This window comes from Gracilimonas tropica DSM 19535 (assembly GCF_000375425.1).
In the GTDB taxonomy this organism is placed as follows: Bacteria; Bacteroidota; Rhodothermia; order Balneolales; family Balneolaceae; genus Gracilimonas; species Gracilimonas tropica.
In genome coordinates this window covers 1-57,671 of sequence record NZ_AQXG01000009.1, presented here as the reverse complement: position 1 = coordinate 57,671, position 57,671 = coordinate 1, and the positions used below count along the sequence as shown (strand labels likewise).

The 57,671-nt window shown below is 44.2% G+C and carries 47 protein-coding genes and 1 tRNA gene (1 of these 48 running past the window's edge); 18 read left to right on the top strand and 30 right to left on the bottom strand.

Features of this window, described 5'->3' with window-relative positions; genetic code table 11:
* From B151_RS0113170 to B151_RS0113135, 8 genes are all read right to left on the bottom strand, one after another.
* Positions 1–443: the 5' portion of an alpha/beta hydrolase family protein gene (locus B151_RS0113170; RefSeq protein WP_020404116.1), read on the bottom strand. Its footprint begins 433 nt before the window's first position; only the first 443 of its 876 coding nucleotides appear in the window; it begins with the start codon at positions 441–443; its stop codon lies beyond the left edge, outside the window.
* A 10-nt stretch (positions 444–453) separates the two neighbouring features.
* Complete coding sequence (locus tag B151_RS0113165; protein WP_020404115.1) at positions 454–1,284, bottom strand: pseudouridine synthase; 831 nt, start codon at positions 1,282–1,284, stop codon at positions 454–456.
* A complete protein-coding gene (scpB, locus tag B151_RS18775) occupies positions 1,281–2,090 on the bottom strand; it encodes an SMC-Scp complex subunit ScpB (protein WP_020404114.1) in 810 nt (269 codons plus the stop codon). The genes B151_RS0113165 and scpB overlap by 4 nt, the downstream gene beginning before the upstream one ends.
* A 121-nt stretch (positions 2,091–2,211) precedes the next feature.
* On the bottom strand, positions 2,212–3,165 hold the full coding sequence (locus B151_RS0113155; RefSeq protein WP_245550413.1) for a succinylglutamate desuccinylase/aspartoacylase family protein: 954 nt from the start codon (positions 3,163–3,165) through the stop codon (positions 2,212–2,214).
* Positions 3,166–3,316: 151 nt separating this feature from the next.
* On the bottom strand, positions 3,317–5,251 hold the full coding sequence (locus B151_RS0113150) for a CBS domain-containing protein (RefSeq protein WP_020404112.1): 1,935 nt from the start codon (positions 5,249–5,251) through the stop codon (positions 3,317–3,319).
* Positions 5,252–5,344: 93 nt separating this feature from the next.
* Positions 5,345–7,783 (bottom strand): replication restart helicase PriA, encoded by a 2,439-nt coding sequence (gene priA / locus B151_RS0113145; RefSeq protein ID WP_020404111.1) that lies wholly within the window; start codon positions 7,781–7,783, stop codon positions 5,345–5,347.
* Between the two features lie 288 nt (positions 7,784–8,071).
* On the bottom strand, positions 8,072–8,419 hold the full coding sequence (locus B151_RS0113140; RefSeq protein ID WP_026166667.1) for a four helix bundle protein: 348 nt from the start codon (positions 8,417–8,419) through the stop codon (positions 8,072–8,074).
* 75 nt (positions 8,420–8,494) lie between these two features.
* The gene (locus tag B151_RS0113135) at positions 8,495–10,036 is read right to left on the bottom strand and encodes a YifB family Mg chelatase-like AAA ATPase (RefSeq protein ID WP_020404109.1); all 1,542 of its coding nucleotides are present in this window, start codon (positions 10,034–10,036) and stop codon (positions 8,495–8,497) included.
* Positions 10,037–10,128: 92 nt separating this feature from the next.
* Here B151_RS0113135 and B151_RS0113130 point away from each other — a divergent pair, with 92 nt between their 5' ends.
* Positions 10,129–10,557 carry a DUF4342 domain-containing protein gene (locus B151_RS0113130; protein ID WP_020404108.1) on the top strand — a complete coding sequence of 143 codons (429 nt, stop codon included), beginning with the start codon at positions 10,129–10,131 and terminating at the stop codon, positions 10,555–10,557.
* Positions 10,558–10,622: 65 nt separating this feature from the next.
* On the opposite strand, the gene trxB is transcribed toward B151_RS0113130, so the two are convergent.
* Positions 10,623–11,600 carry a thioredoxin-disulfide reductase gene (gene trxB / locus B151_RS0113125; RefSeq protein WP_020404107.1) on the bottom strand — a complete coding sequence of 326 codons (978 nt, stop codon included), beginning with the start codon at positions 11,598–11,600 and terminating at the stop codon, positions 10,623–10,625.
* A 467-nt stretch (positions 11,601–12,067) separates the two neighbouring features.
* On the opposite strand from trxB, the gene B151_RS0113115 reads away from it, so the two are divergent.
* From B151_RS0113115 to katG, 5 genes are all read left to right on the top strand, one after another.
* Positions 12,068–13,189 carry a Re/Si-specific NAD(P)(+) transhydrogenase subunit alpha gene (locus tag B151_RS0113115; protein ID WP_020404105.1) on the top strand — a complete coding sequence of 374 codons (1,122 nt, stop codon included), beginning with the start codon at positions 12,068–12,070 and terminating at the stop codon, positions 13,187–13,189.
* 68 nt (positions 13,190–13,257) lie between these two features.
* Complete coding sequence (locus B151_RS0113110) at positions 13,258–13,557, top strand: proton-translocating transhydrogenase family protein (protein WP_157471004.1); 300 nt, start codon at positions 13,258–13,260, stop codon at positions 13,555–13,557.
* Positions 13,554–14,972 carry an NAD(P)(+) transhydrogenase (Re/Si-specific) subunit beta gene (locus tag B151_RS0113105; RefSeq protein WP_020404103.1) on the top strand — a complete coding sequence of 473 codons (1,419 nt, stop codon included), beginning with the start codon at positions 13,554–13,556 and terminating at the stop codon, positions 14,970–14,972. The genes B151_RS0113110 and B151_RS0113105 overlap by 4 nt, the downstream gene beginning before the upstream one ends.
* 179 nt (positions 14,973–15,151) lie before the next feature.
* Positions 15,152–15,646 (top strand): FKBP-type peptidyl-prolyl cis-trans isomerase, encoded by a 495-nt coding sequence (locus B151_RS0113095; protein WP_020404101.1) that lies wholly within the window; start codon positions 15,152–15,154, stop codon positions 15,644–15,646.
* A 160-nt stretch (positions 15,647–15,806) separates the two neighbouring features.
* Positions 15,807–18,044, top strand: coding sequence for a catalase/peroxidase HPI (gene katG, locus B151_RS0113090; protein WP_020404100.1), 2,238 nt, complete (start codon positions 15,807–15,809; stop codon positions 18,042–18,044).
* Between the two features lie 96 nt (positions 18,045–18,140).
* Here katG and B151_RS0113085 read toward each other — a convergent pair whose 3' ends face one another.
* On the bottom strand, positions 18,141–19,403 hold the full coding sequence (locus B151_RS0113085) for a spinster family MFS transporter (protein ID WP_020404099.1): 1,263 nt from the start codon (positions 19,401–19,403) through the stop codon (positions 18,141–18,143).
* Positions 19,404–19,724: 321 nt separating this feature from the next.
* On the opposite strand from B151_RS0113085, the gene asd reads away from it, so the two are divergent.
* Complete coding sequence (asd, locus tag B151_RS0113080) at positions 19,725–20,774, top strand: aspartate-semialdehyde dehydrogenase (protein WP_020404098.1); 1,050 nt, start codon at positions 19,725–19,727, stop codon at positions 20,772–20,774.
* A 408-nt stretch (positions 20,775–21,182) separates the two neighbouring features.
* Here asd and B151_RS0113075 read toward each other — a convergent pair whose 3' ends face one another.
* Together B151_RS0113075 and B151_RS0113070 are read right to left on the bottom strand one after the other, a co-directional pair.
* A complete protein-coding gene (locus tag B151_RS0113075; RefSeq protein ID WP_020404097.1) occupies positions 21,183–21,575 on the bottom strand; it encodes a hypothetical protein in 393 nt (130 codons plus the stop codon).
* Positions 21,576–21,578: 3 nt separating this feature from the next.
* Positions 21,579–21,959, bottom strand: coding sequence for a hypothetical protein (locus B151_RS0113070; protein ID WP_020404096.1), 381 nt, complete (start codon positions 21,957–21,959; stop codon positions 21,579–21,581).
* 250 nt (positions 21,960–22,209) lie between these two features.
* On the opposite strand from B151_RS0113070, the gene B151_RS0113065 reads away from it, so the two are divergent.
* The gene (locus B151_RS0113065; protein WP_020404095.1) at positions 22,210–28,263 is read left to right on the top strand and encodes a lamin tail domain-containing protein; all 6,054 of its coding nucleotides are present in this window, start codon (positions 22,210–22,212) and stop codon (positions 28,261–28,263) included.
* Positions 28,264–28,459: 196 nt separating this feature from the next.
* Positions 28,460–28,987 (top strand): hypothetical protein, encoded by a 528-nt coding sequence (locus tag B151_RS0113060; protein ID WP_020404094.1) that lies wholly within the window; start codon positions 28,460–28,462, stop codon positions 28,985–28,987.
* Between the two features lie 201 nt (positions 28,988–29,188).
* On the opposite strand, the gene B151_RS18770 is transcribed toward B151_RS0113060, so the two are convergent.
* Positions 29,189–31,264: a TonB-dependent receptor family protein gene (locus tag B151_RS18770; protein WP_020404093.1), complete on the bottom strand. Its 2,076-nt coding sequence runs from the start codon at positions 31,262–31,264 to the stop codon at positions 29,189–29,191.
* 82 nt (positions 31,265–31,346) lie between these two features.
* On the opposite strand from B151_RS18770, the gene murI reads away from it, so the two are divergent.
* On the top strand, positions 31,347–32,156 hold the full coding sequence (gene murI / locus B151_RS0113045) for a glutamate racemase (protein ID WP_020404092.1): 810 nt from the start codon (positions 31,347–31,349) through the stop codon (positions 32,154–32,156).
* Positions 32,157–32,548: 392 nt separating this feature from the next.
* Here murI and mscL read toward each other — a convergent pair whose 3' ends face one another.
* The gene (gene mscL / locus B151_RS0113040) at positions 32,549–32,971 is read right to left on the bottom strand and encodes a large-conductance mechanosensitive channel protein MscL (protein ID WP_020404091.1); all 423 of its coding nucleotides are present in this window, start codon (positions 32,969–32,971) and stop codon (positions 32,549–32,551) included.
* A gap of 155 nt (positions 32,972–33,126) precedes the next feature.
* Here mscL and B151_RS0113035 point away from each other — a divergent pair, with 155 nt between their 5' ends.
* Complete coding sequence (locus B151_RS0113035; RefSeq protein WP_020404090.1) at positions 33,127–33,375, top strand: hypothetical protein; 249 nt, start codon at positions 33,127–33,129, stop codon at positions 33,373–33,375.
* Positions 33,376–33,444: 69 nt separating this feature from the next.
* Here the strand turns inward: B151_RS0113035 and B151_RS0113030 are convergent, their stop codons facing one another.
* Together B151_RS0113030 and B151_RS0113025 are read right to left on the bottom strand one after the other, a co-directional pair.
* Positions 33,445–34,776, bottom strand: coding sequence for a PhoH family protein (locus B151_RS0113030; protein ID WP_020404089.1), 1,332 nt, complete (start codon positions 34,774–34,776; stop codon positions 33,445–33,447).
* 207 nt (positions 34,777–34,983) lie between these two features.
* Positions 34,984–35,757: a TrmH family RNA methyltransferase gene (locus B151_RS0113025; protein WP_020404088.1), complete on the bottom strand. Its 774-nt coding sequence runs from the start codon at positions 35,755–35,757 to the stop codon at positions 34,984–34,986.
* Positions 35,758–35,872: 115 nt separating this feature from the next.
* On the opposite strand from B151_RS0113025, the gene amaB reads away from it, so the two are divergent.
* The 6 genes from amaB (at position 35,873) to B151_RS0112995 (ending at position 41,633) form a co-directional block, all read left to right on the top strand.
* Positions 35,873–37,381 carry an L-piperidine-6-carboxylate dehydrogenase gene (gene amaB, locus B151_RS0113020; RefSeq protein WP_020404087.1) on the top strand — a complete coding sequence of 503 codons (1,509 nt, stop codon included), beginning with the start codon at positions 35,873–35,875 and terminating at the stop codon, positions 37,379–37,381.
* 59 nt (positions 37,382–37,440) lie between these two features.
* Positions 37,441–37,686 carry a hypothetical protein gene (locus B151_RS0113015; protein ID WP_020404086.1) on the top strand — a complete coding sequence of 82 codons (246 nt, stop codon included), beginning with the start codon at positions 37,441–37,443 and terminating at the stop codon, positions 37,684–37,686.
* 65 nt (positions 37,687–37,751) lie between these two features.
* On the top strand, positions 37,752–38,255 hold the full coding sequence (locus B151_RS0113010; protein WP_020404085.1) for a cupin domain-containing protein: 504 nt from the start codon (positions 37,752–37,754) through the stop codon (positions 38,253–38,255).
* Positions 38,256–38,358: 103 nt separating this feature from the next.
* Complete coding sequence (locus B151_RS0113005; RefSeq protein WP_020404084.1) at positions 38,359–39,495, top strand: amidohydrolase; 1,137 nt, start codon at positions 38,359–38,361, stop codon at positions 39,493–39,495.
* Between the two features lie 100 nt (positions 39,496–39,595).
* The gene (locus B151_RS0113000; RefSeq protein WP_040517069.1) at positions 39,596–41,143 is read left to right on the top strand and encodes a M20/M25/M40 family metallo-hydrolase; all 1,548 of its coding nucleotides are present in this window, start codon (positions 39,596–39,598) and stop codon (positions 41,141–41,143) included.
* A 142-nt stretch (positions 41,144–41,285) separates the two neighbouring features.
* Entirely contained in the window at positions 41,286–41,633 is a 348-nt protein-coding gene (locus B151_RS0112995; RefSeq protein WP_040517065.1) for a rhodanese-like domain-containing protein, read from the top strand.
* A gap of 60 nt (positions 41,634–41,693) precedes the next feature.
* Here the strand turns inward: B151_RS0112995 and B151_RS18765 are convergent, their stop codons facing one another.
* Positions 41,694–42,230, bottom strand: a complete 537-nt coding sequence (locus B151_RS18765) for a class I SAM-dependent methyltransferase (RefSeq protein WP_020404081.1) — start codon at positions 42,228–42,230, stop codon at positions 41,694–41,696.
* A 98-nt stretch (positions 42,231–42,328) separates the two neighbouring features.
* On the opposite strand from B151_RS18765, the gene B151_RS0112985 reads away from it, so the two are divergent.
* Positions 42,329–42,727, top strand: a complete 399-nt coding sequence (locus tag B151_RS0112985) for a DoxX family protein (protein WP_020404080.1) — start codon at positions 42,329–42,331, stop codon at positions 42,725–42,727.
* Between the two features lie 126 nt (positions 42,728–42,853).
* Here the strand turns inward: B151_RS0112985 and B151_RS0112980 are convergent, their stop codons facing one another.
* The 13 genes from B151_RS0112980 to B151_RS18760 form a co-directional block, all read right to left on the bottom strand.
* Positions 42,854–43,579 carry a CPBP family intramembrane glutamic endopeptidase gene (locus B151_RS0112980; RefSeq protein ID WP_020404079.1) on the bottom strand — a complete coding sequence of 242 codons (726 nt, stop codon included), beginning with the start codon at positions 43,577–43,579 and terminating at the stop codon, positions 42,854–42,856.
* Positions 43,580–43,807: 228 nt separating this feature from the next.
* Positions 43,808–45,007 (bottom strand): hypothetical protein, encoded by a 1,200-nt coding sequence (locus B151_RS0112975; protein ID WP_020404078.1) that lies wholly within the window; start codon positions 45,005–45,007, stop codon positions 43,808–43,810.
* A 195-nt stretch (positions 45,008–45,202) separates the two neighbouring features.
* Complete coding sequence (locus B151_RS0112970; RefSeq protein WP_020404077.1) at positions 45,203–45,802, bottom strand: hypothetical protein; 600 nt, start codon at positions 45,800–45,802, stop codon at positions 45,203–45,205.
* 117 nt (positions 45,803–45,919) lie between these two features.
* A complete protein-coding gene (gene rpoC / locus B151_RS0112965; protein ID WP_020404076.1) occupies positions 45,920–50,236 on the bottom strand; it encodes a DNA-directed RNA polymerase subunit beta' in 4,317 nt (1,438 codons plus the stop codon).
* Positions 50,237–50,266: 30 nt separating this feature from the next.
* Positions 50,267–54,082, bottom strand: a complete 3,816-nt coding sequence (rpoB, locus tag B151_RS0112960; RefSeq protein WP_020404075.1) for a DNA-directed RNA polymerase subunit beta — start codon at positions 54,080–54,082, stop codon at positions 50,267–50,269.
* Positions 54,083–54,239: 157 nt separating this feature from the next.
* Positions 54,240–54,617, bottom strand: coding sequence for a 50S ribosomal protein L7/L12 (rplL, locus tag B151_RS0112955; protein ID WP_020404074.1), 378 nt, complete (start codon positions 54,615–54,617; stop codon positions 54,240–54,242).
* Positions 54,618–54,668: 51 nt separating this feature from the next.
* Positions 54,669–55,190, bottom strand: coding sequence for a 50S ribosomal protein L10 (rplJ, locus tag B151_RS0112950; protein WP_020404073.1), 522 nt, complete (start codon positions 55,188–55,190; stop codon positions 54,669–54,671).
* A 16-nt stretch (positions 55,191–55,206) separates the two neighbouring features.
* Positions 55,207–55,905 (bottom strand): 50S ribosomal protein L1, encoded by a 699-nt coding sequence (gene rplA / locus B151_RS0112945; protein WP_020404072.1) that lies wholly within the window; start codon positions 55,903–55,905, stop codon positions 55,207–55,209.
* A gap of 12 nt (positions 55,906–55,917) precedes the next feature.
* Positions 55,918–56,349, bottom strand: a complete 432-nt coding sequence (gene rplK / locus B151_RS0112940; RefSeq protein WP_020404071.1) for a 50S ribosomal protein L11 — start codon at positions 56,347–56,349, stop codon at positions 55,918–55,920.
* A gap of 74 nt (positions 56,350–56,423) precedes the next feature.
* Entirely contained in the window at positions 56,424–56,978 is a 555-nt protein-coding gene (gene nusG / locus B151_RS0112935; protein WP_020404070.1) for a transcription termination/antitermination protein NusG, read from the bottom strand.
* 2 nt (positions 56,979–56,980) lie between these two features.
* Positions 56,981–57,163 (bottom strand): preprotein translocase subunit SecE, encoded by a 183-nt coding sequence (gene secE, locus B151_RS0112930; protein WP_020404069.1) that lies wholly within the window; start codon positions 57,161–57,163, stop codon positions 56,981–56,983.
* Between the two features lie 16 nt (positions 57,164–57,179).
* A tRNA-Trp gene (locus tag B151_RS0112925) sits at positions 57,180–57,252 on the bottom strand.
* A 65-nt stretch (positions 57,253–57,317) separates the two neighbouring features.
* Positions 57,318–57,671 (bottom strand): EF-Tu C-terminal domain-related protein (locus tag B151_RS18760; protein ID WP_020404068.1); only part of this gene is annotated, 354 nt, incomplete at its 5' end.

Below are 57,671 nucleotides of genomic sequence, written 5' to 3'. Positions count from 1 at the left end.
GGGTCATATTCCACGGCAGCTGCAATTGCAGTGTGCCCTCCCCTTGAATGACCAATTAAACCGATCTTATCGGTGTTCATGTTTGCGTGATTATCTGAGATCTCTCCCCTTTGAAGTGCTTCAATCACGGAACCAATATCATTAAGATCCTGAGATATTGTTTCCCGTTCAAAGAGTTCAAGTTCTGTAAACTCCATCTTTTTGTCGCCAATGCCATTCAATGAAAAATTCATGGCAACTACACCATAGCCTGCCCTTGCAAGTTCTTCGCATACGTCCGGAAAAGGTCCCCAATCTTTAAATCCTTTAAACCCATGTAAGAATATGATCACCGGAAAACTTAATCCATTTCTTGAGATCGGGGAATACAGGTCATAACGAATCGGTAAGCCTTCGGTTGAATCTATAGCTCCTGAAGAAATCGAAATACTGCTAACGTCCATAAAAATTTTATTATTTATCTTTGTTGAAATCGAGTGTTTCGAGTTTAACCAATTTTCGCAGGTTATTAATTTCATGCTGACGTAAAAATCTCCAACGCCCCATAGGAACATCCTTTAGGTTCAACCCCGCATATTCTACCCGTTTCAGCTTGGTCACTTCTGTTCCGTGAAAGCGAACCATTCTTCGTATCAGGTGATTTCTTCCTTCAAAAACAGACATTTCAAACGAATACGGATCATCGACAAATTGGGTGATGTTATATCCTTTTGCAATGCCATCTTCCAACTCTACTCCATTCAAAAATTCCTCAAGTTGTGATTCGGTAAGAGGGGTTTCGGTAGTCACTAAATATGTTTTTCGAACAGAATAGCTGGGGTGCATCAATCGGTGAGCAAGATCGCCATCATTCGTCAGTACCAGAAGCCCGGTGGTGTTACGGTCTAGACGACCTACCGGATACACTCGATAACCTGTGGCATCCTCTATCTGATCCATCACAGTGGTACGATCTTTTTCGTCGTCTGTGGTAGTGATCACATCTTTTGACTTATGAAGTAACAGGTAAACAAAAGGCTCCAGGCTTAGATTTTGGCCATCAACAACAACGGAATCTTTACGGCGAACCTTAGTGCCAAGTTCAGTTGTCACTTGTCCGTTAACCTGAACCTTGCCGGCTGATATATATTTATCGGCTTCGCGGCGGGAGCAGAAACCGGCATGTGCAATGAATTTATTCAGCCGGATCTCTTCTTCCTGCGAATAATTCTGATCAACTTTAGCTGCTTTCTTATTATCTGCTTTGTTCTTGTAATTTCTTTTTCCGCCTTTAGGCTTGCTCATTCTTCCTCGTCCGTTTCTTTTTCTTCTTTTGATTGTTGTTCTTCTTCACTGTTTTGTGAAGGCAAATCGTCTTCATCTTGTTCCAGCCCTTCTTCCTGATTCCTTTTTTTGGCCTCAAATTCCTCAAAAAGTTCGTCTGCTAAATCTTCTTTGGAAGTTTCTTCATCGGCTTCTTCCATTTCATCCATCATCAGCTGACGCTCCATCAACAACTGCCGGTGTTCGGCCATGTCATCATCTTTAAGGATCTCATCGATCTCGCGCGGTTTTGGAAGTTCATCCACGGAATTAATTCCAAAGTGCCGGAGAAAATGCTTGGTGGTTTTATATAAAAGCGGTTTGCCGGGACTATCGGCCCGCCCGCCCACTTCAATAAGTGCCTTTTCCATAAGTTGCCTGAGGATATAACCGGAATCTACTCCACGAATTTGATCCACTTCCGGTTTGGTGATGGGCTGCCGATAAGCTACAATCGCCAATGATTCGATGGCTGACTGTGACAGTTTCCGATAAGCATTTTCGTGCTGAAAGATACTTAGCCAATAATGATATTTTGATTCGGTCACAAATGTATAACCCCCACCCAACAATTGAATGCGGAAGCTAAGTCCGTTTTCATCATAGCGCTGATTGAGTTTATCTACAAAATCCTCTACCGATTCTTCGGTGATCTCAATCTGCTCTTCATTTTCTACGATGATCTCACGGATCTTTGATCCCGGAATCGGCTCATCACTGGCAAATATTAACGCCTCGATCACCGACGAAAGCCTCGTCCCATCAATAAATTCGTAATCGTTCTTCATTAAGTGTAAATGTGCTTTGTGCTTTGTGCTTTGTGCTTTGTGCTTTGTGCTTTGTGCTTTGAAACTTACGCAAACCCTTATTCAACCCACAATCTATTTCTTTGTGTGCCCAGGGAATATTTTAATCGCATTCTTCCACGATGAAGAATCCATCTTCACCCTGATCCTGATACAGCGGCATCAACACAAAACCGCTGCGTTGCGCTAAAATTTTTCCATGCCGGTCGGTAGCCAGCCATTGTCCTTTTTTCACCTTATCGAAGTTCTTGAACCCGGGTCTCATCTCGAATTCATCGCCTGGTTCAATGATGTGTTTATACAGAAACTCCACTTTATGGGGAAGTGCCTCGGTTTGAGCATTCAGATAATCATAATACCTGGGAAAATCGTCTATATCTGAGGCTGAAATAACTCCTGATGCGACCAACAAGCACATTAGTCCCGCAGTAGCATTCTTTCGGGCGCTTGCACTAAAATGCTGACCGGTTTCAAACGCAAAACCTATATTTCCGGTATTCTGAAAATACTTCAGGGCCGTTCCATGAAGTGCTTTTTCGATTCCAAAAATCAGAGGAACACTTAATTGAGCTAAAAGGGTAATATTTCGTTCATCTCTGGTGCTGATCACAAACAAACCATCTTCAGCCGAAAAAGTGTGCATATCAAGAAAAATGACCGGGTTTTCATTACCAGCTGACTCTAAGATAGGGTCTACGATCTCCAGTACCTTTTTGGTTTCTCTTCGCTCAGCAGTTAAGATCTCAGCTATCGGCGTTCTGCGGATCTTGTCAAGAATTGAAGTAAACCAAATACGATTCATATCCTCATCAATAAAACGTTTACCCTCCTGAAGAGCCTGAATGTTACCGATCAACCCCAGAAAACGGCCATGCAACGATGTCTTGTTGTCCTTTATTTTTTTAAGGATGTGCTTTGTTGCTTCAATGCCTGAAGGTTCGTTTCCATGAATTCCGGCCATGGCAATAATAGTGGGACCGGGATAGTCCCCTTGTATATCTCCGATAATGCGATCTGAATAATCTATTAACTGTTTTTTCTCTTCAAGTTTTTCCAAATCAATCAATATTGTTTTGAGCGAAATAGCAATGAATTATTTTTTATCTAAAAATGATCACCTGATCTAATGCCGGGTTTCAAATATGTGAATGCGCTGTTTGATGGTAATAACAAGATCCTAAATTAACTTTCGTTTTATCGGAGAGTGATTATTCTTCATTTTGGTGTTCATCGGCCAAAACCTGAAGCAACCGTCGGGTTATATTCATGAAGTTATCTTCCGTGATCACCCCAACAAGACGGCTGTTTTTAACCACAGGAAGGCATCCGATCTTTTGCTTCTGCATGATCTCCATGGCTTCCATAATGGATGCTTCCGGGTGAATGGTTACCGGGTTCTGCTCCATGATGTCATCCACGGTTTGATCCACAGAAGCCTGCTCATCTTCATTAACAACTTTTGTGTATTCCCGCAAAACCTTCCGCATGGTGATAAGTCCTACCAAATGTTTTTGATCATCTTCAACCGGGATGTACCTGATCTTTCTCCAGTCCAGCAGGTTGGCCACAAATTCGAGAATATCATCTTTTCGAACCGTAAAAAGATCAGTAGTCATAAATTCTTCCACCATCAGCTTTGATGGCTTCCAGTGTTCCATATCATGAATTTTGGCAAGCCCCCATTTATGCACCGGTTCTCCCTTCTTTTGATTTTTGATCATTGCGTTGGTGATGGCCGAAAGCGCCTGTTCACGATTCCCCTGTTTAATCAAATTTCCATAGGACTTCACCACCCAATAAGATCCGGTTTGAGCCGATTCCACCCGGTCTTCAATCACCCCCAAATAGGTTTCAATATCCGATTGGTTGATATCTGCTTTCTGAAGTCCGTGTTTGGCTATAGGCAATAATTCGTCTTTGATCAGATCTACTGCAGTGATCTTACGGTCATCGGTCCATATAAATTTGGTATCGAGGCCCATTTTGGATGCTGCGAAGAAGTTCATCCGGGCATTATCGAAATCCATTTCCCGGGTGATATCAGGATACTCATCTTCAAATCCATTCAATAAACCCAGCCAAAATGCGGCATTTGCTACTTCATCTACAACCGTTGGCCCGGATGGGAAAATCCGGTTTTCAATACGTAAATGAGGTTTTCCATTTCCAACACCATAGCAGGGCCGGTTCCACCGATATACCGACGAATTATGTACATTCAATGCCATCAATTGAGGAGCTTTTCCTTCTTTCATCAATTTCTCCACCTCTTCCTCAATCTCGGCACTTAACATCACCCGGTAGCGGGAGATATCCTCCTTATAAATATCGAGGATGCTGTTTTCCAACCATTGATTTCCGAACGTCACCCGCGGACTCGAATCCCGCAAATGTTCCCCAACTTGTCGGGTATCTATGGATTGATGGAAAAGGGCCACGCGAGTTTCAGCCCAAAGCCGCTTTCCAAAAAGGATCGGTGAATTCACCGCGCAAGCCAAGACAGGAGCCGTTACCGCCTGGGCAATGTTATATCGATTCACAAAATCTGAAGGTTTCACCTGTAAATGCACCTGAAAACCGGTATTACATGCTTCCAGTAAAGGAGAGTCAAACTTCATGAGCAATTCATCCATCCCCTGAATGCGGAGCTCAAACTCTTTTCCCCGCAGTTTGTTAATAGCCTCGCAAAGCGCTTCATAACGCTGAAGCGGAGTCAGATTTTTGATATCCACATCCATTTTTCGGATCGTAGGCAAGATGCCGGTCAGCAGAATATCACCCCCCAATTCTCGAACCGTTTCCCGTACATGTTGCATATTTTTATGCAGGTTATGCTCCATTTGAGAAAGGGAATCTCCTGTAAATTCAAGAGGCTCCATATTAATCTCGAGATTAAACCGGGCAAACTCCGTGGTATAATTACCATCACCCAAAGCCTCAAGTACATCCATGGATCTTGGAAAAACCTTACCATGCGGATCAACCATGCATAACTCCTGTTCAGCCCCAATACGTAAGGTATCCGTTTCGAACCAATCGTCTTCCAGCATGGTTTTCAGGGCCCGCATATCACGGAACACCTGCTTCATGAATTTTTGAACCTGCTCGTTGTCTTCAGCGTGTTTAACTCGCTCTTCGCCCATTGTCTGTAAATTTATAATGGAATGAAACCATCTTTAAATACTTACTTTGAAAGGGTATTTGCAAATTTTTTAGTTCCATCCTAAAATTTCTGCTCAATTAATGGCACCTACATTCACATTCACCCGCACCGATCCAAATTTCCCCTTGATATCTGCTTCATACACTTCCATTACTTTATCCAGTAATGTTTCAATGTAATGTCCTCCTTTTTCGGTACTGATCTTCATAGTCACTTCCCAAATGTACTTCTTATTCATCCAGGGAATTGCTGCCGGTGAGGGGCCTAAAACCGGAACATCCGGAACCACCCGAACGGCTGAATCTTTGAGGGCATGGGCTGCCATATTCACTTCGTGTCCTTTTGCAGATTTCAGTTCAAACCGAATCAACCGCGAATACGGCGGATAGTACAAGGGCTTTCGAAATTCCATTTCCTGCCGGGCAAATCCGCGATGATCGTGATTCTTTGCAAATATAAGCGCTGGATTATCAGGCTGCCTCGTTTGCAAAAATACCGTACCCGGTTTGTCTCCACGACCAGACCTCCCGGAAACTTGACTCAATAACTGATACATCCGCTCGGTAGCCTGGAAAGAAGGAAAGGCTAATTCCGTATCCGCATTTACTACACCGACTACCGTTACATTAGGGAAATCAAGACCTTTGGCCACCAGCTGTGTCCCGATGAGGATATCTGCATTCCCTTCCCCAAACTCTTTCAAGATTCGCTCATGTGCTCCTTTTCTGGAGGTCGAATCACGATCAAAACGAATCACTCTCGCATCCGGAAAAAGATCTTCCAGCTGCTCTTCAATATTTTGCGTACCTGATCCCTGCACTTTTAGGTTAGCGGATCCACAGTTTTCACATTGCGTATCCTTTCGGCGAGAATAGCCGGTGTAATGATCCATCAGCAAATTCTTACGCTTGTGATACGTCAGGCTGACCGAACTTTCGGGGCTTTCGGGAATATGCCCACAATCTTCACACTGTAAATAACTTGCATATCCCCGCCTGTTATACAGCAGGATAATTTGCTCATCATTCTTTATGGCATTCTCCATCGCCTTATACAAAGGAATCGCAAACTCACCCCGCATGGGTTTGCCTTTGTATTGTTTCAGATCAACGATCCGGACTTCAGGCAATACCGCATTGGCATGGCGTTTCTTTAATTCCAATAACTCGCATTTGTCCTTTGCAGCCATATTCAACGCTTGCATACTGGGGGTAGCCGACCCCATGATAACAACGGCATCATTCATCTTCGCACGAACAATTGCCGTCTCACGGGCGTGATACCTTGGTGCGGGATCCATCTGTTTGTAGGAGCTATCGTGCTCTTCATCCAGAATAATGATTCCCAGGTTCTGCACCGGGGCAAACACTGCCGAACGCGGGCCAATGGCAATCTTCTTTTTCCCGGAATTAAGATCTCGCCACGCCTGCAGTCGTTCACGGTTGGTCATACGGCTGTGCAACATGGCAATGTCATCCCCAAAAATACGATAGAACCGGGAAACCGTTTGTGGTGTGAGCGCAATTTCGGGTACCAATACAATTCCACCTTTACCTTCCTCAATCACCTTTTTGAGAGCATGGATGTACACTTCCGTCTTTCCACTTCCCGTAATTCCAAACAACAAATAATTCGCAAATTCGCTCTCAGTTAGCGATTCCTGAATCTGCTCAAAAGCCTGTTGCTGATCTTCATTCAGTGTTTTAATAGAACTAGGGTCAAAATCCAAATGATCGATCTCGTTCTTCTTTTCCACTTCCCGATAGGTGATCCAGCCTTCCTCCTGTAATTTCTTAAGCGTGTAGGAAGTGAAGATGGAATCGCCGGAAATTTCAGATTGACGTATAGGAAGTTCTTCCGCAATTTCCGCCAGCGCTGAAGTCCATTTCAAGTCTTCGTTCACCTCTTCACTTTCAAGAAACTCGTTCGCTTTCTGCTGATTTTTTTCTTTCCCCCAGATCCATTCCCGCTCGGTTGCAACCGTCACTTTCAAATCCGGTTCTTCCCAAATTTCGATCTTTTTATCCTTCAGAAGCTTTGAAAAAACTTTGTTTAGCCCGGTTCCCTTCCATCGCTTTTTGGCTTCATTCAGGGTGGGTTTATTTTTCCTTATATCTGAAATGATTTCTCGCTCGTCTTCACTGAGGCTTTTCTCATCAATGTGCTCAGCTATGTTCAGGTATTTCCGGGATACAAAATTCAGCCCGGCAGGAAGAGCCGCCTGAATGGTTTCGCCCCAACTGGCGTAATAAAATTTGGAGATCCACTTCGTGAGATCGAGTAATTCTTTGGATAAAATCGGCTCCTCATCTAAGATCTTTCGGATGGGTTTGGTATTGAAGGAGGGCTTCTTTTGGTGAACCGAGACAATCACCCCAATGGCATAATAATTTCTGAATGGAATCCACACGCGCTGACCGGCTTGAACTTTTGATTCAAGTGCATCAGAAACATGATACGTAAACTGTTTTCGCACCGCGGCAGGCAGTGCAACATCAACAAAAGTGGACAAAATATGCAGGTAAAATTGGATTAGTTAGGGTGGGAAAGCTTATCCAATTTCACAGCGTGAATCAACCCGTTTATAGCACGATCAATAAATAGATGAGAATAATCAAAACCGGCAAACTAAATACCAATCCGCCTCTCCAATGTGCTTCTCGTTTTTTCATAACCGCCTCCTGTCTTTGCGTTTAGACGTGATCTTCAACTGTAATATTACCAATAACGTTCTCCAAAAACACCGCATGTTCATGTCAAATGAACATCCAACATCCAGCAAGGAACATCGAAGTAAGAACTATTCCTTTTTGAGATTTTTCTTTGCAGTATTAATGCTGCTTACAAAAATTGAAATTAGCTCATCATTTTCTCTCAAAGGATCTCTGAATTCAGAAGAATCTAAAACCTTTATTTGATTCATTATTTCAAGGTTTACAAGTGTTTCTCTAAGTTCCTTCACACCTATTTTAAGTTTGTGTATGAAATCTTTTCTGGATTCTGCACTTTGTGCTTCTGCATGGTGAAAGGCAGGGGATGTTCCACTTTTTACCAACTGCCTTGCAAAGTGAATCCCAATTACTGTTTTTGGTAACTTTTCCACAATTTTTAGAATCATTACTGAAAATGCTATAAGCCTTTTCTTCAAATCAAATTATCTATACTTCATATTTCCACCCTTTAAGTTAAATGTTGAATGTTCCTTGTTCGATGTTGGATGTTCTTAACCCAGCCATCCTTCACGATCTAAACTCCGATACTGAATGGCTTCGGCTACGTGGTTGGACTTGATGGATTCGGAATGATCGAGGTCGGCGATGGTGCGGGAGACTTTGAGGATGCGGTCGTAGGCCCGAGCGGAAAGTCCGAGGGAGGTGATGGCTTTTTTGAGAATCTTGGATCCGGCATCATCTAATTTGCACATCTTGCGAACCATGCGCGTGCTCATCTGTGCATTGCTGTACACACCTTTCACACCCATAAATCGTTTGGATTGAATTTCACGGGCTTCAACAACCCGCTTACGAATATCCGTTGAAGATTCCCCTTTTGCCTTCCCAGACAGCTCCTCGTAGCTCACTTTGTGGACTTCAATATGCAGGTCGATTCGATCTAAAAGCGGACCACTGATCTTACTCAAATACCGCTGCATCTGTATATTCGTGGTACCGTTCATTTCATTGGGATCGTACCAATCGCCTGATGGAGACGGATTCATCGAAGCTACCAGCATTACCCGACTCGGGTAGGTGACGCTCATCCGGGCCCGTGAAATAGAGACGCAGCCATCTTCCAGCGGCTGGCGCATTACTTCCAGCGCACTCCGTTTGAATTCGGGCAATTCATCCAGAAACAGCACGCCATTATGGGCCATCGAGATTTCGCCCGGCATTGGAATACTGCCTCCTCCTACCAAAGCTACATCAGAAACCGTGTGATGCGGCGACCTGAATTGTCGTTTTGTGATCAATGCTTTTCCGGATTCAAGAATACCGGATACCGAATGAATTTTGGTGGTTTCAAGCGCTTCTTCTAAAGTCAGCGGTGGAAGAATAGTCGGAATTCGTCTTGCCATCATGGTTTTTCCTGAACCTGGCGGGCCGACCATAATGACATTATGTGAACCTGCAGCTGCAATTTCCAATGCTCTTTTTACATTTTCCTGTCCACGCACATCAGAAAAATCCAGCGGATTGTGTTTTCCATTTTGATGAAAATATTCCTGCACATTACTTCGGAGTGGGTCCATACTTCCCCGATTTTCCAGCCAGTCTTTCACTTGATTAAGATGCTCGAAGGGAAACACATTGAGCTCTTCAACCACTGCTGCTTCTCCGCCATTTTCTTTTGGAACGATCAAATTCTTGTATCCTTTTTTAGCTGCTTCCACCGCCACAGGTAATGCCCCTTTTACAGGACGAATTTTTCCATCCAGCGCCAATTCTCCCAACATTACCGTATCATCCAATTTGTCGGTATGAAGCTGTCCGGACATATTCAGAATCCCGATTGCAATGGGCAAGTCGAACCCGTTTCCTTCTTTTGGAAGATCGGCCGGTGCTAAATTCACCGTAATCCTCCCAATAGGATAAAAAGAGCCCGTATTCCGAATGGCTGCTTCTACCCGGTCGCGGGCCTCTTTGACTGCTCGGTCCGGCAATCCTACTAAAAAGAATGCAACCATTCCATTAGTGTGATGGGTTTCTACATCAATGATCTTGGCATCTACCCCGACCGTGGATGCACAATAAACTCTTGAAAGCATAATTTGTACCTGTATCTTTTCTGTTATCTTTACGTAGTTAGAGCGGTGAGAAAGCAATTCCTTACAAAAAAATTTCATAAATCTTACATACCATGAAAAAAGAAGAAGCTAAAGCCAAAGCAAAAACCATTTACGAAGAGATTCAGGGTGGCGTAAATGAAGTCATCAAACAGATCCGAAAAATGATCAAAGAGGGAGGCGCCCGAAAGCTGATCATCAAAAACAAAGAAGGGGAAATTAAATTTCAGACCAATCTGACCATCGGCGTGGGCGGAGCAACTTTAGCGACCGTAATGGCTCCGGTTATTTCTGCCATTGGGATGTTTGCGATGTTCATTAACGATTACCAGATTATCGTAGAACGCGAAGCTACTGAAGAAGATGAATATTCCGTAGATGCGGAATTCATCGACATCAAAGACGAGGACGAAGCGGAAGAATCTGAAACCAAAGCAGAAGAGCAATCAAATTCTGAAGAAGAGAAAGAAGAAAAAACGGTGGGTAAGAAGAAAAGTAATTAAGTGATGAGTGATGAAGTGAGCGTTGTTGACTAATTTGCTCACTTCATCACTTTTTCACTCTTCACTTATTTCCAATGCGATTCGGCGATGGCTTCTTCGCTTTCCAGTTCGCCTAAGTATTTTTCGGCATCAAGGGCGGCTTTACACCCGGTGCCGGCCGCGGTTACAGCTTGTCGATAGACTGCATCCATCGCATCTCCGCAGGCAAATAACCCAGGCTGATCGGTTACGGTTGATTGTCCTTTAGTTTGAATGTAGCCGACATCATCCATTTCAACTACACCTTTAAAAAGATCCGTATTTGGTTTGTGTCCGATGGCAATAAATACACCGGTCACATCATCCAGCGTAGTGACTTCATCGGTTTTTCTGTTTCTTACTTTCACACCATCAACCACCTGATCTCCCAACACTTCGATCAGTTCGCTGTCCCACATAAATTCGATTTTGTCATTATTGAAAGCACGCTGCTGCATTGCTTTGGAAGCGCGGAGTTCATCGCGCCGGTGAATGACGGTGACTTTGCTGGCAAATTTGGTCAGGAAAGTTGCTTCTTCCATCGCAGTATCTCCACCACCCACAATAATTACGTGCTGATCGCGGAAGAAAGCACCATCACAAGTTGCACAAGCGGAAACGCCTTTACCACGTAATTTCTGCTCGCTTTCCAGATGCAGCCATTTTGCAGATGCTCCTGTTGAAGCAATAATGGCATGCGCGAATACTTCTGTTTTCTCATCAACGGTGACTTTATAAGGTCGTTCGCTGAAATCAATATCAGTGACATATCCATAGCGACAGTCGGCCCCGAAGCGCGTGGCTTGCTCGCGAAAATCCTGCATCATTTGTGGGCCCATTACTCCTTCGGGATAGCCGGGAAAGTTTTCAACATCGGTGGTCGTCATGAGTTGCCCCCCGGGCTCAGGACCTTCAAATACGATGGGACTTAAATCGGCTCTTGCTGCATATAATGCGGCGGTCAATCCAGCCGGACCGCTTCCTACAATTACAACCTGAAATGTTTTTCCTGCGATGTCTTCCATGATCAATTCTTTTCTTTAGATTCTGATACAATAATACGGTTTTATCTTACAAAAATGTGGCTCTTATTTTCTATGAAATTGATAGACCAGACTTATTCTGAGTTCATCAGTTCTTCACTTTTGTAATTAAAAAAACGAGTCAAAGTCACCATTGGGCTCTCTCTGATTTCCAGCAAAGCTGAAATCGGTCTCTCTCCAAAGAGAGATAGATTCTTGCCATTTCATATAAATTTGTCCTGTGTAAAAGATCTTTACCAGCAAGAACCTGTGTCCCTTCGGAGGGACAGGAAGAATGAGCTCGCTCATTACTTCCAGGGAGGATAGTCACGTCGTCACATGATTCGTATCCCAAACCCAGAAAAATGCATCCCAGACAAAAATCTCCTAAAAAAGCGCTCCCATCTATATTTGCGATTTAAATTCAATTCACTATGTTAAATGCTGTTAAGTCAAAATGGAGGATACAAGTGATTGTTGGAGTTTTAAAAGAAACAGCAGAACACGAACGCCGGGTTGCACTTACACCGGAAATCACCGCACAACTAATTAACAAGGAACTTGAAGTTTGGGTTGAACCGGATGCCGGGATGAAATCAAATTTCCCGGATAAACAGTATAAAGAATCGGGCGCGACCATAGCCGGAAGTCGGGATGAAATTCTCTCCAAATCTGACATCTTGCTCACCATCCAAACGCCTTCCGAGGCAGAGATCAGGAAACTAAAAGAAGGTACGGTTTTGATCTGTTTCTTGTGGGCACTTCAACATCCTGAGTTGGTGGAGCTTCTCAAAGAACAGAATATCTCTGCTTTGGGGATGGATGCCGTTCCCCGAATTTCCCGGGCGCAAAATATGGATGCCCTTTCCTCCATGAGCTCCATCGCCGGATACAAGTCAGCCCTTATCGCAGCCAATGAGCTCGATAAATACCTCCCGATGATGATGACGGCTGCCGGAACCATTCCACCGGCAAAAACCCTGGTGTTGGGCGCCGGTGTGGCCGGACTTCAAGCCATTGCGACTTTGCGAAGACTGGGAGCTGTAGTTGAAGCTTTTGATATTCGTCCTGAGGTAAAAGAGCAGGTGGAAAGTCTCGGGGCCAAATTCGTGGAAGTGGAACTCGGCGATGAAGACACACAAACCGAAGGCGGTTACGCCAAAGAACTCGATGAAAAGAAACAGGACTTACAGCGACAGGCCATTCATGAGCACTGTAAAAAATCAGACATTGTAATTACGACCGCACTCATTCCCGGCCGACCTGCTCCCATCTTGATCAAGGAAGAAATGGTTAAGGATATGTCGCCCGGATCGGTGATCGTGGATATTGCTTCTGAGAATGGTGGAAATTGCGAACTGACCGAGCACGGGAAGATCGTAGAAAAATATGGTGTAAAGATCGTAGGACCGAACAATTTACCAAGTCAGCTTTCGCTTCACGCCAGTAAACTATATTCCAAGAATATGTATGCGTTGCTTGATCTTCTGTTGGAAGATGGCAAACCAAATTTCAACTTTGACGACGAAATTCTGCTAAAAACCACCATCACGCATCAGGGCGAAATTATCAGCCCCATGCTCAAGAAATAACGAACACCGAACATCCAACTTCGAAATTCGATGTTCCTTGTTGGAGGTTCAATGTTCAAAACTAAAATATCATGTCAGCCTTAATTTTTTCTTTATTCATTTTTGTTCTGGCCTGTTTTATCGGCTTCGAACTCATCTCAAAAGTGCCGCCCACGCTGCATACGCCGCTCATGAGTGGTGCTAATGCCATTTCGGGGATCACCATTGTGGGTGCACTCATTGTCGCCGGACATTCGGGAACCGATTCACAAATAAGTCAGATCATCGGCTTTGTGGCCATTGTGTTTGCCACTATCAACGTGGTGGGCGGATTCATGGTGACCGACCGCATGCTGGAGATGTTCAAGAAAAAGGAGGATGAGAAATGAGTCAGTTTTTACCGGAAGCTTTTCTGCCCTATTTACCAGATACTATCCAGATCATTTACCTGATCGCGACCTTCTTTTTTATTCGCGGGTTGAAATTATTGAATTCCCCTGCCACGGCCCGAAAGGGAAATCAGTTTGCGGCGCTGGGAATGTTCATCGGAATTGTAGTAACCCTGTTCGATCAGCAGATCATTTCTTTTGAATGGATCATCGCCGGAATTTTGATCGGTGGATTGATCGGTGCCGTTCTGGCCAAAAAAGTAGCCATGACCGCCATGCCGGAACTTGTAGCCGTTTTCAACGGATTCGGCGGTGGAGCCTCCGCACTGGTTGCCTGGGGCGAGTTTTCTCGTTTGGTTGATCCTACGACCATGACGCCCGACAGCCTCGTTACCACCGGGCTCGGTATTTTCATCGGTTCACTCACATTCACCGGAAGCTTCATTGCCTTTGGGAAGTTGAAAGGTTTTATATCAGGAAACGCCATTACCTTTCCCGGGCTGAATGTTATCAATATTGGCTCGATGATCGGGGTACTGGTTTTAATCGGATTTTTCACTGTTGATCCCACCAACCAAACTATTTTCTGGATCATCCTTGGGCTTTCTCTTTTGATCGGCATCACTTCTGTTATTCCTATTGGCGGGGCGGATATGCCGGTGGTAATTTCACTCCTGAACTCCTACTCAGGAATTGCTGCTTCGATGGCAGGATTTGTGATCGGCAACAACCTGCTCATTATTTCCGGTGCATTGGTTGGAGCTGCCGGATTGATCCTTACCAACATCATGTGTAAAGCTATGAACCGCTCACTCACCAACGTGATCTTCGGAGCTTTCGGTGGAGACTCGGGAGGAGGCTCTGGTGCCGATACCGGAGACAAATCCGTGCGCGAAACTACCGCAGAAGACCTTGCTATACAAGTGGGTTATGCATCAAAAGTAGTCATAGTTCCGGGATATGGACTGGCAGTTGCACAGGCACAGCACGTACTCAAAGAAGTTGCCGGAAAACTGGAAGAGCGTGGCGTTCAGGTTAAATATGGAATTCACCCTGTAGCAGGACGAATGCCCGGCCACATGAACGTACTTCTTGCAGAAGCGGACGTTCCTTACGATCAGCTTCTCGATATGGATCAAATCAACCCCGAGTTTAAAACCACGGATGTAGTGCTGGTGATCGGAGCCAATGATGTGGTCAATCCCGTAGCCAAAACAGAACCCGGTAGCCCCATTTACGGAATGCCGATCTTGAATGTGGATGAAGCCAAAAGGACGATCGTCTTCAAGCGTAGTTTAAGCCCTGGTTATGCCGGTATTGACAATCCCCTGTTTTATGCTGAAAAGAACCAGATGTTCTTTGGTGATGCGAAGAAGAGCCTGCAGGCTTTGAATGAAGCCTTGAATGACGTTTAGAATTTGAGTGGGATGATATTTTTGATGGATGATTGGAAAAAACCCGGTCATCCATTTCAATTATTCCGAATATTTCTTTCTTTAAACAAGCTCTCAACCAATTATCTCGCTCCTAAGCTCTGCGTTGGAGCGTATATTTTTTTGGCTTATCTTCGCCCTTCAAAATTCAAAAATTCCGTATGAAATCTTACTTACCTGTTGCCGCCTTATTTTTATTCAGCATTCTTCTCTCCGGTTGTTTCCGCAATAATGGATGCGACCAAGAACCCAATACCGCCGTCAACCAGGATCAGCTTGCCTTAGATGTTGATGCCATTGAATCTTATCTCTCCGAAAATAATATCGAAGCTGAAGTTCACCCTTCCGGTATTCGCTATGTGGTGAAAGAAACGGGCGAGGGCAGAAAACCCACTTTATGTGATCAGGTTACCGTACGTTATGAAGGACGGTTGATGTCGGACGGCAGTGTTTTTGATTCCAGTGACCGGGCTATCGCTTTCGCCTTAAATCGGTTGATCACGGGTTGGCAAGTTGGCATTCCTCTCATAAAAGAAGGCGGAAGTATTACATTATATATTCCATCATCGTATGCTTACGGACGAAACGGAGCCGGTGATGACATCCCCCCGAATGCAAACCTCATTTTTGAAATTGAACTGGTTGCTGTTTTTTAAACTGATTGTTCCTCAATAAACCGCAAAAAATGAGTCGGTGACAGGACTATCCCTACTGATAAAGAAAACCTATCACTGATTAAAGGGATATTGATTTGGCTGATAGCAAGGGATTGATTTATTTTAGATTCTGTGATTTAAAGAAATTAATGGAGATACTATGGCCGATAAGAATGACAAATCAAATAAGGCAAACACCTACAAAGTAAATACCGAAGGTGGCTGTCCTTTCCACGACACGATGAAAGTAGCTGCCGGAGGCGGAACCAATAACCGCGAGTGGTGGCCTAATAAATTGAATCTGAGTATTCTGCGTCAGCATTCTGACAAGTCTAACCCGATGGGTAAAGATTTTGATTACGCAGAAGAATTTAAAAAACTGGATCTGAAAGCCGTCAAAAAAGATCTTGAGGAATTAATGACCGATTCTCAGGATTGGTGGCCGGCCGATTTTGGTCATTATGGCCCGCTCATGATCCGTATGGCCTGGCACAGTGCCGGAACCTATCGTGTGGTAGATGGACGTGGAGGTGGAGCAACCGGAAATCAGCGTTTTGCCCCTCTCAACAGCTGGCCTGATAATGTGAATTTGGATAAAGCCCGACTATTGCTCTGGCCTATCAAGCAAAAGTATGGAAGAAAGCTTTCCTGGGGCGACCTGATGATCCTTGCCGGAAACGTTGCGCTCGAGTCCATGGGCTTCAAAACATTTGGTTTTGGAGGTGGACGTGTGGACGTTTGGGAACCCGAAGAAGATATTTACTGGGGATCTGAAGGCGAATGGCTGGCCGATCAGCGCCACGATGACGAAGGGAATCTGGAAGAACCACTCGGTGCCGATCACATGGGATTGATCTATGTAAATCCTGAAGGACCGAATGGTGAACCTGATCCTAAAAAAGCAGCGCACTACATTCGACAGACATTTGCCCGAATGGCTATGAATGATGAAGAAACCGTTGCTTTGATCGCAGGTGGACACACATTTGGTAAAGTACACGGAGCTGCTCCCGAATCTAATCTGGAAGCCGAACCGGAAGGTGCTCCTATCGAAGCGATGGGAATGGGCTGGCATAACAAATACGGAACCGGGAAAGGTAGCGATACCATCACATCTGGCTTGGAAGGAACCTGGACACAGAAACCCACCGAATGGACCATGTTGTATCTTGAGAATCTGTTCAATTACGAGTGGGAATTAACCAAGAGTCCGGCCGGTGCTTACCAGTGGAAACCCAAAGATGGAGCCGGCGAAGGAACCGTTCCTGACGCCCACGATCCGGAGAAAAAGCATGCTCCGTTTATGCTGACTACTGATCTTTCTCTGCGTGAGGACCCTACATACGAGAAGATCTCCCGTCGTTTCCTCGAAAATCCTGATGAGTTCGCTGATGCTTTTGCACGAGCATGGTATAAACTGACTCACCGCGATATGGGGCCAAAATCTCTTCTTCTCGGCCCTGAAGTCCCGGAAGAAGAACTGCTCTGGCAGGATCCGATCCCTGAAGTAGATCATGAACTGATCGACGAAACTGATGTTGAAGAACTGAAAGGCAAGATCCTGGATTCAGGATTGTCTGTTTCTGAACTTGTCTCAACGGCATGGGCGTCTGCTTCTACCTATCGTAATTCTGATAAGCGAGGTGGAGCCAATGGTGCCCGCGTTCGTCTGGCTCCTCAAAAAGATTGGGAAGTCAATAATCCCGAGCAACTTTCCAAAGTGCTGAATGTGCTTGAAGGCATTCAATCCGAATTCAACGAAGCACAATCCGGTGACAAGAAAGTTTCTATTGCTGACCTTATTGTTTTGGGCGGAGTCGCTGCAATTGAAAAAGCAGCTAAAGATGCCGGTCACGAGGTAAGCGTACCTTTCACTCCGGGACGAACCGATGCCACTCAGGAGCAAACCGATGTAGAATCATTTGCATGGTTAGAACCCCCAGCTGATGGCTTCCGCAACTATTATAATGCGAAGCACCGAACTTCTCCGGAAGAAATGTTGGTGGACAAAGCACAGCTTATGACGCTTACACCTCCTGAAATGACCGTTCTGCTCGGCGGAATGCGCGTCCTGGACACCAATTATGACGGTTCCAAGAAAGGCGTTTTTACTGACAAGCCCGGAACTTTGACCAATGATTACTTCAAGAACCTGTTGGATCTAAACACGACCTGGCAGGCAACTACGGATGATCAAAACGTATTTGCAGGAAGTGATCGCAAGACGGGCGATATCAAATGGAGTGGTTCGAGAGTGGATCTGATCGCAGGTTCCAACTCCGAGCTAAGAGCACTTGCTGAAGTTTATGGTGCCGAAGACAGCGAGGAAAAATTCCTCAACGACTTCGTGAACGCCTGGACTAAAGTGATGAACCTCGATCGTTTCGATCTGAAGTAACTCACTTAAACTAAATACTGGTGGCGATGCTCTGCGCCGTCACCAAATGATTTTTCAAAAGGTGGTCTGATTAATTTCAGGCTGCCTTTTTTTTGTTTATTCAACTGCATCTTCATCGTAAAACCGCATGGCTTTCCAAAAGCTGAAGGTCGCTAAGACCCCGCATACGGTAAATACCAGCAAAAGGGCTTTGGAAGGCCCATAAAGTCCCGTAAATACAGTATCGATGAGCCATCCCGTTACCGGCGGACCGATCCCAAACCCCACAATGCTAATCACAAATAAATACACCGCGCCGGCCATCCCACGCATATTTGATTTCACGAAATACTGGATGAGTGCAGCGGCCACTCCATTGTATGAGGAAGCAATCACATTTCCGATTCCAATTAGGATAAATGCTACCATTACCGACTCTGCCATCAGCCCAAAATAATAGAACGGAAGTCCGCCAAGAGCCGCTATAATTCCCATTACAAACCGTTTCTCAGCCCCGTATTTAACCGCTATTCTATCCGCCAACCAACCAGAGACATTCACCCCAACTCCCGTTGCAAACATGAACCATCCGTATTGCGAGATCAGCGAAGGAGCCTCAAACGTATCATTTAGCACATTTCCGATGAATGCCAAAATGGTATAGCCACTTAGTGAAAGCAGGGAAAATCCAAATAAATACCAACGAACGGTCTTTTTGTTGAGGATGAATTTCAAGACCTCAAAAAATCGTGCAGCTGATCTCATCCCCTTCCCGGAAACCCTGTTTGGCTCCCTGATCAATATAAACCCTATCAGAAATAATAAAATGCCGGGCCACCCAACGGTTTTCATAGCTTGGCGCCAATCGTAAGCTTCTGCAACTGAACCGCCTATCAGGAATGAAAGTCCTACACCTACAAATATTCCGGAAGCATAGAATGAAAATACGCGTGCTCGTTTCTCGGGAGGAAAATAATCGGCCAGCATGGAGTACACGGCCGGACTCAACGCCGACTGACTTACACCAACAAAAAATCGAGCTGTAATAAGAAACACGAACGAGCTGGCGAATCCACTGGCTACGGTCATCAGGCTCCAGATCAACAAACCGAAAAGAATAATTCGCTTTCGGGAAAACTGATCCGCAAACCATCCCATGAAGATCCCACAGACCGCATAGATCAATGAAAATGCAGGTCCGTAGAGAATACCGATTTGGGTGTTAGAAAATCCGAGATCATCCCGAATGGCGGTTCCTAAAACAGCGACTATTTGTCGATCTACAAAGCTGGAGATGTAGATCAAAAATAATAATCCCAAAACCAGCCAGGCATAGAATTGGGGATTTCGAGCTTCGAGTTTATCGTAGATGAATTTCATGCCGCAAAGATAGAACGCAGATTTGTGGAATGGAAGGGGATTTGAACATCGAACATCGAACATCGAATAAAGAATATTCAATAATGAAGTGTCACATAAAAAATCGCAATTTGATCCATCACTAACCTATCTCTTGGAAATAACTACGTTAGAAAAACCTTTCGTGTTTTTGAGATTTCGTGGCAAAAAAATTGAAAGTCATTCACTATAAAACCCATCAAAAAAAGCGAATATTTGTATCACAAAAATCCCACATAAAGGGTGTAGAATGATTATTTTTGAGGTTCACTCAAATTTGACTTGAAAACAAACTCACTCATCATGAAAGTTGGAATCTTAGGCGCAACCGGTGCCGTTGGACAAAAATTCATTCGTTTACTGCAGGGACATCCCTGGTTTGAAATTGAGGCCCTTGGTGCTTCAGAACGCTCTGCAGGCAAAAAATATAAACAAGCCGCCAATTGGATTGAAGATGTAGTGCTGCCGGAATCCGTTAAAGAAATGACGGTCAAGAATTGCGATCCGGCTGAGTTTGATAAGGTTGATTTCGTTTTTTCCGGACTCGATTCTTCCGTGGCAGGCGACATTGAAAAAGCCTTTGCAAGCGCAGGAATTCCGGTGATATCCAATGCCAAGAATTATCGACAGGATCCCACGGTTCCTCTACTCATTCCTGAGATCAATCCGGATCATACTGAACTCATCAAAACGCAAACCTTCAGTAAAGACGGAAGCGGGTGGATCGTCACCAATCCAAATTGTGTGGCGGTTCCGTTATCTATCGCCCTCAAACCATTGCACGATGTCTTTGGTATTGACAGCCTCATCTTAACGACCATGCAAGCTGTTTCCGGAGCAGGTTATCCCGGCGTAGCAAGCCTTGACATTTTAGGAAATGTAGTTCCTTACATTTCCGGGGAAGAGCCCAAAGTGGGACCAGAGGCGAGAAAATTATTAAGCACTTTGGAAGGAACCGATCTGAAGAAACCCGATTTTGCAGTTCAAGCCACAGCCACGCGAGTCCCTACCATTAACGGACATATGATCTCCGCCACGGTGAAGTTCAAAAACACACCCGCAGATATTGAAGAGGTAAAAGCAGCTTATGCTAACTGGAAAAATCCAATTGAACTTCTTGATCTTCCATTTGCTCCGAAAGAATTGTACAAACTGCATGAAGAAGAGAAATACCCACAGCCACGCCTTCATGCCGATTGGGAAAATGGAATGCAGCTGCATTTAGGTCGCCTTAGAAAAGCGGAAGTGTTTGACGTCAGCTTTGTAGCCATGGCGCATAATACCATTCGCGGTGCGGCCGGTGGTGCTATCCTGAATGCCGAATTGTTGGTGAAAAAAGGGTTTCTGAAGTAATTCTCATCTTATTGAGGTGAGTTCACTCGGAAGTTGTCATCCCCAGTCACTGAAATTTTGCCAAGGATTGGTTTCTCATATGCGAGGGATCTCAACGTTTAATACCTAATCGCTGGTGCAGACCTTGATACTCCTCGCAGAATATGTCCTCATCCTATTTCAATTTATTACGCGACTCGGGGTGACAACGTTTTGAGACAATTCAAGAAAACCAACCTTTAGCAAGGTCTACCTCAGATATCTTAAGTCTCATATGTTGCTTGGAGTACCATTACGTGGTATAGTTAACAAAGCTAAAAACAGAGGGGAGAGATGATTTTAAGTCAACCAGCTTTTAAGGCATGTACAGCTCAAGACTGAAAAGATCTATCGGCAATCTTCATAAACGACTCTGGAGAGTCGCTTTACTTATTCTTCCATATCATCCAGGCGTTTTTGGGACTGATATAGATTCAATTTCGTGGAAAACCGGATGGCGGCATCGCGATCGCGGCGTTTTATTTTCAGGGTGATCTTACCTTGCTCGCTTCCCGGCAGCGGTTCAAAAAAAGCCCATTGATTAGCTTCAAGGATCAACTTCCCACCGGTGAACGGAAAGCCCTTTTTGAACTGAATACTTTTGATCTGATTCACATCAATGGAAAATTTAGAGAGGTTACTCAACGCACTTCCATACACATCATACACTTTATATTCGAAGAGGATCTCACGGTCTACCACACTGACCACACCTTTCACTTCCTTAACCTTAACTTCTGCATCTGAGGCTTCATACATTGAATAGTTGTAGGGAATACTCATAGGCTAATCTTCCAATTCCTTTAATTTTTGCTCTGAGAGTTTCAGGTTCAGATTAGATGAGATGCTTGTGGCAAGGTCCCGGTCTTTTCTTTTAACTTTGAGTACACGCTCGGTGAGATCCTTGCCGGGAAGTTCGCCAAATGACCGGGCCGTTTTCCCATGCAAAACCAGTTTTCCGCTAAACCACCCTTTTCTATACTCCAGCATATCCAATTTCGAAAGGGAAATTTCTACCGTCCTCAATTCCGATTGATATGCTTCAACTACCGCATCTTTCTTTTGAAATTCAAAGATCAAATTTTCCCCTTCCACGCGCAGAATTCCTTCAACTTTCATGAATCCGCCGTTAAGATCTTCAATCGTAAATGGTAAGGCCCTCATCATAAATACTTTAAATTATAGACTTAGATTCGCTAAAAAATACTTTAAAAAAAATACAAAAAATCTGTAAGGAGTTCGCTTCTCATCGCTCTAACTAAACAGCTAACAAAGAGAACACAAACATTGCCTGGGGCCACTTGGCCCCATGTCCTTCCAGGGGTAAGAGGTGGAAAGCCTTTTACCCTATTTTTTTGCCTTTCACAATAGTTTCATTCATTTTAACTTTTATAATAGTACAGAAAGTGTCGGGGGCATGAAAACACTTTTATTTCTTTTTTTTATCGGGTTTCCGGGATTTCTTTTTGGCCAAACGCTAAGCGAGGATTTTGAGGATGGGAATTTCACTTCCAATCCCACCTGGACGGGTGATACTGGAGAGTTTACGGTGTTTGATGATTCCGGAAACAACCTCCTTCGGCTGAATGATACTGACCAAAGTAACAGCAGCACCCAATTACGAACATCTTCTACAGCCGCTTATGGCACGTGGGAGTTTTTTGTTCGCATGGATTTCAATCCTTCCTCATCAAACTACACTGATATTTACCTGGTCTCAGATCAAGCCAACCTTCAGGCCGACCTTAACGGATACTTTATACGCATCGGGGACAGCTCTGATGAAATTTCCCTTTTCAGGCAAGATGGGAGCAGTTCCACAAAAATAATTGATGGTCCAGATGGAACTGTATCCAATGATCCCGTTGAAATAACCGTAAAAGCCGTTCGCGATAGCTCCGGAAACTGGGAGGTCTTTATTTTCAATTCGGTAACCCGGGATTTTGAATCTCAGGGAAGCATTCAGGATAACACCCACCATTCTTCCGCTTACTTTGGTTTGGTAACGCATTATACTTCTACCAGGAGTGATCGCTTCTATTTTGATGACATTCACATAAATATTTTCAAGGTCAATGAGGTTATCCCGTATTCCAATCAAATGGTGGAGGTCAATTTTAACTTTCCCACAGATGCATCGACTGTTAGCACCACTGACTTTTCACTTTCCGGAGGATGGGGTGCGCCTCAACAAATTCAGCTTGTAGATTCAAATCTCACGGCACGCCTCAACTATGAAACCGACCTCCCCAACAATGACTACACTTTGACGGTAAATGACATTAGTGATGCCTATGGAAATTGGATCGAGACTGATTCTGAGATCAATTTCAGTTTTACCAATCCGTTCAAGTTGCTTTCTGTAGCCTCTGCTCAGGATAACAGGGCATTGCTAACCTTCACCGAGAGCATCAATTTCTCAACCGTAAACACCTCCGATTTTACTATGAATAATGAGCCGATTGATGCCTCCACAGTTATATCTCAACCTGAAAGTGATCAAATTTTGCTTACTTTTTCAGATACTTTACCATCCGGTTTGGTTGAGATCTCGGTTTCCAACATTGAAAGTGCTACGGGATGGAGCCTTCCTTCAGAAAGTTCCGGGACACTTTTTATCTACGATGATTATCAGTCCGGCGATATTGTGATCAATGAGTTTCTGAAAGATCCGCCTGCTGGTACCGAAGAATATGTGGAACTTCGAAATGTTTCTTCCCGGTATCTGAACCTGAAGGATTGGCAGGTTGGGGATGAAAACTCCCTCACTTTAATTTCGGATTCTGACTTCACGGTGTTTCCCGACAGCTTTGTTGTTATTTCTGCTGATACATCAATCCTCTCTTCTTTTTATGGACCTGCTTATTACATGCAAGCATCCCTTCCGGCTCTCAATAACAGCAGCGACCAGATCCGGGTGTATAATGAAAACGGAAGTCTGATCGATTCACTTTCCTACGATTCAGATTGGGACGGAGTTGATATAGCCCTGGAACGGCGGGATGCAGCCGCTCCTGCAACATTCAAAGAGAACTGGGGAGACAGTCCTGATCCCAGCTTCGGAACACCCGGCTCAACCAATAAAATTTCTCCCGATGAAAAACCGCCTGAAATTCTGGATTTAATTGTGCAGGATGAACAATCTCTTTTACTGATACTTTCTGAACGCCTGGAGACGAATACAGCAGAAATACCTGCCAATTACAGCCTGAGTCAAAATCCCGAACCCGAAGCAACTGCTCCTCCTCTTCCATCCATCGTTTCTTCCACACAAGTTGCCGCCGATACAATTCTGTTACAGCTGAATGTAGCATTGGAAGAATATGACGGAAATTGGACACTGGAAGCTGAAAACCTCACTGATATTTTTGGGAATACGACCAGTTCCTCCGTTGACTTTAATTACTATATGATCTTCACAGCGGAAAAGAATCAGGTAGCAATTAATGAATTTATGTATGATCCTGCTACCGGTTTTTCTGAGTTTGTGGAGTTATACAATAAATCCGACAGCTCCTTTAATCTGAAAGACTGGTCGCTCAATGATAATACAGGCAATCAGGAACCTGTCAGCGTTTCCAATTTTGTACTTCCGCGTGGTGAGTTTGTGATACTGGCGCCCGACAGTGCGTTGGTTGATCTATTTCCGGAAGTGAACCTGATCGTCATGGGAAGTCGATTCCCGGCCTTGAATAATGGCACCGATGCAATCGCTATCCGAAATCAGTACGGAGCCTTAATAGACTCCCTTACTTATACTTCCGAATGGGGCGGAGATGAGATCTCACTGGAGCGCAGAAGTGTGGATTACACATCTGCTTTTAAGGAAAACTGGGGAAACACTCCTTCCGAAAGATTGGCCACTCCCGGCACTGCTAATGCAATTGAAGCCGATACTACGCCGCCTTCCCTTTTTATCTTAGAACAAACAGCGGATGATCAACTCCTGCTTATTTTCTCGGAACGACTTCAACAAGAACCGGCCGAGGATATTTCCAATTTCGCACTTTCCGCAGATAACCTTGATCAAATCCCGACCCTGCAATCAGTTATTTTATCGGCTCCTGATACCATACTTTTACAGTTTGAAACGAAGCTTCCCAGCCTCGCATCGGGTACCGTTTACGAGCTTTCTATTACAGGCCAATCCGATATCTTCGATAATCATTCGGATGAGATCAGACAAACTTTCTTTGTGATAGAATATGCTAAAGCTGACTCTGGAGAAGTATTCATAACTGAATTTATGTATGATCCTGCTGAGGGTTTTTCGGATTTCATTGAACTCTATAATGCCACTGAAAATGCTGTAAACTTACAAGGATGGACCTACAACGACGGTTCCGGAAATCCAAGGATCATTTCAGATCAGGAGCTTCCCCTTTTACCTGATGCCCGAATGATCATCGCTCCCGATAGCTCGGTCGCTTCTCTTTTTCCGGAAACAGATCTTGTGGATATGGGCAGCCGATTTGCCAATTTGAACAGCACCACCCCGGATGATATTGTAATTCGCAGAGCAGACAGTACACTTATCGATTCTCTTTCCTATCAAACCAGTTGGGGAGGAGAAGAAATTTCACTGGAGCGCAGAACGATAGAAATATCGGGTACTTATCAAGAAAATTGGGGCAATTCCCCTTCTCAATATCTGGCTACTCCCGGTCAACCCAACCAAATCCCGATGGACGAACGTCCGCCCGCACTAAAGGATCTGACCGTTTTTAACGACAGCACTTTACGGATCATTTTTGATGAGCGCATTAAACATGATCAAGCTACAGATCCTGAGAATTACTTTTTTATTATTCCACTCAATTTTGAGGGAAGTGTACCTGACATCTTAAGCATCGACTTTTTTGCCCCGGATACCGTGATTTTGAATTTCCCCCGAAAACTGCCCCGGGAGGAAAACGGTTCTTCTTTACTGCTCACTATCGCCAATCAAACAGACATTTTTGGAAATGTAGCCGATTATATTGAAGAAGAAATCTTCCTCATTGACTTAAGCGAAGCTCAAACCGGGGATGTCGTCATTAACGAGTTTTTATATGATCCTGAGGATGAACTCACTGAGTTTGTAGAGTTGTTTAATCATACGGATCGAAACTTTGACCTGAAGGAATGGATGCTTAACGATAATACCGGCAACCGAAGAATGATTTCAGATACAACGTATGAACTGGCCACCGGTTCTTATGTCGTTCTTGCCCCGGATAGTTCCTTAACCGAACTCTTCCCAATGCGAAATACTATTGTGATGGGCAGCCGGTTTCCATCGTTGAATAATTCCACCGATGCCATTGTAATCAGCAACGCCGATAGCGTGATCATTGACTCGCTATCCTATTCCTCCGATTGGGGTGGAGAAGGAGTTTCTCTTGAACGACTCAATCCAAACGCATCCTCATTGTACAAAGAAAACTGGGCCGATTCACCGGTTTCAACTGGCGCCACACCCGGCCTGCAGAATCAGGTTGTGCCTGATGAAGATCCACCGAAAATCCTTAGCGCGGCTCCCATTTCTGCTGATTCTATTCGCATCAATTTTAGCGAACGAATCGATTCTACCCTGGCTTACGCCTTGAATTCCTATACTATTTCTCCGACTATCAACATTTCAGAAATTGCAAGATACTCAGGAGATCATCTGTACCTGGTTTTGGGTGAAACACTTTCAGATGGCACCACCTATACCGTTACTATTCAAGATCAGCAGGATATTTTTGGGAATTTGATGAAGTCAGCGAAGGCTTCTTTTGAATATATATTGCTTTCTGAGGCTCAACCCAAAAGTATCGTAATCAATGAGATTCTATACCGCCGGGCATCGGCAAGTTCCGAGGAATTTGTTGAATTGTATAACCGCACGGAACATAATTTCGATCTTTCCGGCTGGACATTCTCTGATGCCACCGGTTCAACCGAAATTCCCACAGGTACTCAAATTCGGGGAGGAGCCTTTGTCATATTTACCGACCTGAACCCAGAAAGTGAATCAAACACCCTGCAGGTCAAGCAACCTTCAAGCGTTCAACTCAATTCAGGAACTGTTTACCTGCCCGGTTTTCCTTCGCTAAATGATGATGAAGATGCCGTTGTGATCAAAAATCCGGAAGGTGTCATCATTGACAGTTTGTTTTATAATGAGACGTGGGGTGGCAATGAACCGGGAAGATCGCTGGAGCGGAAAGACCCGGAATCACCCTCTAACGATGGCAGCAACTGGGCCACGAGTACGGCCGCATCAGGCAACTCTGCCGGCAATAAAAGTTCGGTTTTTCAACCTGACGAAACGCCTCCTGAGGTGATCTTTGCTAAACTTCGGCCGGATGGAAAGATTCTTGTGGCGTTTTCGGAATTTATAACGATTGAGAATACCGGAGTTTTGGTAAATGATGAGCCTGTTGCAATCACCGGGTATGACGAAACAAAGGGCAATGTATTAGTCCTGGGAGAAGATACTTTCCAAACCGGAGAACCGTTACAGCTTTCTTTTGACAACGTGCAGGATTTTCGTGGAAATACATCTGAAAATCTGCACGTAGAAGTGTCTCAGCCTTTGGCTCCCGGCAAGGTTGTGATTAACGAGATCCTGTACAATCCACTGGCAAACTCGGATGACAATCTCCCGGATCAAACCGAATACATTGAGCTCTACAATGGCTCGGAATATGCTATTTCTCTGGAAGGATTTTACCTGCACGATGAGCCGGATGAAAATCAGGACATTCGGGACATACAACCTGTTTCATCTCAATTCAAATGGATTCCTGCTGGGAAATACGCATTGATCTATGCCGAAGATCAGGCTGCCACATTTTCCGAAAGTCGATTGGCAACTTATTTTGAAATGACGAAAGAAGACGACCGCTTTTACATTCGCGCGGATCGCTCCAACCTCAGCCTGGCTAACTCCGATGATGCCATTTTCGTTGCCGACAGCACCGGTACTACCATCGATTCCGTCTTTTTTGATGAAAGCTGGCAAAATCCCAATCTTCATGATACCGATGGAATAGCACTGGAGCGCATTGATCCGAATGGTCCCAGCAACGACGCTTCAAACTGGAGCTCAAGTACACGTGTAAATGGTGGAACACCTGGTGAGCAGAATTCAATCTTCCAAAGCTCAGGCATCGGACCGGAAGACACCGGCATCTCTTTTTCGCCCAATCCCTTCTCCCCGGATGATGACGGTTTTGACGATAATTTATTCATCAACTACAAACTGGAGGAGCCTGATTATCTGCTGCACGTTCGCATTTTTGATCGCTATGGACGTGAAGTGCGCGAGCTTGCCGACGGCAAACAAGCCGGGTTTGAAGGTTCTCTCATTTGGGATGGTTTGACCGATAACAATCGAAAGAATCGGGTGGGAATTTACATCGTGCTTTTTGAGGCTTACAACAGTGCCAACGGGAAGAACAAGACGTTTAAGGAAACCGTGGTGCTGGCGAGGAAATTTTGAATATTGAATTGTGAATGATATGAGATTAGAGCAAAAAAATACTCGTAATATTTGTAGTACTCGCTCCGGATTGGAAACGAGACTTTTTCTATACCTGACTGGAACTATTTATCAGTTTCATGTTAGCACGAAAGTTTAGATTTAATTGACTATCACACATGAAATCAAGACTTTGACGGATACCAAATTACATCTAATGAAAAAAATTATCCTGATATTTCTATTCATGGCCTTTGGACTTTCAACCGTTCGGGCACAGGATTCGACTTCAATAATGACCTCCTGGATGCAAACTGGAATAGGCCCGGGTTTTACTCAGGATATTGAAAATGCTGCTTCCGGTTTTTTAGGGTTTCAAATTCAATACGATCAGCACCTTTTCTCATTTAGGTCTGCTTTTACGGGCAGTATCATCGGCTCAAACTATTTTGATATAGGAATACTTTATGGGCAAGTATTAACGCCATTAGATTCACGATTTTTTGGATCTATGAGCCTTGGGGCAGGATTAACTTCCATCAGTGGCAGTAACTTATGTATTTTTGGTTGTGGTGCTTCGGATTCTTCAACTTCCTTGGCATTAGCTGTTCCTGTACAAGCAAGTGTTCAGTACCGGGTTTTTAAATTTTTGGGGGTAGGAATAACCGGAATTGGGACTTTCAGTAAAGAATATAACTATTCAGGACTGATGTTCTCTATTCACCTGGGGAGGTTCAGGGATTAATTTAGTCCTCGTTCCCAAGCTCCGGCTTGGGAATGCTGTCCGGGAAGCTCCAGCTTCCAATTGATATCGTATTAATCAACGAAGCCTTCGCACCAACATCCCACAAAATCATTCAGGAACTGCTGACTGATTTATCTCCCTTCAAAGGGAGACTTTTCCTGGCTAAAAAGAACGCCTCCAGGGACCACCGGGCCCAATCAGTCAAAGCTCAACACTCACTTTCAACCCACCAAACCAGTTACGCGGAGCGGCCGGTTGGTAAAAACGATCTCCAAATGCATTCAGGTCATTACCGAGGCTGTATCTTTCATCCAGCAGGTTATCGATTCCGAAGTAAGCATCGAGATTTACGTTTTCGAATAGTACTTTTCTGAAACCGATCCTGCTTTGGACAAGATTATAGGAATTTGAATACACTGTGTTGGCATCATTCAGGGGAATTTCATCGGTGAAATTATAAGATAAATTGGCGTAGAAGCCCGGTTGTGTTTCTGCCCTCAGGGTTGTCACAACCGTATGCGGAGCAACACCCGTCAACTCGTTTCCGGAAAAATTCTCACCATCTTTTCGGTAGTTCACGAAGGAAAAATTGTGGTAGGTGTAGGAAAAACGCCAATCCAGGTTTTGGAGGAATTCGGTGGGGTTTTGAATGATCATCCAGTTGGTAGCCAGCTCAATTCCGTACTGATCGGTAGCGCCGGTGTTTTCAAAAACAACGGTGGTATTTCGTCCGGAAGGCTGCTGTACAATGGTTTCATCCAGCTTGAAATAAAAGGTGGTGAGATCATACGAAAAACGGAGATCACGAAATGTACCTCGTGCACCCACTTCAAAATTTGTCCCCTGTTCTGCTTCCAGATTCAGCGCAATGCTGCCTTCGTTAGTACGGAATTCCTCGATCGTAGGAGGTGAAAATCCATAGCTGATGCTACCGTGCAGAGAAAGCGCCGGCGAGAACTTCTTCACCAAACCCACTCTTGGAATGATTTCCGGGTTGAAGGACTTAGTGGCTACTCCCGTTGTATCATCTTCAAGATTTGTAACAAGCCGGTTCAAATCATAAGTCAGGCGGTTGTAGCTGAGTCCGGCGGTGAGGTAAAATTCTCTGGGCAGATCAATTTCCGTATTCAAAAACAGCAGCGAAGACTGGATCTTGATCTCATCATCAAAATTAAGAGTGCCGGCTTCCCCAAAATCATTTTCAAAATTTCGGGCCGCATAGTTAGCGGCTTGATATTCGCCTCCGATGGTAAATCGGGTTCGCACATCCCCGAAATACGTGTCGTAATAAAAGCGAGTACGTCCCCCGCCCGACTTCCGGCTGTCTTTCTTGTAATCCAGATTAAACGGATTTTCAAACGCACTGAAAGTTCCATACAAAGTCGTTTCGTTGGAAATGGCTTCCGTGATATCCACATCGTGGGTAATACCCGCGAGAAACGTTTCCTGATAAATGCTGGCGTTGGCTTCTTCACTGCTTAGCACAAAAGCATTTCCGGGTCGCGCCTGACTGGGATCATTCTGATACTGCTCCAGTGTGAGTCCGCCGGGTGTTCCATAATTGAGGTTCGAATACAAAAAACTGGTTTTGATCAACTGCTTGTCGTTGAGCTGAAACCGGCCGGTGAGCTCAGCGGTTTGTCGATCAAAAAAGGATTGGTCCCGATAACCATCCTGATGCTGATTTGAGTAATTGAATCGGAAATTGCCATTGCTAAGTTGCTGTTCGGCAAAGGCAGTGTACCGCTGAAGTCCGTACGAGCCAAACATGGTCCCTGCACCCACTTCATTTTGGTTTGAGTGTCGGCTTTCGAGCAAAAGCGCTCCACCATTTCCGGCTCCATAAATGCTTCCGGCGGGCCCCCGAATTACTTCCACCTCCTGCATATTAATGACATCCAGCAAATTTAGCGGCGTACTTCCTGATGGCTCGGTAAAGGGAATATCATTCCAATAAATCTTCACATTCCGAACGCCAAAAGGAGCACGAAGCGAACTTCCGCGAATGGCCACACGGTAACTTCCCGGGGCGCGCTGTTCTATTCTAACTCCGGGCACGGTATTCAATCCATACAAAATGGAAGTTTCGTCAAAACCAGAAACCCGCTCTGCCTCGATATTGGTGATGGCACCGGGTGTTTCCATGACGCTTCGATTACCTTCAAAGCCGGTTACCACAACTTCGCCGAGATCGGCCTCGAGAGTGTCGATTTGTTGGGCTTGAGCTTGTATTGACAGAGTAAAAAGAGTGAGTATAAAAACAGTTATTTTGTTCATAGGAACAAAGTACAAAGGCTTGTATTAAGATTTAAGAATTGAATACCTTCCTACAACAAATAATTCCTTTAAACCCATCCCTTTGCAAGATTTAAAGAACGCACCCATCGGTATTTTCGACTCAGGCATTGGCGGACTCACCGTGGCCAAAGCAGTGATCGACGCTCTTCCCCACGAAGACATCATTTATTTTGGGGATACCGCCCGGGTTCCCTACGGCATCAAATCTGAAGAAACCGTTAGAGCCTATGCCCTACAGATTACCAATTTCTTACTGAAGCGCGGGGTAAAGATGATCCTGATCGCTTGTAACACCGTATCAGCTTCGGCAAAGGAAGAGATCATCCAGGCCGCCGGTGATATACCGGTGCTTGATGTGATCACAGCCGGAACCAGGAATGCCGTTTCTCTTCCCAATCACAAGAATATCGGGGTGATCGGTACTTTGGGAACCGTGAATTCACGGGCGTACGTAGAAGCCATCCATGCTTTTGATACAACCATTAAAGTGAAGCAGCAGGCATGTCCATTGCTCGTTCCACTGGCAGAAGAAGGCTGGATCGACAACGAGGTAGCCATTCAAACCCTCCATCATTATCTGGATGAGTTCAAAGGAAGCGGTATTCAATCACTTATTTTGGGATGTACGCACTATCCACTTTTTAAGGAAATCATCCCAAAGATTTTGAATGGGGAAGGCGTGGAAATTATTGACTCGGCGGAATCGATTGCAGCATCCGCCAAAGCCAAGCTGGCTGAATTGGATCTGCTGAATACTACCGGCGGAGATTTCCGGTGCTTTGTAAGCGATAGACCGCAGCGTTTTCATGAACTGGCGGAGCGTTTTTTGGGAAGGAGTTTGAGTAGCGTTGAAGTGGTAGCACTGGATTGAGGGATTTAGTTTTAGACTTTAGGTATCAGGTTTTAGATGGCAGATTGAAGTTCGCAAATCGGTCATTCGGTTTGTCGGTTTTTCGCAATTCATTCCAGGTTGATTTATGATCATTCGAACGACCGATTTGTAGTGGATGATATGTTTAATCTTTTAATAGCGTGATTTCGACTTAATCTCAGAAGGTGTCATCCTGAGCGCTTTTAAAGTTATCTGAGTACAACTTGTTGAACGCGAAGGATCTCAAGATATGCACCAGCGAGTGGTATTGAAGGTTGAGACCCTTCATGTTAAGCAGCGATATCTTTATTTTTTATGGAGCGCTCGGGACAATAACTTTTGGGCTCTCAGTATTATTGATTTAAGAATATCAACTTCATCTCTAACTGACATTAATTAGATTTTTCCTTCAGCAAGTCCCGAATCTCTGTCAAAAGCACTTCTTCCTTACTTGGGGCTGCCGGTTTGGGTTCGGGTTTGGCTTCTTCTTTTTTCATGAACCGGTTGTAGCTTTGTACCACTAAAAAGATAGCGGCTGAAACGATCAGAAAGGTCAGTACCGTATTAATGAATGAACCATAATTGATCGTGATAGCCTGGATGGTGCCATCTGCAAGTGTACGGTCGGCGATCTTCAGCTTCAACTCGGCAAAATCAACGCCGGCGATAATATACCCGATGGGCGGCATGATGATATCATCCACAAAGGATTTCACGATGGCCCCGAAGTAGGTCGCCATGATCAAACCCACGGCCAACTCAATGACATTGCCCCGGGATACAAACTGCTTGAATTCTTTTATCAAATTTTTCATAAGTCTCTCCTAAAGTTTTAACAGTTAAACAAATATCCATAAACTCCGGGCTTTCAGCAATCAAAATCTTTCGTTAGCCAATTAAATGTATCTGCTTTATCTTTGAACCGCATTTTAACTCATTGACCGAACCTAAAATAATCCGCTATCTATTTATGAAAACTATTGCTCAGCTCACCTACATTCCCTTATCCGAAGAAGATCCAAGAGAAAAAGTTCAGGAATTGCTGGAGCATCTCGCCCAATATGATGTGGATATCGAGGTAGGCTATTTGTCCACTACCATCATTGGAGCACCTAAAGTTGTTTTTGAAGTGATCGCAGACCTCTACGACATCATGTCGATGGAAACGGCAAAATTTCGTTTTCAGATCGACCTGTTAAGCCCGTCTAAAGAAGGTTAGGTTTTAGGAACAAGGTGTTAGGTATTAGATTGTATGAAAACTAACACCTCACTTCTAAAACCTAATACCTCATAAAAGCTTTGAAGCTAAATTAGCCAGGTCTGATCGCTCGCCTTTTTCCAGGTTGATATGTGCATACAGATCGTGATTATGCATACGGTCTACCAGGTAGCTTAAGCCATTACTTTGGGCATCCAGGTAGGGCGTATCTATCTGAAAGATATCTCCGGTGAAAACGATCTTGGTATTTTCACCCGCCCGTGTGATGATGGTTTTCACTTCATGCGGTGTCAGGTTTTGGGCTTCATCAATGATAAATATCACGTTGGATAAACTTCTTCCACGGATGTATGCAAGTGGAACGATCCGAAGTTTATCAGTTTGAAGCATCTCGTCAATTTTCTTGAATTGCTTGCTGTTTTCTTTGTATTGATTTTTGATGAAGCTCAGGTTATCCCACAGCGGCTGCATATACGGATCGATCTTCTGATTGGCATCGCCGGGCAAAAAACCAATATCTTTGTTTGAAAGCGGCACAATGGGACGGGCCATATAAATTTGCTTGAATTCACTGCGTTGTTCTAATGCGGAAGCCAAAGCCAGTAATGTTTTTCCGGTTCCCGCAGCCCCGGTAATGGTGGTACACAAAATATTTGGATTTTGCAGCGCATGAAGGGCAAACGTTTGTTCAGCATTTTTGGGATGAATGCCATACGCATGCATCTTCTCGATCACTTCGATCATCTTGCTTTTGGGGTTAAACCATCCCAGCGCCGAAGCTCCATGACTTTTCATGATGTAGTAATGATTACACACCGGTTCTTTCTGCCCAAGCTCTTCCGGCTTCATCGCTCCTTTCTCGTAAAACTTGCTGATCACCGCCGGATCTTCGATCTCCAGTTCGGTCTTACCTCGATAGAGATGTTCAATATCCTTAATACGGATGGTTTCGTAGTCTTCCGCTTCCAGATTCAACGCCCGGGCTTTCAACCTCAAATTTATATCCTTCGATACCAGAATCACCCGTGTTTTTGGATTTTCTTCTTTCAGGTGAAGGGCGGCATTGATAATGCGGTGATCATTCTTATCCGAACCATAGATCTTGGTGGCATCGGTCATTGTTTCCTGATTGGTGATCACCCGAAGTTTGCCATGCGAACGTCCGTTTAACGGAATCCAGTTTTGCAGCATATTGGCATCCGATATACCATCCAGATAACGGATAAATTCCCGGGCGTGCAAATTGATCACATTATTCCCTTTTTTGAAGGTATCGAGTTCCTCCAGTACCGTGATGGGAATAGCTACATCATTTTTTTCGAAATTGCGAACGGCTTCATAATCGTAAAGTAAAACGGAGGTATCGAGGACGAAGATCTTCTTCTCTTTCTTCTTTGGCATAGAGGGGAGATTTGAGTTGTAAAAACAAGTGTACCAGCCATAGTAGATGAATTGTGATTGGCTCTTGAAATAAAGCTAATGGCGGAACCATTTGCAACGTCCTTGCCAGATTTAACACAGAATTATTGGTGATGAAGTGATAGAGTGATTAAGTGATGAAGTGTTTGGGGTGGCTTTGATGTCTAAGATCATACTCTATCACTTACATTATTTAATTACTTCATGACTTATTTTCCACATGGCAATACTTATAGCTACGGCCGCATTCAAACTCTCCACCTTCTCCTGTCCTGCAGCCGATTCAATTTTGACGGTTTTTCTTCCTGAGTTCAGAATTTCTCTGCTGATCCCGTTGCCTTCATTCCCCACAACCAACACCGTTTTTTCTGTGGGGTGAACCGATTTCAGAGACATGGCTTTCCCTCCTCCGTCCAATAATAAAATTTCCCAGCCTGCGGTTTCTAATGTCTTGAAAATATCTTCCAGATCTCCTGATAAAACAGGAATACTTCCCGTAGCTCCCGCCGTACTTCGCACTACTTTGGGGTGATAGACATCCACGCTGCCTTTTCCGGCAATCAGAGCTTTGGCTCCGAACCAGGCGGCTGTTCGTAAGATCGTTCCCATATTTCCAGGATCTTGTATGGCATCGGTCGCTACAATCAATCCTGATTGACCTGCTAACTCCTTCGGCTGAATTTCCGCAGGCATCTTACAAACCGCTAAAATCCCCTGTGGATTATCCGTGTCTGCTACCTCATCAAATACATCCGGCTCAACCCAAACGCCGAAAGCTGAGAGCTTATCGCTGACAGTTTTTCCCTCAACCACAAATACGGTTTCTACCTCAAGCAATCCATTTTCCACCACCTGCTCAACGGCACGCTCTCCCTCCACTACAAACCGCTGCTCATTCTCACGGTATTTTTTGCGACTCAGTTTGCGAAGGAGTTTGATCTCATTATTCGATGCTTTTCTCATGTTTTAAGAATACATAACTCAGAAGTCAGAATACAGAAGAAACTGAATTCTGACTTCTGTATTCTGACTGCTTACTTCCCTATCTTCAATTAAAATTCAGCAAAAAATTATAGCTATGGAGTTTCTAAAAACATTAGGTATCGAAGGCATTAATCCCGGAACGAGCACGGGACGCAAACATATGGAAAGTAAAGAAACCATCAGCAGTTTCACCCCAACTGATGGTAAAAAAATTGCGACTGTTGGCGTCACTACCCGTGAACAGTACGACCATGTGGTTGAAGAAGCCGAAAAAGCGTTTAAGGTATGGAGAGAAATGCCTGCTCCTCAGCGAGGCGAGATCGTCCGGCAAATCGGACAAAAACTCCGTGAATACAAAGAACCACTGGGTAAACTGGTAACCTATGAAATGGGTAAGATCTACCAGGAAGGCCTGGGCGAAGTGCAGGAAATGATCGACATTTGTGATTTTGCAGTGGGGCAGTCGCGCATGCTCTACGGAAAAACGATGCACAGTGAACGTCCACAGCACCGTATGTACGAACAGTGGCATCCCTTGGGAATTGTGGGAATTATATCAGCCTTTAACTTTCCGGTTGCCGTTTGGAGCTGGAATGCCATGATCGCTGCGGTTTGCGGAAATGTGATGATCTGGAAAGGATCTGAGAAAACACCTTTGTGCGGAGTGGCTGTGCAAAAGATCGTAGCTAAGGTGCTGAAGGAAAATGATCTGCCGGAAGGTATTTTTAGCCTCGTTACCGGCGACCGACAAGTGGGTGAATGGATGACCGAAGATACCCGCATTCCACTGATCTCTGCGACAGGCTCCATTCGTATGGGGAAAGAAGTTGGGAAGACCGTTGCCTCAAGGTTAGGTAAAACGATCCTCGAACTGGGCGGAAATAATGCCATTATCATCTCCGAAAATGCAGATATCGAAATGGCCATCCGCGCTACGGTATTTGGAGCAGTTGGAACATGTGGGCAGCGTTGTACTTCCACCCGACGACTGATCATTCACGAATCGGTATACGATCAGGTAAAAGAACGGTTAATGAATATCTATGACAACATCACCATTGGCGACCCGCTGGATGAAAGCACGCTGGTTGGCCCGATGATCGATCAGGATGCCGTCAATACCATGCAAAATGCCCTCAAAGAAATCGAAAAAGAAGGCGGTAAGGTTATTTACGGTGGACAAGAACTGGATGAGGAAGGATTTTATGTCCGCCCGGCCCTGGCTGAAGTTGAAAATCATTACGACATTGTGCAGGAAGAAACTTTCGCCCCCATCCTCTACCTCATCAAATACAAAGACCTTGATGAAGCCATCCAATTGCATAACGGTGTGAAACAGGGATTAAGCTCAGCGATGTTTACCCTGAATATGCGGGAAGCGGAAACTTTCTTAAGCGCACGCGGATCCGATTGCGGAATCGCCAACATCAACATTGGAACCAGCGGAGCTGAAATTGGCGGTGCTTTTGGAGGTGAAAAAGAAACCGGAGGTGGACGTGAATCCGGCTCGGATGCATGGAAAGCTTACATGCGCCGACAGACCAACACCATGAACTGGGGCGACTCTCTGCCACTGGCCCAAGGCATCGATTTTGATGTTTAGAAATTGAAATGAGAATGTAAAGACGCAAAATCTTGCGTCTTTACATTGCATTTTTTGATATGAAAATTAACGTACCTGACGAAGAAGAATATCAACGAGACCAAAAGAAACGTAAAATCCAAGCGGTCTTGGGTGGATTGTTTGGGATCTTCTTTTTCAGTTTGGTTGGTTTTAGGGTCTTTTGGTACGGCTTTGATGAAGTCGCCATCTACACCTGGCTTGCCTTGGGATTTGGGGTGATCTCGTTTGGGTTTTTAGCCTACAAATTCGGTGATGAATTTTGGTCTACCCTTTTCAGGAATTAAGAATTTGCCCCCGTGTAGAAACCCAAAATCTTGCATCTCTACACGGGAATTCAAAAAAGACAATCATGGGTGATATACAACAACTGATCAACCGATTTGATCTACAAAAACACCCCGAAGGCGGATATTTCAAGGAAACCTACCGAAGTAAAGGGGAGATTCCAGATTCGGTTTTGGGAGATGATTTTGAAGGGTCACGCAATTACTGTACGGGCATTTATTTTCTGTTAACCTCAGATACTTTTTCCGCCTTCCATCGCATCCAACAAGATGAGATGTGGCATTTTTACCAAGGCTCACCTATCACGATTCATATTATTCACCCCAACGGAGATTATTCCAAACACATACTTGGGTTGAATTTTGAAAAAGGTGAAGTTCCTCAATTCACCGTTCTTAAAAAATGCTGGTTTGCTGCTGAAGTAAATGTCCCTAATTCTTATACCTTTGTCGGCTGTACCGTTTCTCCGGGATTTGATTTCAAGGATTTTGAACTGGCTAACAGGAACAGTCTCATTCAGCAATTTCCCCGGCATAAGGAATTGATCGCACGACTTACCCGAATTTAGATTTTTAGTTAATTGACCATCTTGATTTTTTGAAATGCTTTCGGTAACTCCCCTCACCTGATGTTTACCGGGAACACATTCACTAATTTAGTCGATTTCTATTATGTCGGATATCCAAGATTTCATTAACCTGCGCCGTACCCTACATCGCTATCCCGAACTTTCGAAGAAAGAGTTTGAAACCTCCCGGCGAATCTCCGAGTTCATGCAGCAGTTCAATCCTGATAAAGAAATTGACGTAGCCGGTACCGGAAAAATGTTTGTATTTGAAGGGGACGAACCCGGCGAAACACTTATGTTTCGCTGTGAGTTGGATGCCCTTCCTATTCAAGAGCAGTCTCACAATCTTGCATATCGTTCTTCCATTTCCAATGTAGCCCACCTTTGCGGACATGACGGACATATGGCAATCATTGCTTATTTGGGGAAGTTGATCTCAGAACAGCGCCCGAACAAAGGAAAAGTAGTTTTACTCTTTCAACCGGCAGAAGAAAATTTATTGGGAGCCAAGGATGTGGTTGAATCCCCTGAGTTTCATAACCTCTCGCCGGATTACATTTTTGCTTTGCACAACATTCCGGGTCAACCCAAAGACAAAGTGTTGGTAAAAGAAGGGAGTTTTACTGCTGCTTCTTGTGGTATTACCATAAAATTAGAAGGCCGGACTTCGCATGCTGCCGAACCTGAAAAAGGGAATAGCCCCTATTTCGCTGCCACCAGGATCATTGATGAAATTCAAAATTTAACCCAATCAGAAAACGGTTTTTCGGATCATGTGATCGCCACTCTTATTTATGTACGCCTGGGGGAAATCGCTTTTGGAGTGTCCCCTTCAGACCTTGAGATGGGAATTACCTTGCGGGCCTATGAAAATCAAGATCTTGACAGGCTGTGCAAAGAATCAGAAAACATCCTTCACAAGTACGCTAAAGAATATGATTTAGCATATTCGCATAATTATTGCGAAATATATCCTGCTACTCTCAATGCACCGGAGTGTGTAAACATGGTTGAAGAAGCTGCCCGAAATACTGAACTCGATCTTGAAACCATGGATCATCCCAACAACTGGTCGGAAGACTTTGCTTATTTCACTGCTACAAATAAAGGCGCCCAATTTGGATTCGGTTCCGGTGAGGATCAGCCCAACCTTCACGATCCTGCATTCGATTTTCCGGATGACATCATCGAACCCGCCGCTCAGGTATTTTTCGATATCTACCGATCCAGACTGCTTTAAGACTCGGGCATAAACGTAAAAAGTAATTACTGCTCCGCTATTTTAAGTTCAATTCAGATATATTCCGGCTCTAAAAATTTCAACATAATCGGAGATGGTAATGAAAAGAATAGTACAAACGGCTTTCATGCTGATGGTTTTTGCCTCTTCTTCTGTATTGGCACAAAGTACAGACGAGATGGTAGAAGCTATTGTGAATGAAGCCAACGAAAACTCACAATTGGAATGGCTGGGACATCAACTTACGGATGTGATCGGGCCAAGATTGGTGGGAACCCCGCAAATGCAGCACGCTCACGATTGGGCCGTTGAGCAATTCAAAGAATGGGGAATTGAAGCTGAAAATCAGCAATTTGGTAAGTGGCGCGGCTGGGAACGTGGTATCACACACATCGACCTGATTTCACCCAGAGTGGTTTCTCTGGAAGGCATGCAGCTGGCCTGGAGTCCTTCTACCCCTGAGGGAGGCATCACAACTACACTTGATATTCTTCCGGAAGTTGAAGATCAGGCAGAATTTGATGAATGGCTTAAAACCATTGACGGCAAGATCATCCTGGTTTCTCAACCACAGATTACCGGCCGACCAGATTATAATTGGGAAGAATTTGCGACCGAAGAATCCTTCGAAAAGATGAAAGAAATGCGAAGTGAACAGCGAGAAGCGTGGCGCGAGAATATGGATCGAATAGGCTATGGACGTGACCTGAACAAGAAGCTGGAAGAAGCCGGAGCTGCTGGAATTTTTCAATCCCGCTGGTCAAATGGGTTTGGAGTAAATAAGATCTTCAGTGCCAATACCGATGATATTCCTGTTATTGATATAGCCCTTGAAGATTATGGTATGTTGTGGAGAATGGTTGAATTTGGGAGTGAGCCGGAAGTCCGTTTGAATGCACAATCCAAGGATCTCGGGGATGTACCTACCTTCAATACCATTGCAACTATTCCCGGTACGGAAAAGCCGGACGAGTATATCATCCTTTCTGCTCATTACGACTCATGGGATGGCGGAACTGGCGCCACGGATAACGCCACAGGTTCTATTACTATGATGGAAACGGCTCGTATCCTCAAGAAACTGTATCCAAATCCTAAACGAACTATCATTGTAGGACTTTGGGGAAGTGAAGAGCAAGGGCTCAATGGTTCCGGTGCCTTCGTTCAGGATAATCCCGAAGTGGTAGATGGACTTCAAGCCCTCTTCAATCAGGATAATGGAACAGGGCGTGTGGTTCGTATTTCAGGACAGGGATTTCTGCATTCCTATGAATTTATGCAGCGCTGGCTGGCTCCGGTTCCGCGTGATATTACCCGTCATATTGAAACCACTTTCCCCGGCACACCCGGTGGCGGAGGCTCTGATTACGCTTCTTTTGTGACGGCTGGCGCTCCCGGATTTTCGCTTAGTTCACTCAGTTGGAGCTACTGGAATTACACCTGGCACACCAACCGCGATACTTACGACAAAATCGTATTTGATGATGTTCGGAATAACGTGATCCTGACTGCGATTCTTACCTACATGGCCAGCGAAGATCCTGAAACTTTCCCTCGCGATCGTGCGGTACTCCCGATCAACCCTCGAACCGGAGAACAAATGACGTGGCCGTCTCCACGAACACCAAATCGTGACGGAACCAACTAAACTAATCTGTTTGTAATGTTGAAAAAAGCCACTTTGAGTAATCGGAGTGGCTTTTTTGATGATACCCGGTTCAGACTCTGAATGCCTTCATCTTTCAAATTGTTATAAAATAGAATTAGAGAGAGAATTAAAGTTTTGAATTATGAGTGAGATAGCAACACTTCAACGAGTTGACGCAGAAACTTTATATCGCAAAATGACCGGAGAACATGCTCCTGTCATCATCAATGCTTTGCAACGGGATGCATTCATAGCCAAGCATATTCCGGGATCTATTAATATCCCCGAAGAAAATGCCGAAGTTGCTGAGCAAGTCTTACCATACAGAGATGCTGAAATTATAGTTTATTGTGCCAATTCAGACTGCACGGCCTCTCCCACCCTCGCTCAAAAACTGGAAGAAATGGGTTATACCAATGTCAGTGATTTTGAGGAAGGACTTTCCGGATGGCGAAAGGCTGGTTATGAATTAATAGGAAATGAAGTCTAATCCTATAACTTTCCAGATTTAAATTTAGAAACCGTCTCTTTATGAGACGGTTTTGTTATATCAATTCTTTTGGCTCGTTATGCTCATTTCTATAGCGTACATATGTTTGTTGCCATACCTTGATGGACGCTCCCCAATCTTTCGAATTCCTGAAAACCCTAAGGTTCCGGCAATTTCCCTGAGTGTTTTTAATGGTATTGGATAAGGGATCCAGGAATTTGATTGTTCAGTCTCGTATTCCACGATGATCAGTTTTGCTTTTTCACTTAGCATCGTTTTCAACTGCTCCAGAAATTCTTCTTTTTCCAGTACATAGTGCAATGAATTTGCCATAAGTACTCCGTCAAGATCTATTAAAGGCAACTTATCCTGAATAAAATCTGCTTGCAAAAACTCAATCCTGTTCTTTCTTTCAGTCAGCTTAAATGGACCATGGTGGACCTTATCAACCGAAAAAATCTTGCTTTCTCTCGGAAGCAAAACGGCCAACGCATAACTGAATAACCCGCTTCCACATCCCAAATCAGCCCATTTTTGGGCTATATTTGGTTCGAAGTCTGCCTGTTCGATTAGTTTTACTGCTTCTGATTCCGTCATCTCAAATCCCTCAATAGTTGAACATTGAACTTTCCGTTTGAACTTTAGTTCATTTCAAATAGATTATATACACTTTAATAACTCAAATTGGAGGACAAATGAAAAACAGAGATATAGCTCTTCTATTGTTAAGAATTGGAGTTGGAATCATATTTATTATAGCCGGTTGGGGCAAACTTACCGGTATTGAAGGTGTACAAGGATTCTTTGGCAACATAGGTATTCCCTTAGCAGGGGCCATGGCTTGGGTTGTAGCTCTTGTAGAATTTTTGGGAGGAATCCTGATTCTTGTAGGCTACAAAGTCGAAATTCCCGGTATTTTATTGGCCATCGTGATGTTAGTAGCCATTTTCACGGTAAAACTTGGCGGAGATGGAGGCTTCAGCGGGATGAGACTTGAGCTCATGTTGCTACTTACCAGCCTTGCCATCGCCATGATGGACACCGGAAAGTATTCCTTGCAGGTGGTGATGGATGGAAGGGACATCCGGGACTGATGTACCTGATTAGATATTCATAGCCGTTAAGTAGATCCTTAGCTTGTCCATACAATAAGCGATCTATCTTTTGGATTAATCACTAAACCGCTTCTTTTGAGGCGGTTTTTTTATTGGGATACAGACTTAGCCAGTTGGACTAATTTCCTCTTTCTCATTCTTGCTTGAGCTTTCCTCTTCCTTCACAAAAAACCTTACATATAGTAAGACAAGAATAGGCACGATGATCATACCGGACAGAAAATTGAGTGTCGAAGCCCAACCCGATAATTCAATTCCACCCTCAGAAAGCAGCACCAGCTCACCCAATGGACCGTTTGAAAACACTGTATTGTAAGTGAAATTCCATCCCAAATGAAGTCCAAAAGGCAGCATAATGGAATTTGTTTTAGCAAATGCCAAAGCCCATGCATAGCCCATCAACCCTGTTCCTGCAAAAATAAAGATCATCGCCATGGGGTTGCCTAATACTCCGAAAGAAAACCAGTGATAGATTCCAAATGAAGCTGCAGAAATAAGGATACTTTTTTGTACACCGATCTTTTGGATGAGGATATAGAGCAAAGCGCCTCTAAAAATGAGTTCTTCGGTAAATACCGATCTCACATCCCACCAGAAAGCTTGTGCAACCACTCCAACCGTAATGCTTTCATTTATGATCCAGGAAGAGGATTGGAGATAAGCTTCCAAAAATTGTGTTAGTACACAGAGTATTCCGGTTACGAAAAAACCGATAAAAAACTGCTTCAACCTTTTACTGACGGGCAGAAACCCTAACGCCAAAATGCTTTCTTTTTTGGTGAGATAAAGAAGTCCCCACGAAATGGCGATGGCTGCTACAATTCCTAACATAGACGTGATCTTGAATTTAAAGACTGCAAATATATTTTATTTGCGGGATACGGACATTTGAAATTTTAGTTTTGTGAACCGGAGGTTTAGGTATGCATTCCGAACGAGCCGTTTGGAACTAGAAGAAGAATTCACAAAAATATGGATATGCTGATCGGAAGTTAGTGCTTCGTGCGTGAAGTTTTGCCCCTTAACAATGACAGGGATTTTGACTGAATAGCGTTAGAATTACCTTTTCCAATTCATCAATCTTCCCAGTAAAGTATCTCTATATTTTCCATCTACTGGAATTTTAATCTTAGCCTGATAGAATGTTGAACTGTCCTGTGCAAGCCATTCATCTGACGAATGATATTCTTGGTGAGAGACTGAAAATGTTACATAAAAGAAATCCAATTCAGCACCAAAACCATGCTGTGGCCTGATCCATAAATCTGAACCTCCCACTATTCCATATCTGAAATAAAGTGTTTCTAAAAAATATAATTCAAGCCCAATACTGCTCGAGATTTGCTGTCCCAACGATATTTCTTCCATTTGGGAACCGTTAAATCTTTCAAAACTGCTCCAGCCCGTAAATAATGTCTTGTAGCCACTTGGAGCAATTCCCTTTTGATTTTCCTCATCATAAACCACTCTTGCAAGATATTTACTAAATCCAGTGTATACTCCAAAACCCAATAACGATCTATCAAGGAAAGACCTGTTAGTTAAGACATCAAACCCAAATCCCAATCGTACTTGACCAGGTAGGTTTTCTTCTTCGCTGTAATCATTTTCATAATTGAAGCCATTGCTGAGATTATTAATAGATAACCCAATTCCCGGATTGAATTGCAAATATTTTGTTTCAAGCTTATCCTTGAAAAAAGCTCCAATATTTATTCCCCATGCTTTTGCATTGCCTCCATATTCAGTTCCTCCAATAGTTCTTACAGGTGATTTATACGAACTATACATATATCCCAGACCTAAAGAAAATTTTCCCTTCAGCTGATATCCGATATTAAACCTAAGTAAGCTGTTTGAAATTTCATCCGTTTCGTTGTTAAAGACATCGGATGAGGTAAAGGTTGTATAATCAAACATTGCAGAATAAGAAAATCTTCCAATCGAAAAACCTAAGGCAGGACTATAAAGTTTGGCTCCCTCGGGCACTATAAAGGATTCAAAAGTACTAGCGGGTTCAAGAAAACTTGATGCGTACAGAATACCACGTTCTAAAGGTATAGCAGGATTTAACTGATAGGCCGTACCATTATCTAAAGCAGCGGTAGATTGACCTAGTGCTGAAATACGTGTTTCATAAACTGTGTGATGCCAGGATATTGGGGATGTATAACCCTGCGAATATCCCTGAGTTGCCAGAAAAAACAGCGTAATTATTCCAATTATAAAATTTTTGACTCCACCACTGTATCCGATCATTACCTATTATTTTGGAATATTTTTTTCTTCTAATGGAAGGATAATCAATTTCTTATAAGGTGTAAACCTATAACTTTTTCAATAGCAAATTTAGATCAGGAGTTCTGGCTATCAATAACTTGGGTGCTAGGTTTGAACCGGAGGTTCAGGCAGGCATTCCGAACGAGCCGTTCGGAACGAGGAGAAATGTTAGGACTAGTTTGATCCTATATGCCACAAATAAATGTCAAAAACTCTTTGATAAAACCATTCTTGCTTAGTGATTTTTTCTATGTCAGAATCAGAATCTATAATATATTCTGAAACACAAGACAACCTACTGGAGGCTTCGACAATTTCATTCTTTTTCTTCTTGTATATTTTATTCCATTCACTTACGAAATTTGAATAGTTAGTCTCTTTAACAGACAATGCTTTTTTTGCTTGACTATCAAGGATAATAACAGGTGAGCGAAACTTTAACCATAATATTTTTGAAGTAGCAGAAACCATATTAGTACCATAGAAGTTAGCCAATTCTTTATGCACGCCTTCTAAGAATCCTACTAGATTCTTTTCTTTAATATCCTGAAACCCATATTTGTCTATAATCTCTAAGAATGGTTGATACCGTACTTTTTTCTTCTCTGGTTCCTTAGGTATTGTTCTAGCAACCCCAAAGAAAGAAGCACCTTTTCTGACACCCTTAAGTCTCTCTTCTTTTGATTTTGAATTAATCATTTGGTGAATCTTTCTTTCATTTTTTAGCCACTGGTTCAAATACCATAGCGTATAATATTCCATTCTTGTATTCATAAATGCACCCCTAACTCTAATTATTGATTAGACATAGACATAAAAAAAGCCCCTTACATTTATCATGCAAGGGGCTTTTAATTTTTCTAAGCGACTTCGGTAAACGAAGGCGAGATCTTAGTCTTCGGCTTCAGCGGTTTCGCTTTCACCGTTTTCGCTACCGCCAAGTTCTTCAAATACTTTGGCGATCTCTTCGTCTCCTTCTTCCATATCGGCTTTGGATCCAACCACGATGTCGTCGTAGTCCCGGAGTCCGGTACCGGCCGGTACTTTGTGACCCACAACCACGTTCTCTTTGAGTCCGCGGAGGAAGTCTTTCTTAGCTTCGATAGAAGCCTGAGTAAGTACCTTCGTAGTTTCCTGGAAGGAAGCAGCTGACAACCAGCTATCGGTAGAAAGAGCAGCTCGCGTAATACCCAACAGAATAGGCTTGGAAATAGCCGGCTCTGCTTCACGGGTTTCGAGCTCTTCTTTACCGTCTTTGATCAACTGATTGTTATGATCTCGTACTTCACGACGATCAAGGATGGTTCCTTTCTTAAGATCAGATCCACCCTGGTTTGTTACTACAAACTTACCAATCAGCTCATCGTTACGGTCGTTCACTTCAAAGCGATCTACTTTATCACCTTCGAGGAACATAGTGTCGCCCGGATCGGTGATCTCTACCTTCTGCATCATGGTGCGTACAATAGTCTCAATGTGCTTGTCATTGATCTTCACACCCTGCAGTCGGTAAACCTCCTGAATTTCATTCACGAGATACGACTGTACTGCATAAGGACCGAGAATATTCAGAATATCCTGAGCCGGGATGGTACCGTCAGAAAGTGGCTGACCTGCTTTCACATAATCGTTGGCCTGAACCAGGATATGCTTACTGAGCGAGATCAGATATTTCTTCTCATCCGTACCGTCTTTCGACTTCACAAATACTTCCTGAGAACCACGCTTACGGCCACCCATTTCAACAATACCGTCAATTTCAGAAACAACGGCAGGTTCACTTGGGGAACGAGCTTCAAACAGCTCAGTAATACGCGGCAGACCGGCGGTGATATCCTTAGACTTGGATGCCACACGAGGGATCTTCGCGATTACCTGACCGGCTTCTACTTTCTCGCCATCGTCAACAACGATGTGTGTATCTACCGGAAGTGTGGTTTCCCGAATTCGGTCTTTGCTTCCTTTGATCATGATGGTTGGGACCAACGAACGATCTTTGGAGTCGGTAATCACTTTTTCACGGTGACCGGTTTGAGCATCGGTATCTTCAGAAGACGTAACGCCGTCAATGATATCCTTGTACTCAATAGTACCGTCAATTTCAGAGAAGATCAGCGCGTTATACGGATCCCACTTACAGAGCACTGCTCCTTTTGGAACCATATCGCCATCTTCAACCAACATCTCAGAACCGTAAGGCACGTTATAAGTAATAAGTACCGTACCTTCGTCATCAACGATCTTGATCTCACCGGCACGTGAAAGTACCACATTGTGGTCTTCTTCACCGTCGTTGTAAACCACAACGCGAACGTTTTCAAATTCAACTTTACCTTCAAACTTGGTCTTGTGCTGAGATTCAGCCTCCAGACGAGAAGCTGTACCACCCACGTGGAAGGTTCGAAGTGTAAGCTGTGTACCGGGTTCACCAATAGACTGAGCAGCGATAACACCTACGGCCTCTCCTTTCTCAACCATGGTTCCGCGAGCAAGGTCACGTCCGTAACATTTCGCACACACTCCGCGTGGAGTTTCGCACGTCAGTACCGAACGGATCTCAACTTCTTCGATAGAAGTCTCAGCGATCTTACCAGCAACCGTTTCATCGATCACCTGGTTGGCTTCACATATTAATTCGTCTGAAATCGGATCGTAGATATCATGGAGTGATACACGTCCAAGAATACGATCTTCAAGACTTTCAATAATGTCTTCATTGTCTTTCAGCGCTGTCATCTTAATACCACGCAGCGTACCGCAATCCACTTCGTTAATGATCACATCTTGTGAAACATCAACCAATCGTCGGGTTAGGTAACCGGCATCAGCCGTTTTCAGAGCGGTATCGGCAAGACCTTTACGAGCACCGTGCGTAGAGATAAAGTACTCAAGAACGGTCAGTCCCTCTTTGAAAGAGGAGAGGATCGGGTTCTCAATAACTTCATTACCCTGCTGCATAGAACTTTTCTGAGGCTTCGCCATCAGTCCACGCATACCACCCAGCTGTCTGATCTGCTCTTTCGATCCACGAGCACCAGAATCGGCCATCATGTATACCGGGTTGAACCCGTTACGGTCGTTAGCCAGTGCCTGAAACAGTGTTTCAGAAACACGGTTGGTTGTGGATGTCCACTTATCAATTACCTGGTTATAACGCTCGTTATCGGTAATGAAACCCATCTCGTAGCGGCCCTGAACGTCAGTAACTTCATCTTTGGCCTTGGTAATGAGTTCTTCTTTCGCATCAGGGATGATGATATCATCCAAGCTGAAAGAAAGTCCACCGATAGTGGCTTCCTCATATCCCATTTTTTTCATGTCATCGAGGAAAGCTGATGTCTTCGCTGTTCCAACTTTGTCATGAATTTCACCAATCAGACTTCTCAGCTCTTTCTTACCAAGTGTCTTGTTGATGAACGGGATCTCTTCCGGAACGATCTCATTAAAGATCACACGACCGGTTGAGGTCTTAATTACTTCGTATGACTGTTCTCCTTCCTCATTTACAACAGGAATTCGAACGTTGATCTTGGCGTGTGCATCCAGTTTACCCTGGTCAAATGCAACCAATACCTCAGCCGGTGATGCAAAATTCTTGCCTTCACCTAAGCAGCCATCATTTGGCTTGGTCAGATAATACAGACCCAAGATCATATCCTGTGATGGAACTGCGATCGGTCCACCGTTGGCAGGAGCTAAAATGTTGTGTGAACCTAACATCAGCACCGATGCTTCAAGAATGGCATCGTGGCTCAATGGAAGGTGAACGGCCATCTGGTCACCGTCAAAGTCAGCATTAAAAGCTGTACATGCGAGCGGGTGCAAGCGGATGGCTTTATCCTCAATAAGTACCGGCTGGAATGCCTGAATACCCAAACGGTGCAAAGTTGGTGCACGGTTTAGGAGTACGGGGTGTCCGTCAATTACATTCTCGAGCACTTCCCATACAACGGCATCACGTCGGTCAACTACTTTCTTGGCGCTCTTCACCGTCTTCACATATCCGCGCTCTATCAAGCGTCGAATAATGAATGGTTTGTAGAGCTCAACCGCCATTTCTTTTGGCAGACCACATTCATGCATTTTCAGCTCGGGTCCTACCACAATTACAGAACGGCCGGAATAGTCAACACGCTTACCAAGAAGGTTTTGACGGAAACGGCCACTCTTACCTTTCAGCATATCTGAAAGTGATTTCAGTGGTCGGTTGTTATTACGTACTGCGTTTGATTTTCTTGAGTTATCATAGAGTGAATCAACCGCTTCCTGCAGCATGCGTTTCTCGTTTCGGAGAATCACGTCAGGAGCTTTGATATCGATCAATCGCTTCAGGCGATTGTTACGGATGATCACACGACGATAAAGGTCGTTCAGGTCAGATGTTGCAAAACGACCACCTTCCAAAGGCACCAACGGACGTAATTCTGGTGGAATAACCGGAATTACACTCTGTACCATCCACTCGGGACGGTTTTCAGTATGCTTGTTGGCTGCACGGAAAGATTCAATAACCTGAAGTCGCTTCAGTTTTTTCTTCTTACGCATCTGAGAAGTCTCATGCTTCACTTCATAGCGCAACTGATAGGCGAGTTCGTCAAGGTCAAGATCTGCGAGAAGGGCTTCAAGAGCTTCAGCACCTTCTTTAACAATGAATTTATCCTCATCGTCGTCGTCGAGTTCCTGATTATCTTCAGGCAGTTGTTCAATAATGTCCCATTTCTCTTCTTCAGAGATCATATCGCCCTGAGCGTAACCAAGGTCACGGGCAATACCCGGATTGATGATCACAAAAGTCTCATAGTAAACGATCTTATCCAGGTTCTTGGAACTCATTCCAAGCAGGTAAGCGATCTTATTAGGAAGAGATTTGAAATACCAAATATGGCATACAGGAACGGTTAGGGTAATATGCCCCATTCGTTCACGGCGTACGGCTTTTCGGGTAACCTCTACACCACAACGGTCGCAGATAATTCCCTTATAGCGGATACGCTTGTATTTACCACAATGGCATTCATAATCTTTAACCGGGCCGAAGATCTTTTCACAGAAAAGACCGTCCATCTCCGGTTTAAAGGTTCGGTAATTAATTGTTTCGGGAGTCAAGACTTCGCCGTGAGAACGAGATAAAATCGTTTCCGCGGAAGCAAGGGATACTCCGATGCTGTCGAAATCTTTGGTGACTGTTAATGTCTTAGTTACTGGCAAGGATGTTCCTCCAAATTATTAACAGTGAAATTATTCAATATGCATTTCAAGGCCGAGCCCCATCAACTCACGGAGCAATACCTTAAATGATTCGGGCACGTCACCATCAGGCAGGTTTTCACCTTTAACGATGGCCTCGTAAACTTTTGAGCGCCCTTTAACGTCATCACTTTTCACAGTGAGCATTTCTTTGAGAATGCTGGATGCACCATACGCATACAGTGCCCAAACCTCCATCTCACCGAGTCGCTGGCCACCAAACTGAGCTTTACCACCCAATGGCTGCTGCGTGATCAATGAATATGGACCAATAGATCGGGCATGCATCTTATCCTGGATCAAGTGATTCAGTTTAAGCATGTAGATATAACCTACGGTTGTTTTCTGTGCGAATGGATCTCCGGAACGGCCGTCATATAACTGCACTCGACCATCTTCCGGTAGTCCGGCTTCTCTTAGTTTCTCTCGAACTTCATCCATAGAAGCACCGTCAAAAATTGGAGATGCAAATGTTACACCCAATTTCTTAGCGGCCCATCCAAGAATGGTCTCGTAAATCTGACCAAGGTTCATACGGGAAGGTACACCCAGCGGGTTGAGGCAAATGTCAACCGGGGTTCCATCTTCCATGAATGGCATGTCCTCAACCGGTACGATCTTGGCAACAACACCTTTGTTTCCGTGACGACCGGCCATCTTATCACCCACTTTCAGCTTACGTTTTTTCGCAACATAAACTTTAGCTTTTTGGATGATTCCCGGAGGAAGTTCATCTCCTACCTGAATGGCAAATTTACGACGTTTTGCTTCGGTATCGATCTCTCGGCGAAGTTCACGATAATTGGCAAACAACTTCTTCACTTTCTTGACGAGTTCACCATCGGTGGCCCAATCAATATTTTCGTTGATGTTTACCGGATCTAATTCTTCAAATACTGATTTCTTGTACTTCTCTCCTTTCGGAATGAGCTCAACATTACTGTAGTTGAGTACGCCCGGAGAAGTTTTATCGCGAAGCAGAGAATACATCTTGTCAGCCCACTGCTGATTCAATTCAGCAACTTTTTGGGCATGTCTTTCTTCTTCTTGTTCAACGCGTTTCTTCTCTTCTTTGCGGGAAACTAATTCATCACGCTTACGGCTGAAGAGTTTCGTATCAATAACCGTTCCTGCTACACCCGGTGGTACTTTCAATGATGCATCTTTCACATCACCTGCTTTATCACCGAAGATCGCACGAAGTAATTTCTCTTCCGGAGTAGGATCTGTTTCACCTTTCGGAGTGATCTTACCTACCAGAATATCTCCATGCTCGATCTTAGCACCCACACGGATAATTCCACGCTCATCAAGGTTAGCAGTTGCTTCCTCACTTACGTTTGGAATCTCACGCGTCAGCTCTTCTTCTCCACGCTTGGTATCACGAACTTGTTGTTCAAACTCCGTTACGTGAATGGAAGTATAAATATCTTCCTGAACGATGCGCTCACTAACTACAATGGCATCCTCAAAGTTGTAACCGCGCCATGGCATGAAAGCCACCAACAGGTTACGTCCAAGGGCGAGTTCCCCTTTATCAGTAGAACAACCATCAGCAAGTGCCTGACCTTCTTTCACTTTATCTCCGATCTTAACAACAGGACGCTGATTGATCGTCGTATCCTGGTTAGTTCGGATGAACTTATTAAGAGTGTAGGTCTTAATACCTCCGTCGAAGTAACAATTTTGCTCTTCTTCGGTACGGTCGTATTTAACTCTGATCTCAGTAGCACTTACATATACTACTTCGCCATCTCCTTCAGCAGAAATGATAGCACGAGAATCACGAGCTGCACGCTGCTCCAATCCGGTTCCCACTACAGGAGCTTCCGGGCGTAATAACGGAACAGCCTGACGCTGCATGTTCGACCCCATCAAAGCACGGTTGGCATCGTCATGTTCAATAAATGGAATGAGTGCTGCCGCCAGCGAAGTAATCTGGTTGGTAGCAACGTCCATGTATTCAATTTCATCAGGCTTCACACGCAGGTAGTTACCCTCACGAGTTCTGGAAAAGATCGCATCGGTCTCAAATTGACCTTTGTCATCGATCTCGGCATTCGCCTGTGCAATAACAGTCTCATCTTCCTGCTCAGCTGCAAGATACTCAACATCTTTGGTCACCTTACCGTCTTTCACTTTTCGGTAAGGAGTCTCAATAAAACCAAAATCATTTACTTTGGCGTGAACACAAAGAGATGAGATCAATCCAATGTTTGGACCTTCAGGAGTTTCAATCGGGCAAAGACGTCCATAGTGTGTGTAGTGAACGTCACGAACCTCGAAACCTGCTCGCTCCCGAGTCAATCCACCTGGTCCCAATGCCGACATACGACGCTTGTGCGTCAACTCAGCGATTGGGTTGGTTTGATCCATAAACTGAGAAAGCTGGTTGGTACCAAAGAAGGTATTGATCACACTCGAAATGGTACGTGCATTCACAAGATCCTGTGGAGTCAGCTGCTCAGCATCACGAGAGTTCATACGCTCGCGGATGGTTCGCGCCATACGTGCAAGACCGATCGCAAATTGCTGTCCAAGCTGCTCACCCACGGTTCGTACACGTCGGTTACTCAAGTGATCAATATCATCTACCTGAGATTTCATGTTCTTCAGTCGGATCACCTCTTTTATGATCGCAACAATATCCTCTTTAGTGAGATACTGGAGGGTATTTTCCTGATCCAGTTTCAATCGCTTATTCAGTCGGTAGCGCCCAACTTCACCGAGATCATACTTCTTGTCGCTAAAGAAAAGTCGTTCAAGAATGGAACGTGCCGTTTCCGGATCAGGCATTTCCCCGGAACGGATCTGCTGATAAATTTCGCCAAGCGCAGAAGATTCGTCATAAGTTGGATCTTTACGAAGCGTATTCATCATAACAGAACGCTCAGACTCTTCAGAAGTAATTTTCTGAACAAGCACTTTTTTGACATCGGCTTCTTTCAATGAGCCGTAATCATCTTCTGTCAGTTCATGATCACGTTCAAAGATGATCTCACGGTTCAGTGCTTCAGTCACTTCGCCGGTCTCATCATCAACCACTTCTTCCATATTCTCTACAACAATGTTCTCTGCAAGGCGCTTGCCTACAAGCTCTTTGTTGTACTTATCTTTTGAGCCAAACTTAATTTCTTCAGAAAGCTCAAATAGGCCAAGTAGCTCAAGGTCAGAAGAATAACCAAGCGCACGAAGTAATGTCGTGGCTGGTACTTTTTTCTTACGGTCGATATAAGCCCAAAGTACGTCACGAATATCTGTGGTAAATTCGATCCATGATCCTTTAAAAGGAATAACCCGGGCTGAATATAATTGTGTACCGTTGGGGTGTACATTTTGTCCGAAGAACACACCTGGTGAACGGTGAAGCTGGCTTACGATAACGCGCTCAGCGCCATTCACGATAAAAGTTCCGCGATTGGTCATCCAGGGAAGATCTCCGAGGAATACTTCTTGTTCAATGGTTTCACTGGCTTCATCGCTTTCATCTACGGAAGACAGTCTTAATTTTGCTTTTAGCGGAACCGAGTAAGTCAGACCGCGATCCTGACATTCGGATTCAGTGTAACGGGGCACATCCACATTGTAATAAAGAAATTCAAGGATGTGTGTTTCGCGGCTGTCTTGAATTGGAAAATTTTCATTAAAAATCCGTTGCAGGCCTTGATTTTCTCGCTCGTTGGGAGCAATATCAAGCTGTACGAATTTTTCGAATGACTCTAACTGAATATCCAGAAAATCAGGATAGTCAAGAACGTGCTTGGTTTTACCAAACGACAGGCGGTTCGTGTTCGGAATAGTTTGCATCTTCTTGCTCAAAAGGAACCTCTCCTCTTAGATTGAAGGTAAATGATATGGGCAAACCTCATAAATATCTTATTGATAATGAGGTCAATTTCTATAAGACGCCAATAGCCAATACCGTTTTCACGGCATTGGCTACCAACGAAAATGTAAGTAAGAGTTACTTAAGCTCTACTTCAGCACCAGCTTCTTCAAGCTTGGACTTAATGTCCTCTGCTTCTTCTTTAGAAACAGCTTCTTTAACGGTACCGGGAGCTCCGTCAACCAATTCTTTAGCTTCTTTCAAGCCAAGACCAGTGATGCCGCGTACTTCTTTGATAACGGCAATTTTCTTAGCACCAGCGCTTTTAAGAACTACGTCAAACTCAGTTTGCTCTTCACCACCACCGGCTTCTCCGCCGCCAGCAGGTCCAGCTACTGCAACAGCAGCTTGAGCAGGTTTGATATCGTATTCTTCTTCAAGAACTTTAGCAAGTTCGTTTGCTTCTTTGATTGTAAGGTTGACAAGCTGTTCAGCTAATTCTTTAACGTCAGCCATTTTTTTCTCCAGTTGTTTTAGATATAAAAAATTCTAGTTGATAAATAAGGGTTATTCTTCGCCTTTTTCAGCGATGGTATTAATTGCGCCAACAAGGTTAGAGCCTTGAGAGTTAAGGCCACCAATAACATTTGATAGTGGGGCCATCAACAGACCAAGGATATCGCCGATGATCTCGTTCTTAGACTTCATTGCTGCGAGAGCATCCAGTTTATCTTCGCCGTAGAAATCACCATCTACAATAGCGGCCTTAAACTGTGGCTTGTTATGATCCTTGATAAACTCTTTTAATACCTTGGCGGGTGCGGCTAATTCTTCTTCAACAAACGCAAACGCATTTTGCTCGTACAATTCGGGGATGATTTCATCATAACCCCCAACTTCTTCCATAGCGAGCTTCATGAGCTTGTTTTTATATACTTTGAAGCGAATATCTCCCTTACGAAATGCACCACGCAGTTCATTAACTTCTGATACCGACATGCCTGAGTAGTTAGTGACATACAGTGCACTGGAACTCTTCAGTTTTTCGGCTATTTCGGTTAAAACTGCTTGCTTTTCTGCAGTAGGCATAATTCAATTCCTCCTATTATAGGGATGTTACTGCGGTTCTGCTTATTGGGATGCTTGGTCCCATTGTGCTGCTTATGAAAACACTTTTCACATACAGCCCTTTTGCGGAAGCTGGTTTTAAGCTCATAACGGTTCGGAAAAATGCTTCAGCATTATCCTTAAGGTCACTTGCATTAAAACTTGATTTACCAATGGAAGTATGAAGGATTCCGGTTTTATCAACACGGAAATCGATCTGTCCGGCCTTTACTGTTTTAACAGCATCAGCCACATCCATTGTTACAGTTCCACTTTTGGGGTTAGGCATCAGTCCGCGGGGCCCTAAAAAGCGCCCAAGCTTACCGAGTTTTCCCATTACGTCGGGCGTAGCAATTATCACGTCGATATCTGCCCACCCTTCTTCAATTTTTTCGATGTAATCATCAAGACCAACATGGTCGGCACCAGCTTCTCTGGCTTCATCTTGTTTAGCCTCATTAACGAGAGCTAAAACACGTACTTCTTTTCCGGTACCGTGAGGCAAGCTCACCGTTCCCCGAACCATTTGATCAGCATGACGGGGATCAACTCCCAGCCGAATGTCTACATCAATAGATTCATCAAAGTTCGCAACAGATGTTTTTTTAACCAGATCGCACGCTTCTTCCAAAGTATATTCCACCTCTGGATTAACGAGTGCCACGGCCTGTTGATATTTCTTTCCTCTTTTTGCCATGATCACAATTCCTTACTTTTCGCGATTTACTCTAAGACCCATACTGCGAGCCGTTCCTGCAATCATTTCCGCACCAGCTTCGACGTCAAACGCATTTAAGTCTTCCATCTTTTCTTGTGCAATTTCTTTGCATTGGCTCCAGGTAACCATTCCTACTTTATTTCGGTTTGGCTCACCCGATCCGGACTTGATTTTCGCTGCTTTCTTGAGAAGAACAGGAGCTGGAGGAGTCTTTGTTTTGAATGTAAAAGACTTGTCAGCATAAACTGTAATCTCAACAGGAACAACAGTTCCGGCCTTGTCCTGAGTCTTAGCGTTGAAGGCTTTACAAAACTCCATAATGTTGATTCCTGCCTGACCGAGTGCCGGTCCTACAGGTGGCGCAGGGTTTGCCTGCCCCCCAACGATCTGGAGCTTCAGGATTTTGTCAACTTTTTTAGCCATGGATTCTCAGGATCCTATAATTAATAACTTCAGTTTAATTTGCGTAATAGCTAGTGTGCATCAACTAGGTTCTTTTAGGTAGCGGACTCAACTTGGCTAACATCAACCTCAACCGGTGTTTTACGGCCAAAAATACTGACCATCACCCTCAATTTGAGTTTCTCAGGATTTACCTCCTGAACAGTTCCGTCAAAATCTTTGAACGGACCGGATATCACTTTAACCAGGTCTCCCTCGCTATACGGAATTTCGATGTTCCGTGCTTCTTCTCCACCATCCTTCACACGGCCTATGATGCGCTTGACCTCATGCGGTTTCAGTGGAGATGGCACCGTTTCATTTCCTGACTTCAAAAATCCAAGGCAGGATGGTGCGCTTTGTACTAAATTATTTACTTCTTCGTCATAATGAGTATTCAAAAGAATGTATCCCGGAAAAAAATTCTTCTCTCGAGTACGTTTTTTCCCTGAGCGGATCTCAACAACGGTTTCGGTAGGTATCAGAACTTCTACAATCTTATCCTCTAAACCTTGGTCTTCAATCTCTCGCTCAAGAAACTCTTTTACTTTTTTTTCATGACTGGAAAAGCAGCGTACCACATACCAATCATGCGTTAGTTCTTTACTCATTATCAGTTGTAGATAGCTTCTAAGATCGTGCTGTAAAGTTGATCCACTCCAAAAATGAAAACTGAAATAATAATAGAAAACACTACCACGATGATAGTATTATCGATCAGTTCCTTTTGAGTTGGCCAGGATACCTTCTTAAACTCCTTTACAACACCGTCAAAAAAATTGTTAATCTTACTCATATGATATCTTTGTTTGCACGGGTGGAGAGGCTCGAACTCCCGACACCTGGTTTTGGAGACCAGTGCTCTGCCAACTGAGCTACACCCGTATAAAGCGCACAAGAGCAGACGGAAACCGACTGCTCTCTGCACTGGCCTTTATTAAGGTAATCTCTTAATCAAGGATTTTAGTTACAACTCCGGCACCTACGGTTCGCCCGCCTTCACGGATGGCAAATCGCAGCCCTTCTTCCATCGCTACCGGCTGAATCAGTGAAACGCTCAGCTTCACATTATCGCCCGGCATTACCATCTCCACTCCATCGGGAAGCTCACAAGAGCCGGTCACGTCGGTGGTACGGAAATANAACTGTGGTCGGTAGCCTTTGAAGAACGGCGTGTGACGCCCTCCCTCATCCTTGCTCAATACATACACCTCGCACTCAAATTGTTTGTGCGGAGTGATCGAACCCGGCTTACACAGCACCATTCCGCGCTGCAGCTGCTCCTTGTTTACTCCTCGAAGAAG

What these genes read in the sequence shown, in the direction of transcription:
- B151_RS0113000 (WP_040517069.1), top strand. Translation starts at nt 39,596, where the DNA reads ATGAAAAGAATAGTACAAACGGCTTTCATGCTGATGGTTTTTGCCTCT.
- B151_RS0113075 (WP_020404097.1), bottom strand. Translation starts at nt 21,575, where the DNA reads ATGAGTATTCCCTACAACTATTCAATGTATGAAGCCTCAGATGCAGAA.
- B151_RS0113065 (WP_020404095.1), top strand. Translation starts at nt 22,210, where the DNA reads ATGAAAACACTTTTATTTCTTTTTTTTATCGGGTTTCCGGGATTTCTT.
- B151_RS0113165 (WP_020404115.1), bottom strand. Translation starts at nt 1,284, where the DNA reads ATGAGCAAGCCTAAAGGCGGAAAAAGAAATTACAAGAACAAAGCAGAT.
- B151_RS0113010 (WP_020404085.1), top strand. Translation starts at nt 37,752, where the DNA reads ATGGGTGATATACAACAACTGATCAACCGATTTGATCTACAAAAACAC.
- B151_RS0113005 (WP_020404084.1), top strand. Translation starts at nt 38,359, where the DNA reads ATGTCGGATATCCAAGATTTCATTAACCTGCGCCGTACCCTACATCGC.
- B151_RS0113095 (WP_020404101.1), top strand. Translation starts at nt 15,152, where the DNA reads ATGAAATCTTACTTACCTGTTGCCGCCTTATTTTTATTCAGCATTCTT.
- B151_RS18765 (WP_020404081.1), bottom strand. Translation starts at nt 42,230, where the DNA reads ATGACGGAATCAGAAGCAGTAAAACTAATCGAACAGGCAGACTTCGAA.
- B151_RS0113150 (WP_020404112.1), bottom strand. Translation starts at nt 5,251, where the DNA reads ATGGGCGAAGAGCGAGTTAAACACGCTGAAGACAACGAGCAGGTTCAA.
- asd (WP_020404098.1), top strand. Translation starts at nt 19,725, where the DNA reads ATGAAAGTTGGAATCTTAGGCGCAACCGGTGCCGTTGGACAAAAATTC.
- amaB (WP_020404087.1), top strand. Translation starts at nt 35,873, where the DNA reads ATGGAGTTTCTAAAAACATTAGGTATCGAAGGCATTAATCCCGGAACG.
- katG (WP_020404100.1), top strand. Translation starts at nt 15,807, where the DNA reads ATGGCCGATAAGAATGACAAATCAAATAAGGCAAACACCTACAAAGTA.
- B151_RS0112995 (WP_040517065.1), top strand. Translation starts at nt 41,286, where the DNA reads ATGAGTGAGATAGCAACACTTCAACGAGTTGACGCAGAAACTTTATAT.
- rpoB (WP_020404075.1), bottom strand. Translation starts at nt 54,082, where the DNA reads ATGCAAACTATTCCGAACACGAACCGCCTGTCGTTTGGTAAAACCAAG.
- B151_RS0113030 (WP_020404089.1), bottom strand. Translation starts at nt 34,776, where the DNA reads ATGCCAAAGAAGAAAGAGAAGAAGATCTTCGTCCTCGATACCTCCGTT.
- B151_RS0112975 (WP_020404078.1), bottom strand. Translation starts at nt 45,007, where the DNA reads ATGATCGGATACAGTGGTGGAGTCAAAAATTTTATAATTGGAATAATT.
- nusG (WP_020404070.1), bottom strand. Translation starts at nt 56,978, where the DNA reads ATGAGTAAAGAACTAACGCATGATTGGTATGTGGTACGCTGCTTTTCC.
- B151_RS0113015 (WP_020404086.1), top strand. Translation starts at nt 37,441, where the DNA reads ATGAAAATTAACGTACCTGACGAAGAAGAATATCAACGAGACCAAAAG.
- B151_RS0113060 (WP_020404094.1), top strand. Translation starts at nt 28,460, where the DNA reads ATGAAAAAAATTATCCTGATATTTCTATTCATGGCCTTTGGACTTTCA.
- scpB (WP_020404114.1), bottom strand. Translation starts at nt 2,090, where the DNA reads ATGAAGAACGATTACGAATTTATTGATGGGACGAGGCTTTCGTCGGTG.
- B151_RS0113035 (WP_020404090.1), top strand. Translation starts at nt 33,127, where the DNA reads ATGAAAACTATTGCTCAGCTCACCTACATTCCCTTATCCGAAGAAGAT.
- trxB (WP_020404107.1), bottom strand. Translation starts at nt 11,600, where the DNA reads ATGGAAGACATCGCAGGAAAAACATTTCAGGTTGTAATTGTAGGAAGC.
- B151_RS18770 (WP_020404093.1), bottom strand. Translation starts at nt 31,264, where the DNA reads ATGAACAAAATAACTGTTTTTATACTCACTCTTTTTACTCTGTCAATA.
- rplL (WP_020404074.1), bottom strand. Translation starts at nt 54,617, where the DNA reads ATGGCTGACGTTAAAGAATTAGCTGAACAGCTTGTCAACCTTACAATC.
- B151_RS0113025 (WP_020404088.1), bottom strand. Translation starts at nt 35,757, where the DNA reads ATGAGAAAAGCATCGAATAATGAGATCAAACTCCTTCGCAAACTGAGT.
- B151_RS0113085 (WP_020404099.1), bottom strand. Translation starts at nt 19,403, where the DNA reads ATGAAATTCATCTACGATAAACTCGAAGCTCGAAATCCCCAATTCTAT.
- secE (WP_020404069.1), bottom strand. Translation starts at nt 57,163, where the DNA reads ATGAGTAAGATTAACAATTTTTTTGACGGTGTTGTAAAGGAGTTTAAG.
- mscL (WP_020404091.1), bottom strand. Translation starts at nt 32,971, where the DNA reads ATGAAAAATTTGATAAAAGAATTCAAGCAGTTTGTATCCCGGGGCAAT.
- B151_RS0113070 (WP_020404096.1), bottom strand. Translation starts at nt 21,959, where the DNA reads ATGATGAGGGCCTTACCATTTACGATTGAAGATCTTAACGGCGGATTC.
- B151_RS0113130 (WP_020404108.1), top strand. Translation starts at nt 10,129, where the DNA reads ATGAAAAAAGAAGAAGCTAAAGCCAAAGCAAAAACCATTTACGAAGAG.
- B151_RS0113105 (WP_020404103.1), top strand. Translation starts at nt 13,554, where the DNA reads ATGAGTCAGTTTTTACCGGAAGCTTTTCTGCCCTATTTACCAGATACT.
- B151_RS0112970 (WP_020404077.1), bottom strand. Translation starts at nt 45,802, where the DNA reads ATGAATACAAGAATGGAATATTATACGCTATGGTATTTGAACCAGTGG.
- rplA (WP_020404072.1), bottom strand. Translation starts at nt 55,905, where the DNA reads ATGGCAAAAAGAGGAAAGAAATATCAACAGGCCGTGGCACTCGTTAAT.
- B151_RS0112985 (WP_020404080.1), top strand. Translation starts at nt 42,329, where the DNA reads ATGAAAAACAGAGATATAGCTCTTCTATTGTTAAGAATTGGAGTTGGA.
- B151_RS0113135 (WP_020404109.1), bottom strand. Translation starts at nt 10,036, where the DNA reads ATGCTTTCAAGAGTTTATTGTGCATCCACGGTCGGGGTAGATGCCAAG.
- rplJ (WP_020404073.1), bottom strand. Translation starts at nt 55,190, where the DNA reads ATGCCTACTGCAGAAAAGCAAGCAGTTTTAACCGAAATAGCCGAAAAA.
- rplK (WP_020404071.1), bottom strand. Translation starts at nt 56,349, where the DNA reads ATGGCTAAAAAAGTTGACAAAATCCTGAAGCTCCAGATCGTTGGGGGG.
- B151_RS0112980 (WP_020404079.1), bottom strand. Translation starts at nt 43,579, where the DNA reads ATGTTAGGAATTGTAGCAGCCATCGCCATTTCGTGGGGACTTCTTTAT.